The organism is Komagataeibacter sp. FNDCF1, from assembly GCF_021295335.1.
GTDB lineage: Bacteria > Pseudomonadota > Alphaproteobacteria > Acetobacterales > Acetobacteraceae > Komagataeibacter.
The window spans coordinates 1,489,464-1,545,363 of sequence record NZ_JAIWOT010000001.1; the positions used below are offsets into that span (position 1 = coordinate 1,489,464).

Genomic DNA, 55,900 nt, shown 5'->3' on the forward strand with positions numbered 1-55,900 from the left:
CGAGAAGGGGGCGGACGGCGTAGTGTCATCAAAGCTGCCGTTTATGTCGATCACGCCACCCTGCATCTGGTCCGTCACCTTCATGTCACGCAGCAGGTCGCCAAGGCTCGCCACATGCACGTCCAGTACGCGGCTGCCGGCCTGCGGGGTCAGGCGGGCGGTCGCGGCAACGGGCCCTTCAACCGTCAGTACCCCACGTGTCAGGCGGGTGCCGTTGGTTTCCAGATGGCTGTGCACGTTGGTCAATGTATCGGTGGGGCCATAATACAGGGTCTGGGCATCGACATTCAGGTCCCACCGCCGCCCGGGTGGACTGTTGACGCGACCGGTCGCCATTTCCGGCATGTGGTAGCCGCTGCTGCCCTGTTGGCCCGCCACCTTGGCCGCAGCGGAGGTGCCGGGCGCGGTCTGGAACGAAACCAGTGGCGAAAGGTCAAGCACCCGCGCCGCGACATTGACGCCAATGGCGTCGCTCTCGCGCTGCGGCAGCAGGACAGACGCATTGCCCATCGAACGCCCGACCCGGAACCCGCGCAGGATCAGCCGGCGCGCCATGCCCGACGCGGTCTCGGCATGACCATCGATCAGCAGGTCCGGCCCCACGGCGCGGATGTTCTCGATCGCCGCGATCTGCCCGTGGTCGAGTTCCAGCTCGACGGAGGCATTGGCTTCCTGCCCTGCCTTCTTGGACCAGATGGGAATGGCAAGTGCCGCGCGGTCAAGGTCAAGATCGATATCGACCTGCGCCCTGCCGCCCACATAGCGGTCGTAGTCCACATCCAGCTGGGCGCTGCCGGAAAAATGCTCCCCCATCTCGAATCCCGCACGCCGCACGCCCTCGGGCGTCACATGGCCGCGCAGGCTGGCGCTTTCCACCGCATGGACCATCGGCCCGTTGCGGAAGTCCATGGTATAGATCACGCTGGAGGGAATGCCCGCCAGTATCCCGCTGCCCTGCAGCAGCAGGCCATTCGTCGTGGCGTCAATGCCCAGATTGCCATTATCAAGCGGCCGTCCCACCACCACGTTGCCCAGATGCACGCCCCCCAGATCGGTATGGCTGCGCAGGTCGATCTGGTCCAGCCGCACATGCGCATCCAGCGGCAGGGCGATATGCAGCGACACATTGGCCCGCCCTGACGGATGGGTGAAGGACATGGGATGGCGCGCGAGCACATTGAGCCGCGGTTCGGCCAGCAGCGCCAGCACGTCGCGCGCATTGCCCAGCAGGGTGGTGTTGATGTCGCCCACCTGCACCTTTTCATTCAGCCCGGTAATGAGCATGGAGCCGGGACCGACCTCGATCCGTCCCGTGCCGGTGGCGTCCACGTGGCGGTCCGCCAGATCAACCAGCTGATAGGCATGGCCAAAACGGATCATGATCTGGTCCGGGCCATCGAATGTCAGGTGGGCGTCCATGTCATGCAGGGGCGCAATGGGACGCAGCCAGTGCAGTTCCATGTGATCCGCGTCGATCGTGCCGCCAAGCGATACCAGATCCAGCCCGTTCCAGCCCGTATGGCTGTCCAGCCCCATGTTGATCTCGAACTGGCGCACGCGGCCCTGCGGGATGTTCTGCGTAACCCAGCGCCGCGCGCCCTTCATGGCGCGCGGTGGCCAGAAATCCCCCAGCGACGCGAAATCGAGCGCCTGCGCGCGCGCCGCCACATCCACCTGCGCAGCTTTGGGATTGAGCACCGAACTGGCTTTGAGTTCCGCCTTCGCCTCCAGCGTCGGGCCGGTATCGTCATCCGCAGCATGGCCTGGCACGCGCAGGTGCAGGACAAGGTTGCTGAGCGCCATATGAAGCGGACCATCCAGCGGCGCCGCCGCAGGACCTGGCCCCAGCGCGCCCACCAGGTCGGCCATGCCCTGCCCCACCAGATACTGCCCGGCCTTGCGCGTGACCACCTGGCCGTTGCCTGCCTCCAGATGCAGGCTGAAGTCGCGGGGCATGAGAAAGGGCATGTTCCGCCCGCCATCACGGAAGGAGACATGCAGCCGCCCCCCCACCGGCAGGTCCAGCGGGGCGACTTCCTTCTGCCCCGGCGCGAAGGCGGCGGGGCTGATCGGATCCAGCCCGACCGTCCAGTCCACCTGCCGGGGGCCGACATGCTCGCCCGTGCCGTGCAGCACCAGGCGCTCACCGTTGCCCTCCAGCCCCAGCCGGACATCGCCCGTAATGCCACGCTGCCCTGACTCCGCCGTAACCTTCAGCCGGGCATCGGCCTCACCAAGCCGCCAGGTGCGCCCGGTCATGCGGTCGGTAAAGGTGACGTGCGTGTCTGACAGGATGGCCTGCCGCAGCCCGTCAAGGTCCACCGGCGGCGGTTCCTGCGGCTTGAGCGAGGGATAGGGCGTATCCGGCCCCAGATCGAGGCCGAATTTCCCCTCCCTGCTGCGTGCGAAGCGCAGGCGCCCGTGCGAGGCCGAGAGTTCAAGTATGCGCACCCGGCCATGGACCAGCGCCGGGCTGTCGATGGTGATGCGCCCGCGCCGCAGGGTGTCCGCCTCCGCGCCATTGCTGCGGCGGATGGACACATCCTCCACCCATATCACCAGGGGCGCGCGCAGCCCTTCATGCAGGGCATTCCAGCCCATGCGCACATGTCCCGCCGACAGGCCGCCAATGATATCCTCATGCCTGCGGCCATGGGCCACCGGAATGGGCATGATGAGCCTGAGCGCGGGCGTGACATCCAGCGGCCCGGCCGAAAGCCGCAGCGTCAGCACCAGCAGCAGCACGGCAGGCAGCGTGATGCACAGCAGCACCAGCCAGATCACCATCCTGCCGCCCGCCAGTACCGCGCGGCGCACGCGGCTGGGTGCCGGATGGGGTGGGGCGGAGGGTTGACCTGCCTGCGTCATGACGTCAACGCTACGCCATCGCGCAGGCCTGCGTGACATTCCAGCGTGTTACCGGACCCATTTCCATGGACCAGCCCATGCCGCCTTCCCCCATGCTGCACCCGTCGTGGCATGGATGTACCTGGCCCCATCCGGCGGATGGCCGGGCAGCCGCCATCCTGCGCGAAAACCTGACGGCGGCCTGCGCCCGCGCCGGGCTGGCCGATATCATGGCGCTGCCGGGGGTGGGGCCACTGGTCGATGCGGTGGGGGGAAATGCGCCATACCTGTCCGACCTGGCGCAGCGTGATATTGCCGCCTTCGTCACCCTGCTTGCCGATGGGGCGGAGGCGTGCACGCGCCGGATCCTCGACAGGCTTGCGCTCATGCCGCCGGCAGCACCCCGCGCGGATGTCATGGCCGGGCTGCGCGAGGCCAAGCGGCAGGCGGCGCTGGCCATTGCGCTGGCCGATATCGGGGGCGCATGGGGGCTGGAACAGGTAACGCTTGCCCTGAGCGAGCTGGCGGAGAACGCGCTGGGTGCCGCGGTCAGGCATCTGCTGCTGCATGCGCACGAAACCGGACGGCTGCGCCTGCGCAACCCCGAAAACCCGTGCCGGGGCAGCGGCTTCGTGGTCCTGGCAATGGGGAAGCTGGGCGCGCGGGAACTGAACTACTCCTCGGACATAGATCTGATCGTGCTGTACGACCCGGACCGCCACCCCGGTAACGAGGGGCTGCGTCATACCTTTGTGCGCATGACTAGCGATCTTGTCACGCTTATGGAAGCGCGTGATGCAAATGGTTACGTTTTCCGCATGGACCTGCGGCTGCGTCCGGACCCATCCGCCACGCCAGCCGCCGTGTCCTTTCCCGCCGCCATCCAGTACTATGAAAGCATGGGCCGCACATGGGAGCGTGCCGCCATGACCAAGGCACGCCCCGTGGCGGGGGACATTACGGCGGGGCGCCGTTTCCTCAAAAGCATTCATCCGTTCGTCTGGCGCCGCCATCTGGATTTCGCGGTAATTGACGACCTGCATGACATGAAGGCCCGTATCGACCGCCACCGTAACGCAGGACATGCCGATCTGGACAGCCTGCCGCCCGAACGCATACGCGATCCGGCCTCCGCCACGGCGTGGCTGCTGGCGCAGAATGTAAAGCTGGGCCAGGGCGGCATACGTGAGGTGGAGTTCGTGGCCCAGGCGCTGCAGCTTGTATGGGGCGGCAGGCGGCCCGAACTGCGTGACCCCACCACGCTGGGCGCCCTGCGCAGGCTGCGCCGGGCGGGCCTGCTGGAACGTGCCCAGTCCGCAATACTGGCCCGCAATTACCGCATGCTGCGACAGGCCGAGCACCGCCTGCAGATGCGCCTGGACCACCAGACCCACAGCCTGCCCGACACGGTGGACGGATTCGCCCGCTTCGCCACCTTCATGCTGGCGGCTATGCCGGGAGAACTCGCCTGCGGCATGCTGGCCGTCATGCAGCGCTCGCGGCGCATATTCGACCGGCAGTTCACCGAAGGCGGAACCGACGACCAGACCATCGCCCCCGCGGATGCAGACGCCGCCGAACGGCTGCGCGCGTACGGTTTTGCCGCGGCCGATATCGGGGATGCGCTGGTCATACTCGACCGGTGGGAGGGCAACCGCCTGCGCGCCCTGCGCTCGGAGCGGGCGCGCAAGCTCCTGCGCCGGCTCCTGCCCGCCATCATGACCCGGATCGGCAGCCGCCGGCAGCCGCTTGCGGTGCTGCGCCGCCTTGATTCCCTGTTGGAACGGCAGTGGGCGGGGGTGCAGTTCCTGTCGCTGCTCGAGCGCAATCCCGCCCTGATCCACCGTATCGTGACCGTTCTGGATTGCGCGCCCTTCCTGGCCGACCATCTGGCGCAGACACCATCCGCGCTGGACGGCCTGCTGGACATGGAGGACGGCCCCGGCGCGCTGGGCACGGCAACCGCGCTGGTGCGGCGACATGTCGCGGGTGCCCAAACGGCGGAACAGGTGCTGCCGGTGCTGCGCGGGCTGGTCTGCGGAGAGGAATTCCGCCTGTCCGTCGCCCGCCTGGAACACCGCATGGGCGAAGAACAGGCCGCCCGCGCCCGCACCGCCATGGCCGATACGGTCATGCGGGGGCTGCTGGCCGTGGTGCTGCGTGAACACCGGCGGCGGCACGGCACCGTGCCCGGGGGGGCAATGGCGGTCGTGGCACTGGGCAAGGCGGGATCGCATGAAATGATGCCGTGCTCGGATCTCGACCTCATGCTGGTATTCGACCATCCGGCCGATGCGGGGGAAAGCGTGGTACCCGCCACCGTCCCGCCCGATGGCATGGCCCCGCGCCCGCTTGCGGCCGGAACCTATTACGTACGTCTTGCCCATGCCTTTGTCGCCGCCCTGACCGCACCGGGGCGGGAGGGACCGCTGTATGAGGTGGACATGCGGCTGCGGCCCTCGGGTTCCAAGGGGCCGGTCGCGGTCTCGCTTTCCGCCTTCCGTCGCTACCATGCGGAATCGGCATGGACGTGGGAGCGCATGGCGCTGACCCGTGCCCGCGTGGTGGCGGGCCCGTCCCGGTTCATGGCCGAACTGCGTGAGGCAATTGCCGAAGCACTGGCCCCCGCTCCCCACGCCACCATGCAGGCGCGCGCCCAGATCATGCATGATGTCCGCCACATGCGCGAGCGCCTGGCGCGTGAACGGCCCGCCACCACACCATGGGACATCAGGCGCCGCCGTGGGGGATTGATGGATGTGGAATTCGTGGCGCAGGGGCTGCAGCTGCTGGCCCCCACGGCGGCCAGCCGCAGCCAGTCCACGCGGCTGGCGCTGCTGCGCATGGCGCGCAAGGGCGTGATAGATGCGGCCGACGCCAGCCTGCTGCGCCGTGCCGACCTGTTCTGGCGCACGCTGCAGGGGCTGATCCGCATCATATGCGGCCGTGACGTGCCCGAGACCATCCCCGCCGCCAGTCTCGAAATCCTGACGGGGGAGTTCCGTGTCCCCGATGCCGCATCCCTGCTGCGGCGCATGGACCGCATGGCCGCCGATGTCATGGCCGTATTCGACCGCCTGATCCCGCCCATCGTGGACAGGGATGCGCGCTAGGGGCTCCAGACCGGTTTCCCCCGATGCAAAAGCGTTGCATGATCGCAGGCCATACTCCCCGCCCGCACGCATCCTGCGACAACGATGGCGCCGGACGCATGCGGCCAGATCAGCAAGGCAGGTCATGAGCAAGGTTTCTCCCCCCTTCCCCGAACCCGGCAGCGTGGTTCCCGATTTCGACATGGCTGCGAATGGCGGCCGCACGGTCAGCCTGGGCGGGCTGCATGGCCATCCGTTCGTGCTGTATTTCTACCCGAAGGCCAATACATCGGGCTGCACGAAGGAAGCATGCGAATTCGAAGCCGCCCTATCCGACCTGCAGGGCGAAGGAGTCAGCGTCATTGGCGTGTCGCGTGATGGCATGCCCGCGCTGGACAAATTCGCAGCCGACCATGGCCTGACCTTTCCGCTGGCTTCCGACAGCGATGGCCGCGTGACCGAGGCCTATGGCGTATGGGTGGAAAAGTCGATGTACGGCCGCAGATACATGGGTATCGAGCGTGCGACCTTCCTGGTCGATGCCACCGGGCATCTGGTGCAGGCATGGCGCAAGGTCAAGGTCACCAACCACGTCGCCGCCGTGCGCAAGGCCATTGCGACCATGCGCCTGCAGGCGGGGACAGACGGCGGGGCGTGATCAGTAATAAGGGCGGCCCGGACCACCATACGGGCCATAGGCCATGACCGGCGGGGGCGGCGGCGGCGGCCCGTAATAGGCCATGGGGGGCGCCGGACGGTAATAGACCGGCGGCGGTGGCGGGGGGGGCGGCCCGTAGGCATCCATCATGGCCCCGCCCACGACGCCACCCACGATCCCGCCGACCAGCCCGCCGACAAACGCATCCCCCGGCCCACCACGCCCATGGGCATGGGCCTGTGGCGCCGCTCCGGCCAGCCCCGCGAGAACCATGAGCCCCGCCGCGATGCATCGTGTGTTCTTCATCACCGTGTTTGCGCTCCTGTATCGATCCGGCGGGAGAAGCCGCCCCGCCAGGACCGTTTAAACAGGACCGAAATGGCGATTTACGGGCAGGTCACGCCCTTTTCGTGCCACAAAGCGGACCGGTCCGTTACGGATGGGCGGCGTGCAGTTCCTTCAGCCCCGACGGAATCGCGAACACGCTTCCGGGCTGGGTCTCATGCGTGAGGGAGGTGGCCTGCACCATCACCTTGCCATCACGGATGACTTCCAGCATCACGCCATCATCCGTGTAACAGATCTCGCTGGGCCGCTGGTCGGTATCCTGTGTCTGCCACAGCGTGCATGGCGTGCCCGCCACCTTTGACACACCGGTACGCAGCCAGTTGCCCTGCGCGCGCTGGCCCATCTGCACATTGGCCGCGCCGGGGGCCGGAATCACGGTCCTGACCTTCTGGTCCGCGTTCACCACCGTCAGCGTACCGGCATGGTAATCGGTGATCATGTATGTCGCAGCATTCCCGGGGTCGACGCGCTGCATCATTGCACTGGCGGACCAGCGCATGCGCTGCGTCATGGACGCATTCGTGTCATGCGGGGGGTAGATGGTGTAGGTCACGTCCACATCGGCCTGCGGCGTGACGTAGGGGGTCTGGGCATCATCGCCGGTGGCGCGGGCATGGCCCAGGCCAGCCAGCAGCAGGGCGCCCGTCAGTACGGTCCGGCAGAAACCGGGGGCCAGTCGTGTCACGTCATGCAATCCTTGAAAAAAAACGGGCATCGGTCACGGCGGCCATCAGCCGCCCTTCGTACCCTTGGCGGCGGGGGTGCCAGGCGGGGGCGGCGGATCGACCTTGCGGTAGCCCTCCGGTGGCTGGAACATGCTGTCCGGTATGGGGGCGTACACCACCTTTGTCGCTTCCAGCCGGCCCTTCAGCCCGTCACCATCCACGCCTATTTCCTGCAGTACCACGCCATCCTCCGTCACGCAGGCGGTGGCGTTGCCCTGGTCGGTCGTGACATCCCACTGCGTGCAGGCGATGCCCGCGACGGTGGACGTACCCCTGCGCACGAATGTCATGGACAGGTCGAGCAGGAAGGGATTGCGGATGCCGTAGCGGGCATCGAGCTGGCTGTAGACCTTCTGCGGGTTGATGATGATGGTGACCTGGCGGCTCATGCGGTTGAGGATCGTCTCGCCCATGCCCTGCGGGCTGTCGATTCGCATCAGCCCGCCATTATAGGCGAACCATGTGCGCACGGCCTTGGGTTCATCCACCCCGTCGGGCTGGACATTGTAGTCCACCTGTACATCGCGCGTGGGCGTAAGGGGGGGATGGACGCCAGATGCATCCTGCGCGTGCGCCGGCCGCGTGTCACAACCGGATGCGATGCCCGCCACAAGCGTCACCATGCCCAGTATTCCTGCGCCCGTCCTGGTCCGCTGCCGTTGCAGGCGGGGCGTTGCATGCTTCATTACGTCTTTCCCTTCATCTGCCAAGACGGAAGCCCGCATGGGCCGCCCTGTCAACCGCATGGATGGATCATGCCCCGCGCAGGGCACGGATGGCCGCGTCCAGCGCCGGTTCCTGCCCGTTGCCCACCCATGTCGCAGGCTGCCCCGCCGCCCGTTCCAGCGCATGCAGGTAGGCGGGAGCCGGGATTTCGATACCGCCAAAACCGGCAAGGTGATCGGTGCCGAACTGGGTATCGAGCAGGGTGAACCCCCCCAGCCGCAGCCGCGCCACCAGATGGACCAGTGCCACCTTTGACGCATCGCGCATGCGGCTGAACATGCTCTCCCCGAAAAAGGCCTGCCCGATCGCCACGCCATACAGCCCGCCCACCAGCTGTCCTTCGTGGCGGACTTCCACGCTGTGGGCGTGGCCCATGGCATGAAGCTGGCAGAACAGGGTACGGATGCGCGGGTTGATCCATGTGCTCTCACGCCCCGGCGCGGGTTCCGCGCAGCCATCCATGATGGCGGCGAAATCCTGGTCCGCAACCACTGCAAAGCGCGATGACAGCACCGTGCGCATGAGCCTGCGCGGAACATGGAAGCCATCCAGCGGCAGGATGCCGCGCATTTCGGGGCAGAACCACTCCAGCTCGTCTGACTGGGCATCGGGCGCCATGGGGAACAGCCCGGCGCGATAGGCGCGCAGCATAAGCTCCGGCGTGATGGAAACCGTGTCTTGACCCGTCATGTTCCTAGGATAACCCTCCTGCATGCTCCTGTGGCCGTAACGGGCCACGGCATGCCCATGTTCACCAGGAGAAAACACCCCATATGTCCGATACCCGCCCCCGCCTGCTGCTGACCCAGCGCCAGACCCCCGCGGTAATGCAGCGCATTGAACAGAACTTTAACATACCCGACGTGCCTGGCCACAGGCTGTCGACGCGCGAACTGCTGGATGCCGCGCGCGCCTTCCAGCCCGCCGCGATCATGATATCGACCGGCCTGCCCCTGCAGGGTGACGACGTGAAGCAGTTGCCCGACTGCGTGAAAGTCGTAGCGACCGTCAGCGTGGGCACCGACCATCTGGACATCCCGGCCCTGCATGCGCGCGGCATCATTGTCACCAACACCCCCGACGTGCTGACCGAATGCAATGCCGACATGGCCATCCTGCTGATGCTGGCGGCCGCCCGGCGGGCGGGGGAGTACACCACGCTCATGCGCGATGGCTGGGGGCGGTCACTCGCCATGGATGAACTGCTGGGCACGCGCATAAGCGGCAAGCGGCTGGGCATCGTGGGCATGGGACGCATCGGCCGCGCGGTGGCCCGGCGCGCCCGCGGCTTCGACATGGAGGTGATGTATTCCAACCGCCGCCGCCTGCCTGCCGAGCAGGAAGCTGGCGCCACCTATTTCAGCACCGTTGCCGACATGCTGCCGCATTGCGACATACTGAGCCTGCACATGCCCGCAAGCCCGCAGACCGATGGCATGATCAATGCCGACCTGCTGGGGCGCCTGCCGCGCGGCGCCATCTTCATCAATGCCGCCCGTGGTGCGCTGGTGGATGAGGATGCCCTGATCGATGCCCTGCGCAGCGGCCAGCTTGCCGCAGCCGGGCTGGACGTCTACCGTAACGAGCCGAACCCGGACCCGCGCTTCCTTGAACTGCCCAACGTGTTCCTGACCCCGCATGTGGGCAGCGCCACGATCGAGACCCGGACCGACATGGGCATGCTCGCGGTAGACAACGTGGAAGCCGTGCTCAACGGCAACAACCCGCCCACCCCCGTCCTGGCCTGAACGGACAGGTGACGGCCCGCAGGGAGACAGGAACATGGGATTACCCGGCATATTCGTGGTTTTTGCGCTGATCGCCCTCCTGCTGGAGGTGCTGGCCCCGCGTTTCCATGGCGTACTGGACACGCTGCTGGCCTTCTACTGCGTCTTCGCGCTGGTGGCGGGGGGCATTGAAATCCGCCTCGTGCTGAAGGCACCACGGGCCAGCAAGGCCGGCGGACACACCTGAAGCGGGCCGGGGCACCGGAATGCAGGCAGGGTTGCCTGCTGCCGCGCCCCTGCCTGCGCTCTCAGCTTTCGCGGGCCATGGCTGCGGTGTGGGCTTTCATGTCGGCTGCGGTACGGCGCACTTCCGGCCCGTATTCGCGCTCGAGCCGCCGGATGGTGAAATGCGCCAGCGCCACCGCCCGGTAGTGCGACAGGAATGCCGCATTGAGCGACGCGCCACACAGCGCGCCTGCCACCGGCATCATCTGCAGGGCGAATTTGCGTGACAGGCCCAGCCCGTAATGGGTCGCCACCTCGCTCACCAGCATCACGACCGGGCGCCCGCGCAGCATGGCGCGGGCAGAGAAATAGCCCAGCTCGCTATCCTCGCCCATCCCCTGCCCTTTCGGCGCACCAAAGGGGAAGGCCCGCAGGGCGAACACTTCCAGGCATGCCGCGCGCGCATCCTCCTGCGACAGGTCTTCCCCCTGTTCGCGGGCGATGCGTGCGATCTCGCGCATGATGGCCAGCGTAGTGAAGCCCACATCCGCCACCAGTCCCGGCAGGCCGGTAAACCCGCCCACCGCGCCGGACACGGTCACCGCGGCCCTGAGCGCGGGATCACGCCATGTAGGGGCACCCGCCGTGGCCGATACATCCAGCGGGCGGTCCATGCCCAGTACCGCAATGTCGAACGCGCGCTTTATGGCAGTTTCGGTCGCGGACTGCAGGCGGGCCTGCAGCGTGGGGGCCAGCCCCAGCGTGCGCATGCCCAGCATCGCGGCCTGCCCCACGGCGCCACCCATCAGGTCAGCCAGGCGCACCAGTACGCCCCGCCCGGACTCGACCCGTTCCAGCGCCTGCTGGAGTTCAGTAATGCACGCGCTGTCCAGCGTCAGCGGTGCCAGTTCGTTTGCGGAACCTGCACTCATTACAATGCCTTTCGCCTGATCTTCCGAAACAATATGGACCCGTCCTCCGTCCCACGCCGTTGAGCGGTGGCTGGGGGCAGGTCGCTACGCCCATGCGGCAGTTCCCACCGTTTCAGCACCATGGCCGCCTTCTTGCAATGTGCATCACCGTATCGACAGGCATGAAACGCGACCTGTCCCTAGCTGTTCCAGCCCCCCATGCAGCACAGATGTGCCCAGTGCGCATCCGAGACCGGCACGACGGACAGGCGTGACTGCCGCACCAGCGCCAGGTCCGCCAGCGCCGGATCCGCCTTGATGGCGGCCAGCGTGACCGGGTGCGGCATGGGCCCCACGGTGCGGACGTCAACACAGACCCACCGGCCATCTTCCGCCGTGGGGTCGGGATAGGCCGCGCGCGCGACCTCCACCACGCCCACGATCTCGCGCCCGACATTGGAATGATAGAAGAAGGCCCGGTCCCCCACCTGCATGGCGGCCAGATTCTTCCTGGCCTGGTGGTTACGGACGCCGGTCCATGGTTCCACGCCGTTTTTTACCTGCTCGGACCATGAGAAGGCATCGGGCTCGGACTTGATCAGCCAGTACGCCATGACCGTTTTTTTACTCCACCCGCAGCCCATCACGAAAAACTGAACGGAACGGACGGATCACCACGCTCTCGAACAGGTCCACCTTGGCGTACGGGTCCTCCACGGCAAACCCCTCAGCCGCCGCGCGGTCGGCCACGTCCACCACCAGCAGGCTGCCGCAGGGGCGGTTTTCCGCGTCCAGCAGCGGGCCGCCATGCACCACGTGCTGCTTCCACCGCTCCAGATAGGCAAGGTGGCGCTCACGCGTTGCCTTGCGGGTTTCCAGGCTGGCGGGCCTGTCGGTACAAATGATCGCAAACAGCATGTTTTCTCCTCTCGTGGCGGGACCGTACCATGATGGAACAGGACTGGCCGTGTCTTTTCTAACGCGATAGTGTAGAGCAGGAAATCGCCAGCCCCCAGCCACGCGTGGGTGATGGCGGAAATTTTTCTTGACCCCTTTCATCGCAGGGACGGTGCCCCCGGCACGGATGGATCAACCTTGAACGCAACCCAGAGCCTTACCGCGCGAACCGGTAACCTTTTTCATCGTTATGCCAACCCGGGGCGTTTCCTGCGCATGGGGGCAAGGCTGCAGCCCTGGCTGACATGGCCCGCGCTGGTGCTCTCGCTTGCCGGAATCGTGTGGGGGCTGTTCTTCTCTCCCGCCGACTGGCAGCAGGGTGACAGCGTGCGCATCATGTACGTGCACGTACCCACCGCATGGCTGGCATCATCGGGTTATATGGGTCTGGCCGTGTGCTCGCTGCTGTCGCTGGTGTGGCGTCACCCGCTGGCCGATCTGGCGGCGGTGGAAATCGGGCCGGTGGGTGCGGCCATCACCGCCGTATGCCTGGCCACCGGATCACTGTGGGGCAAGCCCATGTGGGGTACGTGGTGGGTATGGGATGCGCGCCTGACATCCGTGCTGGTGCTGTTCTTCCTGTACCTGGGCCATATCGCGCTGATCCGCGCGTTTGACGAGCCACAGCGCGGCTACCGCGCTGCCGCCATACTGGGGCTTGCGGGCGCGATCGACCTGCCCATCATCAAGTTCAGCGTTCAGTGGTGGAACACCCTGCACCAGCCTGACAGCATTACGGTCACGGGGGCGCCGACCATGTCCACCTCCATGCTGTGGCCGCTGGGGCTGACCACGCTGGGCTTCACGCTCGGGTTCGGCGCCATCGTGCTGGCCCGCCTGCGTGCCTCGGTCATGGAAAGCCGCATCCGCACCATCCTGGCGGCCGGCCGGGGCCGCCAGTCCACCGCCCAGTCCGCTCCTTCTGCCGATAGTGCCACCGCATGACCCATCTGCCCTATATCGCCGCGGCCTATGGCCTGACGCTTGGCGTGGCCGCCATCCTGTCCATCAATGCCACGGTCCGCCTGCGCCGGGCGCGCAGGCGCCTTGCCGCAATCGAGCAGCCACGGATCCGCCAGCCGTCATGACACGCAAGAGCCGACGCCTGTGGCTGGTGCTGGCGTGCATGATCGGACTTGGATCCGCCGCAGCCCTCACCCTCAATGCCTTTTCCTCCAACATCGTGTTCTTCATGGCGCCCTCGCAGGTGCATGCAAAACCGCCCCCGGCTGACCGCACCATCCGCCTGGGCGGCATGGTGGTGGCGGGCAGCGTGCACCGCGAAAAGGTGAAGGACACCCCCGTCAACCTGTTTGACGTGACCGACGGGCAGGCCGCCGTGACCGTGCGCTACGAAGGCATCCTGCCCGACCTGTTCCGCGAGGGGCAGAGCGTGGTGGCCGTCGGCACCGTCAACCCGGACGGCACCTTCCGCGCAAGCGAGGTGCTGGCCAAGCATGACGAGACCTACATGCCCAAGGAAGTGGCGGAGGAACTGCGCCGCAGCGGCAAGTGGGACCCCCGCTTCGGCAAGGCGCCGGACGCGGCAAGCTGGAACACCATGACGGCAGCGGACGGCACGAAAAAACCGGCCACCCAGACACCTGACGGAAACTGACATCCGACAATGAACCCGGAACTTGGAAATTTTGCCCTGGCGCTGGCATGCTGCATGGCCGCCGGACAGGCGATCCTGCCCCTGATCGGCGCAAACCGGCGTGACGGCCGCCTGATGGCGCTGGCGCCCGCGCTGGCGGTGGGACAGATGATCGCGCTCATCATGTCCTTTGCCTGCCTGATCCATGCCGCCATCACCAATGACTTCTCGGTGCAGAACGTGGCGGCCAACAGCGCGGTCAGCAAGCCGCTTCTGTACAAGATTACAGGCGTATGGGGTAACCATGAAGGCTCGGTGCTGCTGTGGGCAATGATCCTGTCCATATGCGGCGGTGCGGTGGCACTTTTCGGCCGCAACCTGCCCTCCGCACTGCAGGCACGCGTGATCGCGGTGCTGGGTGGCGTTGCCGCGGGCTTCGAACTGTTCTGCCTGACCACGTCCAACCCGTTCGCCCGCGTGTGGCCCGCGCCGCTGGATGGGCAGGGGATGAATCCGCTGCTGCAGGACCCCGGCCTCGCCTTCCATCCCCCCATTCTCTACACCGGCTATGTCGGCTTTGCCGTGCCGTTCGCCTTTGCCATCGCGGCCCTGCTGGAAGGGCGGGTGGATGCGGCATGGGGCCGCTGGGTGCGCCCGTGGGCGGTGGCGGCGTGGTGCTTCCTGACCTGCGGCATCGCCATGGGGTCATGGTGGTCGTATTACGTGCTGGGCTGGGGTGGCTACTGGTTCTGGGACCCGGTGGAAAACGCATCGCTGATCCCGTGGCTGACGGGCACGGCGCTGGTGCATTCGGCCATCGTGGTGGAAAAGCGCGAGGCGCTGAAGATCTGGACCGTGCTGCTGGCCATCGGCACGTTCTCGTTCTCGCTTTCGGGCACGTTCCTCGTGCGTTCGGGCATTCTCAATTCCGTGCATGCCTTCGCCAACGACCCGGCGCGTGGCGTGTTCATCCTTGGCCTGCTGGCACTGGTCATCGGCGGGTCGCTGCTGCTGTTCGCCATCCGCGCCCCGCAGCTGACCACGGGGGGCCTGTTCGCGCCCGTATCGCGTGAGGGGCTGCTGGTCCTCAACAACATCCTGCTGTGCTCCATCTGTGCCGTGGTGCTGACGGGCACGATGTACCCGCCCTTCATGTCGCTGCTGTTCGGCAAGACGATTTCGGTCGGCAAGCCGTTCTTTGACGCGACCACCATCCCGCTGGCCATACCGCTCATGGTGTTCATGGGCTTTGGCCCGATGATGCCGTGGAAGCGGGCGCAGATGTGGCCGGTGCTGCGCCGCCTGTGGTGGGCGGCTTGCGTGGCGCTGCTGGCGCTGGCCGTGGCCATGTTCCGGATACGTGACATCCTGGCGGTGCTGGCCACGGCCACGGCGGTATGGGTGATCTGCTCCAGTATCGTGGACGTGACCGACCGGCTGCGCCTGTTCCGCCAGCCACTGCGCCAGAGCTGGCAGCGTGCCCGCAGCCTGCCACGCGCGGTGTTTGGCGCAGCCCTTGCGCATGCGGGCGTTGGTATCGTGGTGCTGGGCATTGCCGGCATGTCACAGGCGGCGCACCGGATCGTGGAAGTCCATGTCGGCCAGAGCGAGATGCTGGCCGGTGACAGCTGGACCCTGACCGACGTGCACCCGGCGGAAGGCCCGAACTACAGCGCGCTGGTCGCCACCATCGAGGTCCGCCACAATGGCCGCCTGATCACCATGCTGCATCCCTCCAAGCGCACATTCGCCAGCCAGCACCAGACCACGACCGAAGTCGCGATCCATACCAACCTGATGGCCGACATCTACGGCGTGCTGGGTGACAAACATGGCGACGACGCCAACCCGACCTATGTGCTGCGCCTGCATTACAACCCGCTGGCGCCATGGATGTGGCTGGGCGGGCTGATCATGGCCTTTGGCGGCGCGCTGTCGCTATCCGACCGGCGGGTACGTGTGGGTGCGCCACGACGGGCCAAGACCGTTGAAGTGGTGGTGGTGCAATGAGCGGCCAGCCTTCTTCCCCCACACGCCGCCGTCTGTTGATGGCGGCCCCGCTGGTTGTGGCGGGCGGGGTTGGCGTGGGCTTCTGGCGCATGCTGTCGGGCATGACGAAGGGTTCGTTCGACCCGCATGACATCCATGCCCCGGCGCTGAACCGCCCCGTGCCCGATTTTGCCCTGCCGGACCAGGCGCCCGGCAGCGGCTTTGCCGCCCGGGACCTGCGTACGCTTAAGGCGCCGGTACTGGTGAACTATTTTGCATCATGGTGCATTCCCTGCGTAGCCGAAATGCCGGTGCTGAACGCACTGAAGGCAAGACTGCCGATCTGGGGCATTGCATACAAGGACAAGCCGGAACACGCATATGGCTTCGTGCAGCGCGCGGGTAACCCGTACGCCCGTATCGCCGCCGACCGCGACGGGCTGGCCGCGATTGACTGGGGTGTGTCCGGTGTGCCGGAAACCTTCCTGATCGGTCCGGGTGGCGTGATCCGCTGGCATACGGCCTCCCCCATTACCGAAACCATGATCACCAGTACGATCATGCCGCTGGCGGACAGCCTGAGATCATGAAGACACATCCCCTGCACCGTGGCGGCGTGCTGGCCCTGCTGGCCTGCCTGCTGTTTGCCCCCATCGTGGCGCTGGCGGTGGATGACCCGTCCGAAATGCTGCCCGACCCGGCACAGGAACAGCGCGCCGAGGCCATTGGCGCGCAACTGCGCTGCCTGGTCTGCCAGAACGAATCGATCGAGGACAGCAGCGCCGACCTGGCGCGTGACCTGCGTCATGTAGTGCGCGAACATGTGGCCAAAGGTGAAAGCAACCGCCAGATCATGGACTGGATGGTCAGCCGCTACGGCAATTTCATCCGCCTCAGGCCTCCGCTGAGCATCGGCACGCTGCTGCTGTGGGTCATGCCGCTGCTTGCACTGTGCATCGGCATAGGCATTGCATGGTGGACCTTCCGCAGGCCGCGTGCGCCCGTCCCGGCCCCGCTTACCGATGAAGAGCGCCGCCGCCTGTCCGACCTGACCAATACACGCCGAGAGTGACATGATCTGGATTGGTATCTGCCTGCTTGGCGTGATTGCGCTGCTGCCCGCACTGCTGTCGTTCCGCCGCACGACCCTGCTGCGTGATGAACGTGAAACTGCCCTTGTGCTCCATCAGGCCCAGCTGGCCGAACTGGAGCGCGACCTGATCGAAGGCATGATCGCGCCATCGGAGCATGACAGCGCACGGCTGGAAATCCAGCGCCGCCTGCTGGGCGCCGATACGCTGCCAAGCGAGGCCGCGGGCCGTACCACCTCCACCATGGCGATAACGGCGGCGCTGCTTGGCCTGCCGGTCGCGGCCGTGGCGCTGTACCTGACCGTGGGGCACCCTTCGCTCCCCGCACAGCCGCTGGCCCCGCGTCTTGCGGCCCTGAAGCAGGAAGATCACCGCAATGATGCGATCATTGACCGCCTGCGCGACCAGCTCAAGCTGATTCCGGCGGGCGACCCGAGTCTGTTCCAGGGCTATGTGCTGCTGGGGCAGGCAGAGGCGGGGCGTGACCATTATGCCGCCGCAGCCCAGGCCTGGCGCAATGCGATTGCCCAACGTTTTGAGCCCGAAGTGGCGGCGCGTGCGGCGGAAGCGCAGATGATGGCCGATGGAGGCCATATTTCTCCCGAAACCGCCGACCTGTACCGCCGTGCGCTGGATGCCGCCCCGGCCGATGCGCCGTGGCGTATGACCGTACAGCAGCGTATTGCCCAGTCCGAACACCAGTAACGTCCCATCAACAACGCGCTACCCGGGCCTGTCCGGGCTTTTGGGGCTTGCCAGTATCCCGCCCATGGGCAGAGACTGCTGGCATGAGCAAGGACAAGACCCCCACCCCCGCCCCTGCGGCTGATACGGCGCAGGATGAAGCGGCCAAGGAAGCCGCATTGCTGAAACAGCCCGCCGAGCCTGATGAACGCGGCGGCCCCAAGGGGCCGGAACCCACGCGTTACGGGGACTGGACGGTCAAGGGACGGTGCGTGGATTTCTGATCCTGATAGTGTACCTGAACACCGCGCCCTGATGAAAAACAATACAAGCTTTCGGGTGTCGCCTTTTCCTCAAAAAAAAGGCGACATTTTTTCGAAGTTTTTGAAAAAGCTTCACCAAAAACTTTCTCCTGATTACAGGATGTTTTCTGGGTGGTCCTGTCAGACGGCCTTCCGGGGCCTGCCGGGTTCCTCTTCAGCCAGTCTCGTTAGGCAGCGGCCCGCGGCCAAAGCTGGTCTGGCGCGCCCGGTGCCCCGGTGGCGGTATGTTGCATGAAATCAGGTAGATCCCGGCCACAAAGACCAGCTGCGAGAGCGAATTGAACCATAGCGCCAGTTCATAGGCCCGCTCCGCCGTTACGGCCTGATAGACCGCATAGGCCGCGAACGGGATGGAAATGGGCCGCATTCCCGCCAGCATGAGCCGCAGCGGGTTCTGGCAACCCGGTCTGACCAGCCGACGCATGCGATGGATGCCGATATAGAATATGACTTCGAAAAACCAACCCAGCACGTTGGTGATCACGTTGTCCAGCGTCATCCCCTCCAGCACCAGCAGGGCGGAAATGGACGCAGCCGACAGCACGATGGAACCGACCTGAAAGCTCATGCCCATTTCCATCGCCGTCAGCCGGTCGGGCAGGGCATCGGCAAAGGGCTGGAAAATCCGGTCCAGCAGCCAGGAATCGAACTGGTTGACGCGTTCACCAAATGACATGACTGTTCACGCTCTCCTCGCCACCCGTCGTGGCCTTCAGTGTTATCCACCATACACGGCGGCGACAACCGCATCGGGGTAACTGCCTGCCATCCCGGCCAGAGCGGTGTTGCTGAGCATGACAATACTCACCCCCCTTGCCCGGTCCACCGTCCACTGGTGCCCGTACACACCCCCCCACGTAAAACTGCCGGGGCCAAGCGGCGTACGCGCGGCGGCCGGGTCGGTTATGACCGCGCCGCCATAGCCAAAGCGCCGCCCGCGTGCAAGCGGCCCCATGTCCACATCCCCGATCACATTACGGCCAAACAGGGCGGCGGATGCCGGGGCCAGCAGCCCTTCGCCCCCCGAACGCACGGCTTCGAGAAAGGTCAGGAACTCTCCCGCCGTGCCCACCATGCCCGCCCCACCAGAGGGGTAGGAGGCAGGATTGAATATCCGATCAGGTGCGAAGCGGATTTCCCCCACACCGCCACCGGGTAACTGGCGGGGCATGACATAGGTCTCGCCCATGCGCAGGGGTATGGGGCGGGCATCGGCATAACAGGTGGCCAGATCATCATGCGCGGGCGGGGCGAAGCCGGTCTGTCGCCAGCCCAGCGGTTCGCCCACATGCTGGCGCACGGCCTCGGGCAGCTTCTGGCCGGTCACTTTTTCAATCACACCCCCCATTACATCCAGCCCCAGCGAGTAGCTCCATCCCTGCCCCGGCGCAAAAACCAGCCGGGTCGTGGCCAGCCGGTCCAGATTGTCGGCCAGCGATACGCCGGGTTCCGCAATGCCATCGGAGACACCGGCGCGGATATAGGGATTGTCATCACGCGGAAAGGAAAAGCCGTAGGTCAGCCCGCTGGTATGGGTCAGCAACTGGTGGGGCGTGATCATGCACGCGCCGCCATCGGGCAGGGCGGGACGGAAATCGGGCAGATAGCGGGTCACCGGGGCATGCAGGTCCAGCAGTCCCTGCTCCGCCAGTGCCAGCGCCACGGCAGTCACCACCGGTTTGGTCAGGGAAGCAAGGCGAAACACGGTATCAGGCCGCATGGGCCGCCCCTGTTCCCTGTCCGCCATTCCCACGGCCTCGGCCACCACCGGCTGGCCATCAACCGCGACCAGTACCACCGCACCGACCAGACGGCCTGTTTTTACGGCCATTTCCATCACATGCCGGACACGTCCAGCCATCCGGCCTGTCTCCAGTTGGGCGTCGGGCATGTATCATCCTTTCTGGCGGGGGTGGAAGACGGGCAACTGGTCGCCACGCGCAAAGCAGCGTAATCTCGGGCCATGATAGCACGCCTGTTCTGCAAGACATTACCCCTCTCCCTTCTGTTATGCGCGAGTTGCCTGGGGGGCGGCCTGTCGCCCGCCGCCCATGCGGCAGGCCCCGTGACCACGCAGGTCCAGCCCGAAATTCCCGTGCAGGCCACCCTGCCCAACGGGCTGCGGGTCGTGATCGTGCCGGACCGGCTGGCCCCGGTTGTCAGCACCGAGATCAACTACCTTGTCGGTTCGGCCGCGGCCCCTGCCGGCTTTCCCGGCACGGCACATGCGCTTGAACACATGATGTTCCGGGGCAGCCAGGGACTCGACCGCGACCAGATGGCCGCCATCGGCGCGCGGCTGGGCGGCAGCTACAATGCCGACACGACGGAAAACGTGACCCAGTTCTTCTACACCGCACCCGCTGAAAACCTGGACGTGCTGCTGCGCATCGAGGCCCTGCGCATGAACGGCCTGACACTGGCGGCGGATGACTGGGCGCATGAACGCGGCGCGATCGGGCAGGAAGTCTCACGCGACATGTCCAGCCCCGGCTATGTCTATCTGGCGCGGCTGCAGTCCATCCTGTTTGCCGGAACCCCCTATGAGCATGACGCGCTGGGCACCCGTCCTTCCTTCGACAGGACGGATACGGCCATGCTGCGCCGCTTCTACCGGGAATGGTATGCACCCAACAACGCCATTCTGGTCATTACCGGCGATGTGGACCCCGCCCGCGCGCTGGCCCTTGTCCGGTCGACCTTCGCCGCCATTCCGGCACGCACGCTTCCCGCCCGGCCTGAAATCCACCCCGGCCCGGTCCATGCGCAGACCCTGCGTTTTCCGACAGACTACCCCGTGGGGCTGGTGGCCATCGCCAGCCGCATGCCAGGGCAGAACAGCCATGATTTTGCCACGGCGCGTATCCTGTCCGATGTGCTGTCCAGCCAGCGTGGCGCGCTATACGAACTGGTACCGCAGGGGCGCGCCCTGCTGGCCAGTTTTGACTTCATAACCAAGGCGGATGCGGGTATCGGCATCGCCATTGCCGCCTTCCCCAAGGGAAGCGCGCCCGCTCCCCTTCAGGCCCGCATGCAGGATATCCTGCACGGCCTGCGTGAAAACGGCGTGCCCGCCGATCTGGTGGAAGCCGCCAAACGCAGGGAACTGGCCCAGCTTGGCTTTGCCGCCAACAGTATTTCCGGCCTGGCGGAAAGCTGGTCGGAAGCACAGGCCATAATGGGCCTGCAGTCACCGGATGACGAGGCAGCCGCCTTTGCCGCTGTAACACCGGAGGACGTCAATCGACTGGCCCGGCAGGTACTGGACCCGCAGCAGTCCATTACCGCCATACTGACCCCGCGCGATGCCGGCCGACCGGTCACGGACAAGGGATTTGGCGGCTCCGAATCCTTTGCCAGCGTACCGGACCACCCGGTTGTCCTGCCCGGATGGGCCAATGCCAGCCTGCTCAACGTACGTGCGCCCGTGCCTGCCGCACAACCTGCCACCTATACCCTGCCCAACGGCCTGCGGCTGGTCGTGCGCCCTGCTGCCATCAGTCATACCATCAACCTGTATGGCATCATCCGCCAGAACGAGGACATGCAGGAGCCACCGGGCAAGGAAGGCATTGCCGACATTACCGATGAACTGTTCCACTATGGCAGCACCACCCATGACCGGATCGGGCTGCAGAAGGCATTGGATGACATTGCCGCCACCGAAAGTGCGGGGGCCGAATTCAGCCTGAACGTGCTGACTCCGGATTTTGAACGCGGGCTGGACCTGCTGGCGGAAAACGAACTTCATCCTTCCCTGCCCGAAGCGGCGTTCAGGGTGGTACGGGCCAATACCGCAGCCTCCCTGTCCGGGCTGCTGCGCTCGCCCGATTACCTGTTCGGGCGTGCGATGCAGGCTGCCGTCTCGCCCCCGGGCGACCCGTCACTGCGGCAGGCGAACCCGGCAAAGGTGATGAAGCTGACACTGGCGGACTGCCGCGCCTTCTGGGCCGCGGCCTACCGTCCGGACCTGACCACCATCGTCATTACCGGCGATATCACGCCCGATGCCGCCTACAGGGCGGTCAGCCACAGCTTTGGCCCGTGGCGGGCCATTGGTCCGGCGCCCGTGGTCGACCTGCCACCCCGCCCGGACAGTCACGCGGGCGTTACGCATGTCACCGATCCCTCCAGCACGCAGGCCACCGTATCGCTGCCGGAAAGCCTTGGGATCATGGTCGATGACCCGGAGCATTTCGCGCTCAACCTGGGGAATGAAATCCTTGGTTCAGGCTTTTCCTCACGCCTGTACCGCGACCTGCGGGTGCGCACCGGTTATGTATATACCGTGCGCAGCCACCTGTCGTGGAAGCGCCATCGCAGCGCCTACAGCATTTCCTTCGGTGCGGACCCGGGCAATGTTGCCGCCGCCCGTGCCGCCGCCGTGCGTGACATTACCGCCATGCAGACCGAACCGGTCAGCGAAAGCGAACTGACCATGGCCCGCGCGGGCCTGCTGCGCAGTCTGGCCCTGCAATCGGCCAGTCTTGATACAATTGCCGAAAGCTACCTGCGCTTCAGCAATCTTGGCCTGCCGCTCAACCAGAACGATATTGCGGCACGGGCCTATTACACGATGGATGCGATCACCATCCGCGACGCCTTCCGCAAATGGATCCGCCCGGCAGACCTTGCCACCATCATCAAGGGACCGGCGACTGCCCCATAGCAGGGCATTTTCAAGTAATGAATGTTTTTGGGCGCCGCCTTTTTTTGAAAAGGCGGCGTTCCCTGAAGCTTTTTGAAAAAAGCTTTACCGAATACCTTTTCATGATTTGTACGACAGCAGGTTTCCGCTTCCGCGGCCTGACAGGGTTCCTGCAATCCAATCAATAAAAAAGGGCGGTGCATTCCTGCACCGCCCTTTTTCGCACAATGTCCGGCCCACATGGCAGGCCGGACACTGTTGCGGGATCAGTTCTCTGCGTTACGGCGACGGATCGCTGCACCCAGGATATCACCCAGCGACGCACCGCTATCGGACGAACCGTAGTCGGAGATGGCCTGCTTGTCTTCCTCGACCTCACGGCCGCGGATGGTCAGGGCCAGCTTGCGGGCCGCACGGTCAACCGAGACAACCTTCGCATCGACGCGCTCACCAACGGCAAAACGCTCCGGACGCTGGTCGGCCTTGTCGCGTGCCAGTTCCGCACGGCGGATGAAGCCGGTCAGCACGTCATCAACCTTCACCTCGATGCCGTTCGACTGGACAGCGGTCACGATGCAGGTCACGACGGCGCCCTTCTGCACCTTGCTCAGGGTATCGGCGGCCGGATCTTCATGCAGCTGCTTGATACCGAGCGAGATACGCTCCTTCTCCACGTCCACGTCCAGAACCTTGGCCTTCACGACCTGGCCCTTTTCGTAGTGGCTCATGGCGACTTCGCCGGGCTCGTCCCACGACAGGTCGGACATGTGAACCATGCCGTCGATGTCTGCGGACAGGCCGATGAACAGGCCGAATTCGGTGATGTTGCGGATCTCGCCTTCCACCACGGAACCAACCTTGTGTTCCTCGGCGAACTGCTCCCACGGGTTGCGCTGCACCTGCTTCAGGCCCAGCGAGATGCGGCGCTTCGCGCTGTCCACATCCAGGACCATCACATCGACTTCCTGCGAAGTGGCGACGATCTTGCCCGGATGGACGTTCTTCTTCGTCCAGGACATTTCGGACACGTGCACCAGACCCTCGACGCCCGGCTCCAGCTCCACGAATGCACCGTAGTCGGTGATGTTCGTGACGCGACCGGTGTAGCGGGCACCCGGCGGGTACTTGATCGCCACGTTCTCCCACGGGTCGGCCTCAAGCTGCTTCATGCCCAGCGAGATACGCTGCGTGTCGGGGTTGAAGCGGATGACCTGCACGCGGACCGGCTGGCCGATCTGCAGGGCTTCGGACGGGTGGTTGATGCGCTTCCATGCGATATCGGTCACATGCAGCAGGCCATCGACGCCGCCGAGGTCGACGAACGCACCGTAATCGGTGATGTTCTTGACCACGCCGTCAAGGATCATGCCTTCCTTCAGGCCCTGGATCAGCTCGCTGCGCTGTTCCGCACGGGTCTCTTCCAGAACCGCACGACGCGAAACGACGATGTTGCCGCGCGCGCGGTCCATCTTCAGGATCTGGAAGGGCTGGGGCACGCCCATCAGCGGGGTCACGTCGCGCACGGGGCGGATATCGACCTGGGAGCCGGGCAGGAACGCCATCGCGCCGCCGAGGTCGACGGTGAAGCCACCCTTGACGCGACCATAGATGGTGCCATTGACGCGCTGGTTGCCTTCGAACGCCTTTTCAAGGTTCGACCAGGCTTCCTCGCGGCGGGCCTTCTCACGCGACAGGACGATGGACCCGTCACGATCTTCGTACCGCTCGACGAACAGTTCGATAACATCACCCGGCTTGACATCGGGGGTAACACCCGGCGGGCCGAATTCCTTGAGGGCGACGCGCCCTTCGCTTTTCAGGCCGACATCGACGATCGCGAATTCATCCGTCAGGCGGACGACGCGACCCGTGACAACGGAACCGTCAAAAGCGGAATCCCGGCCGAGGGTTTCCTCAAGCAGGGCGGCAAAGTCCTCGCCACCCTTATGGTCGGCGACGGGCTGTGTTGTGGCTGAAGCCATGAGCTACTCGTAAATCCTGTAACCACACCCGTCCCGTGGATGGATGTGGACAATCCTGCGCCCCCGCCTGCCCGCCTGCGCGGAACCATGGGAACGACTTGCCCGGCGAGAAATGCCCCGACACGGTCGTGGCACGCCTGACGGCCAAAATGAACGCAACACCCCATGCGCCGGGCGCATCAGGGTATACCGTTGTGCACAGACACCCTATGGGTGGCGCATGTCAATAAAAACCATGACCGTGGCACATGGTTCCCGCATAAAAGCGCATCAGCGCGTCATGCGCGCCACGACCCGGAGCGCCTCGGCCAGCACTTCATCGGCGCTCAGCTGGTCGGTCTCGATATGCACGGCATCCTGCGCCGCCCGCAGGGGGGCGACCGCGCGGCCGGAGTCCGCGGCGTCGCGCGCCGCGATCTCGCGCTCCACGCGGGCGATCTGTTCAGCGCGGTCCGGCACGTCGGGATCGGGAGCCATCTGTTCCCACCGCCGTTCGGCACGGGTGCGCGGCGATGCGGTGATGAACAGCTTGACCGTTGCATCGGGAAAGATGACCGTGCCGATGTCGCGCCCGTCCAGCACCGCGCCATGCGCGCCCGCAAAGCGGCGCTGCACATCCACCAGCGTGCGCCGCACGGCGGCCTGGCTGGCCACAAGGCTGGCCGCGCGGTCCACCTCCGGCACGCGCAGGTCGGTACGCCGCAGGTCTTCCAGCCCCACGGTGGCGGCAAATTCCTCTGCCGGGGCCGTGGCGGGGTCCAGCCCCGCGTCGATCATGCGCCGGCCCGTCGCGCGGTAGAGCAGCCCCGTATCCAGATAGGGCAGGCCCAACGCCTGTGCCAGCCGGCGTGCCAGCGTGCCCTTGCCCGCGGCGGCAGGCCCGTCAACCGCGATGACCAGCCGCCGCGTCATGCCCCCAGCCCTGCGCCGATGCTGTTCATGAGTGTCACGAAACCGGGGAAGCTGGTGTCGATGAAAGCCGTGTCATCCACCGAAACGGGCCGGGCCGCCGCCAGCCCCATGACGATGGCGCTCATGGCCAGCCGGTGGTCCATGTGGGTGCGGACCAGCCCGCCACCGGGAATGGCGCCACCCGTGCCGTGCACGATCATGTCATCGCCCACCACGTCGACACGAATGCCATTGGCTTCCAGCAGCGCGACGGTCGCGGCCAGACGGTCACTTTCCTTCACACGCAGTTCCTCCAGCCCGCGAAAGCGCGACTGCCCGGTGGCATGGGCCGCGACCACCGCAAGGACGGGGTATTCGTCAATCATGGACGGCGCACGGGTAGCGGGCACGTCCACGCCATGCAGGCTGCCAGCCGTGGCGGTCAGGTCGCCCACCGGCTCGCCCCCTTCCACGCGCTCGTTGCTGATGACGAGGTCCGCCCCCATTTCCCGCAGGGACGTGAACAGCCCGGTCCGCAGCGGGTTCAGGCCCACACCGCGCACACTGACCCTGGATCCGGGCACAAGCAGCGCCGCCGCCAGCACGAAGGCCGCCGAAGACGGATCACCCGGCACCACGATGTCGCGCGCCACCAGATCCGGCCGCCCCTGCAGCGTGATGACGCGGCCGCCGGCCCCCATGGGTTCCACCCGCACGGTGGCACCGAAATGACGGAGCATGTTTTCCGTATGGTCGCGGGTGGCCACGGGTTCTTCCACCCGGGTCTCGCCCACCGCGTTCAGGCCCGCCAGCAGCACGGCGGACTTGACCTGCGCGGACGCCACCGGCAGCCGGTAGGACAGCGGCGGCGGACTGGCGCTGCCCGCAATGGCCAGCGGCAGCCGCCCGCCCTGGCGTGACAGGAAAGTGGCCCCCGTGGCGGCCAGCGGGTCCATGACGCGCTTCATCGGGCGGCCACGCAGGCTGGCATCCCCCGTCATGACGGAGGTGAAGCCGTGGCTTGCCAGAATGCCCGACAGCAGGCGGGCCGCCGTGCCCGAATTGCCCATGTCCAGCACGTCGGCCGGTTCACGCAGCCCATCCAGCCCGCAGCCCTGCACCGTCCAATCACCCGGGCCGTTGCGGGTCATGTCCGCACCCAGTGCGCGCATGGCATCGGCGGTGCGCAGCACGTCCTCGCCTTCCAGCAGGCCGGTGATGTGCGTCGTGCCGCGTGCCAGGGCGGAAAACATCAGCGAACGGTGGCTGATCGACTTGTCACCCGGCACATTGACCGAACCGGACAGGGGCGCACGCGGGGCGGTAACCGTCAGCGCGCGGACGGAGGAAGGAGCATGATCGGTTTTCATAACGCATCCAATTCCGTATTCCGGGTGGCAAAGTCAATCACAGATCGGCATGATCCCCTGCCGGCACATGCCGCCATGTTTGACAGGTGGCGCACAAACTGGCATGGGGCTGCGCCTTTTGCCACTTCCGGATATCGTGGCTCCATTCATCATTCAGAACAGGATCGACAGGTTCAAGATGGCTCAGTCCAACCTCGGCACCAAACGTGTCTGTGTCTCCTGCAGCGCCCGTTTCTACGATCTGAACAAGAATCCGGCGATCTGCCCAAAATGCGGTGCTGAACAGCCCGTGGAACTGCCGCGCGTGCGCCGCCCGGCGGAACCGGCACCCGAATCCAAGCCCAAGACCAGTGACGACACGCTGGACAACGACGTCGATGTCGATCTGGACGCGGATGCGGATGAGGACGCCGATGCCGTCCTGTCCGAGGATGCCGGGCTGGACGATGACGATGATGATGACATCAGCAGCGCCGACATCGACGTGAAGACCGACAAGGACGATCACGACAACTGATGCGCTTCGGGCCCGGGGCGCAGGCTCCGGGCCATCGTGCATCAGCCTGCGCGGCTGCGGCGTTCGATCTCGACGCCGACCGATTCGGCATCGTCGAAGATGTCGAGCTTTTCCACGCTTACGCGTGTGATGCGTACGCGCCTGTCGGCCAGCACGCCCGCGGCGATCCGCTCGGCCAGCGTCTCCACCAGCGCGACATGCCCCTGCGCCACCAGTTCGCGTACCAGCAGCACCACACGTTCATATGATACGGTGCGGTCCAGATCGTCCGGCCCCACATCCAGCGTCGTACCGTCCACCACGCCAAAAGCCACGTTGACCCGGATGCGCTGGGTCACCCCCTGCTCATGCGCGAAGACCCCTATATTGGCGTCAAGCACCATGTTGCGCACGAACAGGCAGCGCAGCGGTTCGGGTTCGTTCCATGGCGGCAGCAGGGACATGACGGTTCCAGTCGATCGGGAAAGGGTTCAGGCGCGTATGGGCGCGGGCGACCACTGCATGTGCTGGCCCCCGTCCAGTGCCAGCATCTGCCCCGTCACGGATGGCAGGCAGAGCAGCGAGAGAGCCGCGCGGGCAATCTCATCCGGCGTTGCAACACGCCCCAGCGGTACGGAGGCGCATTGCCGGGCAAACTGTTCCGCCGTCTGAACAGGGGTGGGCAGCACCGGGCCGGGGCCAATGGCATTGACCCGGATATTGCGCGGCGCCAGCGCCAGCGCCATGGTCTGGGTCAGGGTCCATAACGCCGCCTTGGAGACGGTATAGCTGACAAAGTGCGGGGTGAGCGACCACACCCGCTCGTCCAGCATGTTCAGCACCATGCCCGCGGCATGGGCGGGCAGCAGGCGGGCGAATTCCTGCATCAGCACGAACGGCGCGCGGGTATTGGGTTCCATATGGGCATCCCAGCCCTCACGCGTGACGGTATCCCATTCATCGCGGCGGAACAGGCTGGCATTGTTCACCAGCACGCCAACCGTCCCCAGGGCATGCGTTGCCTGCGCCAGCAGGGGGGGTACCGAAGCCTCGCACGACAGATCGGCCTGCATCAGGTGCACATTGCGGCCCAGTGCGCGGATTTCGTCCACCGTTCCGTGCGCGTCCTGCAGCGAGCGGTTGCAGTGCAGGGCCACGTCAAATCCCGCGCGCGCCAGTTCCAGCGCAATGGCGCGGCCAAGGCGCGCGGCCCCGCCGGTCACCAGCGCCACGCGCGGCACATCCTGCGGCACGGGCCATGACATGGGCGGGTTCATGCGGGCCTGCGCGCCATGATGGCGGCGGCCAGCGTGCCATCATCCAGCACATCCAGCGCGCCACCCACGGGCACGCCCTGCCCGACACGGCTGACCTGCACGTCAAAACGCGCCAGGCGTTCATGCAGCCAGTGCATGGTGGTCGCCCCCTCAACCGTGGTGCCCAGCGCAAGGATGACCTCCCGCACGCCACCGGCGGCAATGCGGTCCAGCAACGGCTGGACATTCAGGTCATCCGGCCCGACACCGGACAGGGCGGACAGGGTGCCACCCAGCACCAGGTACACGCCCCTGTGTACGCCGGCACGCTCCAGCGCCCACAGGTCACCCACGTTTTCCACCACGCAGACCAGCCCGTCATCACGCGCGGGGTCCGTGCAGATGCCACACGGGTCGGTGGTATCAAGATTGCCGCAGCGCGAGCATGTCCGCACCGCGCGCGCCGCCTGCTCCATGGCCTGTGCCAGCGGCAGCATGCGTGCATGGGGCTGGCGCAGCAGGGCCAGCGCCGCGCGCCGGGCCGAACGCGGCCCCAGCCCCGGCAGGCGGCCGAGCAGGGTCACCAGCCGGTCAATCTCCCCCCTGCCGCTCATTCATGCCCCTCCGGACAGGTGATCAGAACGGGAATTTCATGCCCCCGGGCAGGTTCAGCCCGCCTGTGACCTTCTTCATTTCCTCGCTGGCGCTGGCGTCGAGCTTCTTGCGGGCGTCGGCGCTGGCGGCAAGGATCAGGTCCTGCAGCATTTCCATTTCAGCCGGATCGGCCAGCTTGGGGTCAATGGTGATTGATTTCATGTCACCCTTGCCATTCATGGTAAGGGTGACCATGCCAGCGCCCGCGCTGCCTTCGATGGTCATGGTTTCCAGCTTGGCCTGCATTTCTTCCATGCGGGCCTGCATCTGGGTCGCCTGCTTCATAAGTCCGGCAAGATTTTTCATGTTCCGTGTATCTCCTCAAACAAAATCATCGGTATCCAGATCATCCTCTTCTACCAGATCGGCATCGAGAGGCGCGAATTCGAGATCGGGCACCAGATTCCGGTCTGCCATGTCTTCCGGCGGCAGGCCGTAATCATCTAGCGCATGATCGGTGACTTCACCCAGTCGGGCGGTGGGAAAGACCTGCATCGCCGCCTGCACCAGCGGGTGGGCCTCGGCCGCCACGCGGTGGAGCTGGATGATTTCCGCCCCCTGCTCGGCCAGCGTGGGCTCGCCCCTGGCCTCGGACTGGCGGACCTGCCATGTCCCGTCGCCCGTGCCCTCCCGCAGCAGCGCTTCCAGCCGTCGGGCCAGGCCGGGCAGGCTGTTGCGCTCCACCCGGATCTCGATCACTGGCGGGCTGAAGGAGACAAGGTGGGTCGCATGCCGCAGGTGGCCATGCAGCATAGCGTCGCGGCCCGAGATAAAGGCCACGGTCTCGCGCCATGTACGCGGCGGTGCCGCAGGAGGCCGGGCGGGTTCGGTCGCCTCCACCCTCCCCTGCCGCGGGGCGGGATCGGAGGGGCCTTCCACCCGCATGCCGCCATTGGCCACCATGCGGATTTCCGCTCCGCCCGCAGGCGGCGCGCTGGCCGCCCCCCCATGCGCCTGCATGCCGGCTGCGGCGGAGGGCGCGTCATGTCCCTGCGGGGCTGCCGGGGCAGGGGTGGTGGCCTGTATCGGCGCTGCAGGCCCGTCCTGCCCCAGTACCTTGCGCACCACATCGCCCGGTGGGGGCAGGTCGGCCACGTAGCACAGGCGGATCAGCACCATGTCCGCCGCCTGCCTGCGGTCGGGCGCCTGCTCGACTTCGGCAACGCCCTTGAGCAGCATCTGCCATGTCCGCCCCAGTACCGGCACCGGCACCCGCGCGGCCAGTGCGGCACCCCGCTGGCGTTCGGCCTCCGGCATTTCGGGGTTGTCACGCAGGGCGGGAATGGCCTTGATGCGCGAGACGGTATGCACGAGTTCCAGCATGTCGCCCAGCATGACGCCAAGATCGCCACCACGCATGTACACATCATCCGTGATGTCCAGCGCACGGTCGGCGCGACCTTCCAGCACGGCCTCCAGCAGGTCGAACACCAGTTCGCGATCCGCCAGCCCCAGCATGCCCGACACCAGATCCACCCCGATGGGGGCGGCATCGGCGCCGCCCTCTCCATCCAGCGTGCCCTGCGCAATGGCCTGGTCCAGCAGCGAAAGTCCATCTCGCACCGACCCGTCGGCCGCGCGCGCGATCAGGGCCAGCGCATCGGCACTGAAACGCACATGCTCCGCCTGCGCCACACGGTCGAAATGCGCGGCCAGTTCCACCTGCGGCACGCGGCGCAGCGCGAAGGTCTGGCACCGTGACAGCACGGTCACCAGCACCTTGCGCAGTTCGGTGGTGGCGAAAATGAAGGTGACCTGTGGCGGCGGCTCCTCCAGCGTCTTGAGCAGCGCATTGAACGCGTTGCGTGAGAGCATGTGGACTTCATCGATGATGAAGACCTTCATGCGCCCCTGCATGGGACGGAAGCGGGTCGCCTCGATGATTTCGCGCACGTCATCCACGCCCGTGCGGGATGCGGCGTCGATTTCCAGCACATCGGGGTGCCTGTCCGCCAGGATCGCGACACAGTTGGGACACACGCCGCACGGGTCCGCCGTGGGGCCGCCGGTGCCATCCGGCCCGGTGCAGTTGAGCGCGCGCGCGATGATGCGGGCCGTGGTGGTCTTGCCCACGCCGCGCACGCCCGTCAGCATGAACGCATGCGCCACCCGCCCCTGCGCAAAGGCGTTGCGCAGGATACGGACGGTGGTTTCCTGCCCGATCAGGTCATCAAATGTGGTGGGGCGGTATTTGCGGGCCAGCACCCGGTAGGGTGCGGCGGGGGCTGCATCCGGCATGGCGGGCGCAGCGGATGACTGCGGTGCGTCACCAAACAGGCCGGGGCCATCTGCTGGCGGTGCAGGCAGCCCGGCCTCCTCGGAACGATCCTGATCCGACGGGACGGTCATTGATGCATCCGGGCTGGAGATAGTGGCCATCATGAACGGGCTACGATGGCAACACGGAAACTTGCAGGTGGAAGACCGGCCATAACCCGGACGAAACTTACTACGGCTGCTTCCTTCCGGACCTGACCAGGTTAGCAAGGTATCCGTCTACAACCGATCTCCCGAGCGGGTTCTAACACATACACCCGCCCCATGCACAAGGGGCGTTGCAAAAAATAGTGTCCCTGCCCTTACTCCCCTACGGCGGCACCGGACTGGTGACGCATGTCGGCCCCGCCATAATAACGCGCCTGCCCCACCCGGCCGATGCGCGGCCCACCGGCAAGAATGCTCTCGGCCACGCCCCACGGGGCATGTTCCTCGATTGTGTAGCCCTCATGCGTCAGGGTGCGCACCACGGCTGGGGACAGCGCGCCCTTTTCCACCTGCACCACGTCGGGCTGCCACTGTTCATGGATGCGCGGCAGGTCAACCGCCTGCTGCACGTCCAGCCCGTAATCGACCATGCCCAGCATTACCGACAGCACGATGGTTGGAATGCGCGACCCGCCCGGGCTGCCCACCACCATGACCGGCTGGCCCGCGCGCGAGACAATGGTCGGTGTCATGGAGGAAAGCGGCGTCTTGCCCGGCGCGATCGCATTGGCCGTGCTGCCGACGATGCCGAACATGTTCGGCGCGCCCGGCTGGCTGGAGAAGTCATCCATCTCGTCATTCATGACGATGCCCGTGCGCCCCGCCACGACACCCGCGCCGAACCAGCCGTTGAGCGTATAGGTCACGGCCACGGTCATCCCGTCACGGTCGGCAATGGAATAATGGGTGGTTTCCTCCTTTTCGCCTTCCGGCATGCCGGGGTGGAGACTGCCGGAGGAGACGGCGTGACCGGTGGGCAGGTGCTGGCGGACCTGCCGCGCATAGTCCGGGTCGACCAGATGGGCCACGGGATTGGTGACAAATGCCGGATCACCCAGGTCCTGCCGGTCGGCATAGGCGTGGCGCATGGCTTCGACCTCGCGCTGCACCGCCGGGGCCGTATGCAGCCCGAGGGCATGCATGTCATAGCCGGACAGGATGTTCAGCATCTCGCACAACGCAACGCCGCCACCGCTGGGTGGTGGCGCGGTATCGATATGATAGCCCCTGTATTCGCATGAGAGCGGCGCCATCACCCGGGTATGATAGCTGGCAAAGTCCCGGCGCGACAGGATGCCGCCGCCTTTTCTGCTGCTCCTTACGATTTCCCTTGCAATCGGACCTTCATAGAAGGCGCGCGCGCCATCGCGTGCGATACGTTCCAGCGTGCGGGCCAGGTCGGACTGGACCAGCTTCTCGCCCACCGCAAGCGGCGTGCCATCGGCATGCAGGAAGATCCTGCGGGCATACGGGTCCCTGGCAAAGACGGCGGTGGACGTATGCAGCAGGTCAACATCGCTTGGCTTGAGAACAAAGCCATCGCGTGCCAGGGCTATGGCCGGGGCCATCACATCCGCGCGCGGCAGCTTTCCCCAGCGGTCATGCACCTGCTCCATCCCCGCCACCGTGCCGGGAATGGCCACGGCCTTCCAGCCGGTTATGGAGGCACTGGCAATGACATGCCCCGACCCGTCCTGGTACATGTCCGGGGTTGCGGCGCCGGGCGCATGTTCCCGGAAATCAAGGAACGTGACATGGCCATCGGGCGTGCGGAGGGTCATGAATCCCCCACCCCCGATATTGCCGGCGGCAGGATAGACCACGGCCATAGCATAGCCCACCGCCACGGCGGCATCCACCGCATTGCCGCCACGCGCCAGGATGTCCGCCCCTACGTGGGAAGCTATATCCTGCGCGCTCACCACCATGCCATTGCGGCCCGGCACGGGGGCAAGCCCCACGGCCTGCCCGCCGGGTGTGGTTTCAAAGGCCAGCGGGTCAACGACCGTCGCCCCGATCGCCATGGGGGCGGCGGGTGCAAGGCAGGCAAGAAAAACCGCGCAATACCGCAGGTTGCCGGAAAAAGGCATGAAGGCTCCGTTCCTGATTGTCCCTGTTAGCCGTTCCCCACGGTGGGGACACGGCTCATGCCGCCGGATAGGGCGGGCAGGTAAAGCCTGCGGGGGAGAGTGTGAAAACCTCGCATCCGTCCTCGGTCACGCCAAGCATGTGCTCGAACTGCGCGGACAGGGACCGGTCACGGGTCACGGCAGTCCAGCCATCCTCAAGGATCTTCACATCAGGACGGCCCGCATTGAGCATAGGCTCGATGGTGAAGAACATGCCCGGACGCAGGACCAGCCCCTCACCGGGGCGGCCGTAATGCAGCACGTTGGGTGGCGCGTGGAAGGTACGGCCGATTCCATGGCCACAGAAATCCTCCACCACCGAAAACCGGCGCGCTTCGGCATAGGTCTGGATGATATGCCCGATATCCCCCAGCGTCGCTCCCGGGCGCACGGCATCGATGGACAGCATGAGGGACTCGTAAGTCGCCTCGATCAGCTTCTGGGCCTTTATGGGAATCCTGCCGACCGTGTACATGCGGCTGGTATCCCCGTACCAGCCATCAAGGATGACGGTCACGTCGATGTTGAGGATATCGCCATCCTTCAGCGCGCGCTCACCCGGTATGCCATGGCAGACGACATGGTTGATCGAGATGCAGCTGGATGCCGGATATCCCCTGTAGCCCAGCGTGGCCGGGACCGACCCGTTCTCGACCATGAAATCGTGGATCAGCCGGTCCAGCGTGGCCGTGGTGACCCCTTCGCGCACATGCGGCGTGATCATGTCCAGCGTGCGGGCGGCCAGTTGCCCGGCCGCGCGCATACCGGCAAAATCCTCTGGGGAATGGAGCTGGATTCCGCCGCCCCGCATGTCGCCTTCCATGGCGTGATCCTTTCCTGTACTCGACACATGACCACCCGCCCGCAGTCATGAAGGGACAACAGGAGCACGCCCGCCCTTCAGGCCGGGCGCACCGGATGGATGCTGCTTTCTATACCGCGCCTGTCGCGCGCTGTCAGCTTCGGGCTTTGTGGGTGGTGTGGGCCACATGCCCCATGCTGACCAGATGCACATGGGCACGAACCGGTGCCGGATGCACATGCACGACCATACCATGCCCGCGCCGGATACGGGTGTAGGAGGCGGGAATGCCCGGCGCCTCGGCCACTTCCATCGGCCTTGTGGCGTGCAGCCGGGCGGAAGCAAGGCTTGTCGTACCCTGCGCGCCACGCCTGCCCCACGCCGCATGCGCTGCCTGGGCACGCGCCAGTACCAGCGGGTGCAGGTCGGCGGGTGCCACGCCCTCGGCCTGGAAGCTGGCATCGAGCAGTTCCGCCATGGTGGTGTTGCGGCGGCCGTTGGACTTCGCCCCCATCACCACCCCGATCAGACGCACGTTCTCACGCACGGCGGAAGTGACGAGATTGTGCCCCGCCTCATCCGTGTAGCCGGTCTTGAGACCGTCGGCACCGGGATAGGCCCCCAGCATGGGGTCATGGTTGGGTACCGCATGGCCATGAAAATAGAAGCCGGGCACCGCGAAGTAATGGTAGTATTCCCCATAATCGACGATCAGGTGCCGCGCGAGGGTGGCAAGATCGCGCGCCGAGGTCATCTGCTCCGGATTCGGCAGGCCGGAGGCATTGCGGAACACGGTATCGTACATGCCCAGCCGGCCTGCCTCACGCGTCATCATCGCGGCGAAGCGGGTTTCGTCCCCGCCGCCCAGGAATTCACCCAGCGCGCAGGCCGCGTCATTGGCAGACTTGGTAACAAGCGCCAGGACCGCCTGCTCGACCGTAAGCGACGAACCGGGCCGCAGGCCCAGCTTGGAGGGTTCCATGGATGCGGCATGAACGGAAACCGGCATTGCCGCGTCCAGCATGACCTGTCCGGTCCGCACGGCCTTGAAAGTCAGGTACAGCGTCATAAGCTTGGTAAGGCTGGCGGGGTAGCGCCGCAGGTCCGGGTCCTGCTGGGACAGTACGGCGCCGGTGCGCGCATCCACCACGATGGAGCTGATCTGCCCCGCATACTGGGCGCGGGCGGCGTGCATGCCACCAAGGCCGATACACAGCCCCACGGTTGCCGTGACCTTGAGATGCAGGAAGGAGCGGATGGGAAAGCGGCTCATATGATGGGGAAACCTGCGCGTGCAATGTCAGTCATATGGCCTCCGGACATGCGGCATCACCGCACATCCCTCCATTCCATTTACGGGTTGCTGGTCTGCAACCATTCTAAAAGAAAGGTTTTCTATTCGTCCAGAGCGTATTTCCATTCCCATCATGGCGGAAGGATGGAGGCCATGAAGCCGGACGCAAAAAAATCCTTGTCTCCATGCAGCCTTACCCCTTTCAACCGGTGGCAAAGTTCCAATATGGTACCTGTCATGTCTGCTGATGCTCGTTCCTCCCTGTCCCGTTCCGTGTCATGGCCTGCAAGGTCAGGCACGCGCCCGCACGGTCATGGCGGCAATACGCCGCCGCGCCGCAACGGGGGGCAGGACACTCCCCCCGGCAATGACGACGGCATGATCGACGTGGTCATCCACACCCGCCCGCAGACCCGCAAGCCGGCGATGTACAAGGTGCTGATGCTCAACGACGACTACACGCCCATGGAATTCGTGGTGCATGTGCTGGAACGTTTTTTCCAGAAAAACCGCGAGGAAGCGACAGACATCATGCTGCACGTTCACAAACGTGGGGTCGGTGTGTGCGGGGTCTTTACGTATGAAGTCGCGGAAACCAAGGTAACACAGGTGATGGATCTGGCCCGCCAGAACCAGCACCCGCTGCAATGCACCATCGAGAAGGACTGACCCGACGGACAAGCACATCTTGCACCCCCCGCCGCGGCCCGATCACACACCCAGCCATTTTGTGCTGGCATTTCGCCCGCAACGGGACAAGGATTGTCCTGACTTACCGGTTATGATCTCCGGGGCCATGCTGGCCCCATCTGGAAAAGGAGCGTCTCGGCATGTTGTCACGTAATCTTGAACAGACGCTTCACCGTGCGCTGACACTGGCCGGCGACCGCCGGCACGAATACGCAACGCTTGAACATCTCCTGCTCGCCCTGATCGATGACCCGGATGCCGTAACGGTATTCCGCGCCTGCGGGGTCGACCTGAACAAGCTGCGCACCGACCTGACCGAATTCCTGGACAAGGATCTCGCCGGTCTGGCTGCGGACCGTACCGTTGATCCCAAGCCCACGGCCGCCTTCCAGCGCGTGATCCAGCGTGCCGCGATCCACGTCCAGTCAACCGGACGGGACGAGGTGACGGGTGCGAACGTGCTCGTGGCCCTGTTTGCCGAGCGCGAGAGCCATGCGGTGTATTTCCTGCAGCTGCAGGACATGACGCGGCTGGACGCGGTGAACTTCATCTCCCACGGCATTGCCAAGGCCCCGGACCGCTCCACGCGCCGCCCGGTGGCGGGCAGCCCGCCGGAAGGGAACGAAACCGAGGAACGCGGAAAGACCGGGCAGAAAAGCCAGGATGCGCTGTCCACCTACTGCACCAACCTCAATGAAAAGGCGCAGGCGGGCAAGGTCGACCCGCTGATCGGCCGCGACTCCGAAATCGAGCGCACGATCCAGATCCTGTGCCGCCGCACCAAGAACAACCCGCTTTATGTGGGTGATCCCGGCGTGGGCAAGACCGCCATTGCCGAAGGGCTTGCCAAGCGCATTGTCGAAGGTGACGTGCCGGAAGAGCTGCTCAATTCCACGATCTATTCGCTGGACATGGGCGCGCTGCTGGCGGGCACCCGTTACCGCGGTGATTTCGAGGAACGGCTGAAGGCGGTGGTGACCGAACTGGACAACAACCCCGGCTCCATCCTGTTCATTGATGAAATCCATACGGTCATCGGCGCGGGTGCCACTTCGGGCGGGGCGATGGATGCGTCCAACCTGCTCAAGCCGGCCCTGGCTGCAGGCACGCTGCGCTGCATGGGTTCGACCACGTACAAGGAATACCGCCAGCATTTCGAGAAGGACCGCGCCCTGGTGCGCCGGTTCCAGAAAATCGATGTGGCGGAGCCTTCGGTCGATGATGCGGTCAAGATCCTGCGCGGGCTGAAGGTCAATTACGAAAAGCACCACAAGGTGCGCTACACCGATGACGCGATCCGGGGTGCGGTGGAACTGGCTGCCAAGTACATCCATGACCGCAAGCTGCCGGACAAGGCCATCGACGTGATTGACGAGGTCGGGGCATCACGCATGCTGGTGCCTGAAAACCGCCGCCGCAAGACGGTCACGCTGAAGGATGTGGAGGATATCGTCGCCAAGATCGCGCGTATTCCGCCCAAGAGCGTGTCGTCCGATGACAAGGAAACGCTGCGTTCGCTCGAGCGTGACCTCAAGGGCATGGTTTACGGGCAGGACAAGGCGATCGAGGCCCTGACTGCCGCGATCAAGCTGTCACGTGCCGGGCTGCGTGATCCGGAAAAGCCGATTGGCAACTACCTGTTCTCCGGCCCCACGGGCGTGGGCAAGACGGAAGTGGCCAAGCAGCTTGCCAGCACGCTGGGAATCGAACTGATCCGCTTCGACATGTCCGAATACATGGAGCGGCATTCGATCTCGCGCCTGATCGGCGCGCCGCCGGGCTATGTCGGCTTTGACCAGGGTGGCCTGCTGACCGATGCCATCGACCAGCACCCGCATGCGGTCCTGCTGCTGGATGAAATCGAGAAGGCACACCAGGACCTGTACAACGTGCTGCTGCAGGTGATGGATCACGGGCGCCTGACCGACCATAACGGCAAGACGGTGGACTTCCGCAACGTGGTCCTGATCATGACGACCAATGCGGGTGCCGCGGATCTGAGCAAGGAGGCGATCGGCTTTGGCCGCACCTCGCGTGAAGGCGAGGACGAGGATGCGATCAAGCGCCTGTTCACGCCGGAGTTCCGCAACCGGCTGGATGCGATCATTCCCTTTGCCAACCTCTCGCCGCATGTGGTGGACCGGGTGGTGGAGAAGTTCATCTTCCAGCTGGAAGCGCAGCTGGCGGACCGTAACGTGATGATCGAAATCTCGTCCGCCGCGCGCGAATGGCTGGCCGAGCGTGGTTACGACCGCCTGTATGGCGCACGCCCGCTGGGCCGTGTCATTCAGGAAAACATCAAGAAGCCGCTGGCGGAGGAACTTCTGTTCGGCAAGCTGGCCAATGGCGGGGTGGCCAAGATCTCGCTCAAGGATGGCAAGCTGGATTTCGAATACATCTCCCATGCAAAAAATGCTGCCGCCGAAGGCGATGAAGGCGACAGCACGCGTGAGGAGGAAGCGGCGGACTGACGCCATCCATTCCGCATTTCCTACAGAACTGATAAGGACAGGGATCAGAAATGATCCCTGTTTTTATGTGTACCATCCCGAAAGAACCCATGCTCACCGCACTGATCTACGTTCCCGCTGCTTTTGCTGAAATTGGTGGCTGCTTCTGTTTCTGGGCATGGATGCGCCTTGGCCGATCGGCGCTGGTGCTGGTGCCGGGCTGTCTTTCACTGGTGCTGTTCGCATGGCTGCTGACCTTCAGCCCGGCCGATAATGCGGGCCGGGCCTATGCCATTTATGGTGGTGTCTATATTGCTGCCAGCCTGATCTGGTCATGGCTGGTGGAGGGCCTGCCACCCGACCGGTGGGATCTGGGCGGGGCGGCCATCTGCCTGGTGGGGGCGGCGATCATCCTGCTAGCCCCGCGTGGCTGAACGCCTGTAAATCAGAGAGACGTTTCTGGCGAAGCTTTTTTCAAAAAGCTTAAAAAAGACGCCGCCTTTTTGAAAAAGGCGGCCCCAAAAACTTTTATTCTTCTTTTTACTGATACCGGGTCCCGTTAACCACCACATAGCCTTCAACCGGCCAGCTTTTGCCGGTGCCATGGTGGGTCCAGTCGATTCCCTGGCTCTGCGGGTTATCATAGTAATAGCGTCCCAGCACATCGGTCTGGTCGCCCTTGGCCACCCATGGCCATGTGGGCGCGGTCATACGGTCCAGATCGGATACGATGCGAATGGACACACCCTGCCCCACATCAACATAGAAATAACCATGCAGCCCGCTGCGGGTCCGCTTTGCGGCGGAAACCGTGATCACACGCCCGCATACATGCTCGACCCGGTCGGGATGGGGGGTCTGTGCGCTTTCCTCGGCCTTCAGATCCGTCAGGAATTTGCTGTTATCACAGGACTCGGGCACGGGGCTGGCTATGGGCTGTGCCTTTTCCTTCCCTTCCCCGCCGATCTGCGCACTTTCCTCACGCGCTTCGTGCCGGTGGCGGTGGTGACGGGCATGGGCGGCGGGCGCAAGCGCGCCCTGCACCGCCAGAAGGGCCGCAAGCCCCATTACCCCGCGTAGCGGCCAGCGTGTCGCTGCCATCATTGTGCTCCCTTCATGCAAGATCACAATCTTTTGCGGGGTGTGGGCCGGTGCGTCAATGCAGGGCGCTGTTACCGGATTTCGGGGCTTCGGCCTCAAGCTGCCTGCGGGCCTTTTCCATTTCCTGCTCCATGGCAGGGTCGGATGCGGGCATCTTCAGGTGCAGCTTTTCCAGTGCGTCGATAATGGCCTCGATCACTACCAGGCGTTCAAACCATTTCTGGTCGGCCGGCACGACAACCCATGGCGCATCGGGGTGGGCGGTACGGCGGATCGCCTCCTCATAGGCACGCTGATAGTCATCCCAGTACTGCCGCTCATGGATATCGGAGGGCGAGAACTTCCAGTTCTTGGTGCGGTGCTCGATCCGGCGCAGGAAGCGCCTGCGCTGTTCTTCCTTGGACAGGTGCAGGAAAAATTTGAGTACCAGCGTACCCTGCCGCGCCAGATAGCGCTCGAAATGGTTGATATCGTGGTAGCGGTCTTCCCAGAAGGTGGACTTGTGCCGCAGGGTGGGTGGCAGGCATTCGTGCTCCAGCAGTTCGGGATGCACGCGGGTGACCAGCACTTCCTCGTAATGGCTGCGGTTGAAGATGCCGATGCGTCCCGCCGCGGGGGCGGCAAGATGCTCGCGCCACAGATAGCCATGCGACAGTTCGACCGGCCCGGGCTGCTTGAACGACGTAACACTGACACCCTGCGGGTTGATGCCGGACATGACATGCTTGATCACGCCATCCTTGCCACCCGCGTCGAGTGCCTGCAGCACGACCAGCAGCGACCATGTTCCATTGGCATACAGGAGCGACTGCAACTGGGAGAGACGGCCAATACGCTCCCTGAGCAACTGCTTGCCGGTTTTCTTGTCCAGCCCACAGGCTTCCGCCGCCCGGGTGGGGCAGGCGGCAAGGGAGAAATCATGGCCATTATGAACGGTGAAACGGCGGGCAAGCTTATTGGAGGTATTTTTTTTGGGCATACTCAGTCCTTCATGCCACGTGCGACCGACAGGCCACCGGCGGCCTGACAGGTAGGCATGAGTTCGATCTCGTTGATGTTGACGTGGCGCGGCAGGGAAAGCACCCACGCTACCGTCTCGGCAATATCGGCCGGCAGCAGGGGCTTGGTGCCTTCGTACACGGCCGCCGCCTTCGCATCATCACGCAGGCGCACGTTACTGAACTCACTCCCCCCGCACAGGCCGGGTTCAAGGTTGGTGACACGCACGTTGTTCCCCAGCAGGTCACAGCGCAGGTTGCGGGTGAACTGGCGGACAAAGGCCTTGGTCGCCCCGTACACGTTGCCACCCGTGTAAGGGTAGATAGCCGCCGTGCTGCCCAGCGCAATGACATGGCCCCGGTCGCGCGCCACCATGCCCGGCAGCAGCACGCGGGTCAGTTCCACCATGCCGGTGATATTGGTGGAGATCATGGTCTGCCAGTTGGCGATATCGGCCTCCTGCGCCTTTTCCATGCCCAGCGCCAGGCCTGCGTTGTTGATCAGCACATCCACATCGCGCCAGTCGGCTGGCAGGCTGGCTGGCATCCCTGCAATGGCTGCGGCATCATTCATGTCCAGGCGAAAGGGCAGCAGGTCGGGACCAAGGCGTGCCGCCAGTTCATCAAGCCGTTCCTGCCTGCGCCCGGTCGCGATGACCCGGTAGCCATCCTGGACGAGGCGTTCGGCAATTGCCTTGCCAAATCCGGCGGTTGCTCCGGTTACCAGTGCAATCTGCTGCATCGTGCTTCTCCTGCTGGGGTACGGGGCAGCCTTGCATATCGGCATGCTCCCGTCATGGGTGGGATGGATATCAAGCGATCCCGTACCTGAAATGGTTGCAAATCAGGTCAAATCCGGTTCTATGGTGGTGCATGGCTTCATTCACGACAACTCCAGGCTGCAGCCTGACCGGTCACCTTCTGGTGGCCACCCCTGCCCTGACCGACCCTGCCTTCGCGCGCAGTGTCGTCTACCTGTGTGCCCACACGCCCGAGGACGGGGCGATGGGCCTTGTCGTCAACCGCCGTCTGTCCCAGCCGGTGCTGGATGACGTGCTTGAACAGCTTGGCATTGCCCCCGTGCCACCCCGCCGGCGCATCAACCTGTGCGCGGGCGGCCCGATGGATAACGGGCGCGGCTTCGTGCTTCATACATCGGACTGGAGTGGTGACGGCAGCCTGCCGGTGGACCGCACCACCACGCTGACCGCAAGCCTGGATGTGCTGCGCGACATTGCTGATGGCAATGGCCCCAGCAATGCCCTGCTGGCCATGGGTCACGCAAGCTGGGACGCGGGACAGCTGGAAGAAGAGATGCTGCATCATGACGCATGGGTCGCCGCGCCCGCAACCAAAGCCATCGTGTTCGGCCCCGACTACAATGCCAAATGGCGGCAGGCCCTGGCCAGCGTGCAGATCGACCCCGCATGGTACAGCATGGCGGCCGGCCACGCCTGATCCGGCCGGGCCTGCCTACCAGCGCAGCGAGGGCACGCAGGCCGCCGGGGCCAGCCCGGCGGCCGTGGCTTCGGCCACCGCCAGGTCATGATCCGGATTGCGCCCTTCTGCCCAGCTGCCACCCAGCATTTCCTGATGGATGCCACCCAGCACCCAGCAGCCGTCAATACCGGCGGTTTTCGCACCACGCATGTCGGTCGCCAGTGCGTCACCCAGCGCCAGAACGCGTGCGCGCGGCACGTCCAGCAGTGACAGCGCCAGTTCATAGACTTCCGGATAGGGCTTGCCGATCCAGCGCACCGCGCCATCATGCGCTTCATACCAGCTTGCCATCGCACCCGCGCAGATCAGGCGCTGGGTGCCCCGGATGACCTGCTGGTCGGGATTGGCACAGACCATGGGCAGTCCATGCGCCACACACTGCTCCAGCAGCGGCAGGTACGGGGTGACGTCTTCCTCCCCCAATGCCGCATCGGGGCCGGTATTGAGCACGAAATCAGCCTGCGCCGGGTCGGTCACGACATCAACATCCAGCCCGGCATGGATATCAACGTCCCGGTCGGGGCCAAGATGGATCATGCGGCGGCCAAGCCGCGCAAACCACGGGTCGGTGCGCGCGGCCAGCAGGCGATGCGTGCATTCGCCACTGGTCATGATGCCATCATAAAGATCGGCGCTCACGCCCATCCGGCGCAGTCCCGGTTCCACCGTTGCCGTCCGACGTGGCGCATTGGACAGCAGCACCACGCGACGGCCCGCCGCGCGCATGTGCCGCAGGCAGTCCAGCACACCGGGATAGGGTGCGACACCGTTATGCACCACACCCCACAGATCAACGATATAGCCGTCATAATCGCCATTCAGGCTGGCCAGCCCGTCATGCCACTTCATCACAGCGCCGTCCCCCTGGCATCGGCCAGTGTCTCGAAACCATGGGCGCGCAGGGCGCGGCGGGTCTCGGCCTTCAGGCGATCGAGGATTGCCGGTCCTTCATACACATACGCGGTATAGACCTGCACCAGATCGGCACCCATGCGCACGCGGTCCACGATGTCGGCCCCGGTTTCGATCCCGCCACATGCCACCAGCGCCACGCGTCCGGCAGCAACCTTCGCCACGCGTGCCAGCATGTCCTGTGCCAGCGCACGCAGCGGGCGACCGGACAGGCCCCCCGTCTCATCCGCATGGGGGCCGAGCAGCCCGGCCGGGCGCGAGATGGTGGTGTTGGACACGATCAGCCCCTGCACGCCGCCCGCAATGGCGGCCTCGACCACGGCGGGCACGTCATCATGCGCGATATCGGGCGAGAGCTTGACCAGCAGCGGCGGCCGTTCGGGGTGGGCGGCGCTGATCGCATCCAGAATGCCCTTCAGCCGCGAGGCCTCCAGCAGGTCACGCAGCCCCGGCGTGTTGGGGGATGAAAGGTTGATGACAATGTAATCGGCATAATGCTTCACGCGCCCGACCAGCATCGGGTAATCGCGCTCGGGGTCGGCGCCGGTCTTGTTGATGCCAAGATTGGCCCCCACCGGTACGCGCGCACCCGCCGGTGCGCGGCGCGGCGAGGATACGCGATGCAGCCGCGCCATGCGCACGGCAAAACGGTCGATACCCTGATTGTTGAAGCCCATGCGATTGATGATGGCGCGGTCCTGCGTCAGGCGGAACAGGCGCGGCTGCGGGTTGCCCGGCTGCGGGCGGGGTGTGACGGTCCCGGCCTCCACAAACCCGAAACCCGAGCGCGCCAGCGGGCGGACAACCTGGGCATTCTTGTCAAAGCCCGCCGCCATGCCGATGGGGTTTGGAAAACGCAGCCCCATGGCCCGTACCGACAGGGCCGGATCATCATTGCCGGGACGAACGACCCCGCCCAGACCAAGGTGCAGGGCATCAAGGGCGATACGATGGGCGACCTCGGGGTCCAGGCGGCGCATCAGCGGCAGAATCAGGCGCGACATAATATTCATGCTGAAAATGTTGCCGCAATTCCGCGCCGGGGGAAAGGGGGAACCACCCCTGTCAGGGCTGCATCCCCCCACATTACGGCAGGCGGGACAAAAGAGCGTAACGGTGCCGCCAATGGCCTGACCATGGGCGGGGCATTGGCGGGATTTGGAAATGCTGCCCCATATCCGGCGGGACAAACGGAAGCTGGAGCAGGGAAATCATTTCATGACAGGACCGTCTGCACGCCTGATGGCCGCAACCGTAATGACCCCTGCAGGCACGGTTTGCGCAGCCCGGGCAGCCCTGTCGGTCCCCTTTCCCGGTCTGCTGCCCGCGCAATCTGCCCATTGTCCGCATGATGGCACAAATGTCCCGGCCATCGCGCCAGATGCCCTCATTCCTGCAGAGCCGACCAATGCTCCGGCGCGAACAAAACCCATCATATCCCAAGCATGGCACGACAACGGCACCGCCCGGGAGTATCATGCCTTTATGGTTACGGCCCGGATTGGTACGACACTAGCGCTCCTGCCTATCGAAGCGGTACGCCCGCCTGAGGGCGGCATGCCAGAACCATCACCCGCGACACTGCACATTTACAGGCTGGTTGCCTTCCGATGGCCTTGCGGGATGGATCCCGCTTTATGTCCGGTTGTTGGGCGATATTCCGCTGAAAGGCCGGTTCAGCGGTGCTGACCAGACCATGGCACCGGCAACCGGTCATGTTCCCCCGGCCCGTCATTCCGCCCCTGTGGGCACAGGCTGGCCAGGACATGCGTGCTGCCGGCAAAACCCTGCAAGGACAGGATTTCCAGCCCGCCGCCAATCCGGCTCCGATACCGGATTACGTATTGTCTGCGTCTAATATGAATTTCCACATGCCAACACATTCTTCATCCCGGAAACTGCCTTGCAATATACTGTTTGTTGTTTTGTTGGTTGAAAACAATATGGCTTTTGAAGACGGGGAGTTTTCTTTATCCAGTATATAATATTCCCCATCCATCTTTTTTCCAGACCAGATATCATAACCGATACCTGATACCCCTATATATGATATGGATATATTATCTCCATTTATGATGACTTCAGCATCATATTCATCCCGATCATCCAGCTCATGGTAATCAGTTACCTTATATTTTGCCATTGATCGCTTACTTTACTTATTCAATGTGTCATGGGCCATTCCGTCCGACCGGTCGCCCGACTGGTCCGGTGCGGGTTTCGAGGCATCCACCGCAGGGGCCTGATCGGTAGGGAAGCGGATCAGGTAATAGGGCGGCACCCGCAGGTCATGCCCACCGTTCATCCCGCCCAGCCGGTTCCACTGCCCCAGCGTGCAGTAGACCATGCCACCGTCAACAAATATGCCATCAGGCGAGAGGATGCGCGGGTCGTGCACCATGGTATCGAACGAACCATCGGTATTACGGCGGAAAATGGCATCGTGCTCGAAATTGGTGGTATAGATGCGCCCCTGCGCATCATTGGCCAGCCCGTCGGCCACGCCCTTTTCCCCCAGGTCACGGATACCGGCGGCAAGCCCTGCATCATCCCTGGAAAAATCGGACAGCAGGCTGGTGGGAATGCTGTACAGCCGCCTGCCGGTCAACTGGCTGTAATACAGCGTGCTCTGATCGGGCGAGAGGGTGATGCCATCCACCCCGCCCCATACGAAGGCAGGCGGGTGCCGTGGCGGGTCGAACACCAGCGGTCGTCCTTCCACCACCGCCATGAAGCCGCGCTCGGCCTTGATGGAAGGGTGGTCGGCCAGCACCCGGCGCTGGCGGCCGGTAGCAATATCCACCACCACAAGGGCAGGTGACATGCCGAACGAGGAATCGGTGACATAGACCGTGCCCTGCGCCCCATGGGTCAGGTCGACGCGCAGGTCGTTCATGTGGCTGTCGGGCAGCAGGGTGGGCGCGTGCAGCACGATGCTGGCAAAGATGCGGTTGGTGGCCGGATCGATCCCGATGACCTTGGCCGCCCCCGGTGCCAGCGGCTGGCCCGCCAGCTTGCCATCATCAATGGCCCACAGGCGGCCCTGCGTATCGGTGGTCATGCCGTGGATGGACATGAGCCTGTCCGCCGCCGGGCGGTCGGAGGGCATGCTGTGCGCCGCATCGGGATAGGGATAAAGCCTGCCGTCCTTGAGTTCCGCCAGCGTTGCCCCCCTGTGGTTGACCGCATGGCGGGGAAAGCCCACGAACACCCGCCCATGGGTGACCGCAACGCCCGATGGCCCCGGCCCCTCGAACCGGGCCACGACCTCGAACGGGCCGGAGGAGGCGATGCCATGGTCCCGGTTGGTTACCGCCGGTGCGGGCGGGGCCGCCTGTGCCACGCCACCCAGCGCCACCAGCAGTGACACGATGGCACCCGGCCTGCCCCACCTGTGCATGGACATTGTCATCATTCCCCCCGTGCGCGCTGCCTGCCGCCCATTCATGCAAGCCCGTGCGTGCAGGGCAACCGGGCGTGGCGCGCGCGGCTCTTCACAATCAGTTCATGGGCAGGGACGCTGGCGGATGCTCGGGCGAGAGGGTGCGGCGGACCCTGCCCACATCGGCTGCGGTGACGGCGGGCGCATTGTTGCCCCATGCCGCCCGGATGAAGGTGACCGTATCAGCCACCGCCGCATCATCCATGCGCGCGGCAAAGCCGGGCATGACAAAAGCGGAGGGCGCCTGCCGCGTCGCGCGCAGCGTATTGCCCTCCAGCACGATGCGGATGAGGGAGTCGGGGGCCGTGTCCATCACCACCGGGTTGCCCGCCAGCGGCGGGAAGGTCGTGGGGTAACCGCGTCCGTCGGTGCGGTGGCAGGCGGCACAGCTGTCCACATACAGCCGCGCGCCACGGGCCGATACATCCCCCCCATGCAGCGCCTGGCTGGCTGCCGGGTCATAGGTCCAGCCCCCCGCCACGGCCGGCGCGGTGGGCGACAGGGTCTTGAGATAGCGGGCTATGGCCAGGCGGTCCCCATCAGTCATGTGCTGGGTGCCATGGCCAATGGCATCGGTCATGCCGCCAAAGGCCGCCCCCAGCGGCATGCGACCCGTGGCAAGGAAGCGCGTGATATCCTGTTCGCTCCAACGGCCCAGCCCCGTGCGGTCCTCGCCGCGCAGGCTGACGGGCCGCCAGCCATCCACCGCATCCCCGCCAGACAGGTAAAGCGGCCCATCCTGCGCCGTCAGCGCCTTTTCCTGCATGGTGATGGCGCGGGGCGTGTGGCAGGCGCCACAATGGCCCGGCCCCTCGACCAGATAGCTGCCACGGGCCACCAGCGGGTCGGGGAACTGGCGTTCAGCCATCGCGTGGCGGATATCCTGCGGGTCGGGCGCAAACAGCCAGCGCCACACGGCCAGCGGCCAGCGCATGGACAGCGGCCATGTCATGCCATCCTGCACCACCGGCGTACCCACGGGTTTCACGCCGTGCATGAAGTAGGCGTACAGCGCATGCATGTCCTCATCCGTCATGCGCGCATAGGATGGATAGGGCATGGCCGGATACAGGCTGGCCCCGTCGCGACGGATGCCCTTTTGCAGGGCGCGCGCGAACTCGGCTTCCGAATACGAGCCTATGCCCGCCTTCGGGTCGGGGGTGATGTTGGGGGCGTACAGCGTGCCAGTAGGCAGGTGGAACGCAAGCCCGCCCGCAAAGGGCGCGCCACCGGGCACGGTGTGGCAGGCCCCGCAATCGGATGCAATGGCCACGTATTCGCCGCGCGCCACCACATCATCGTCCGCCCGCGCGCCACGACCGGGCACGGCAGCCGCCACAAGCCCGGCCAGCACCAGCAGCCAGCGCCCCGTCCTCGCGTTCATCCCCCTCATCCCGCCAGCGGCCCGGGATGGGCAAGATAGGTGGTGCGGATATGGTGCGCCGCCCAGTACGCAAGGGCCGCGACCATGCCGGTCGGGTTATAGCCCGTCCCCTGCGGGAAAGCGTTCGCCCCGATGACAAACACGTTATGCACATCCCATGACTGCAGGTAGCGGTTGAGCGCGCTGGTGCCGGGGTCCGTTCCCATCACCGCGCCGCCGCCCAGATGGGTGGTCTGGTAATGCCGTGTATCGAACGGCTTGCCGAACTCCCGCCTGGTCAGGTGCACCTGGCGCGCGCCCATGGCCTTCGCCACATCACCGATTTTGTCGACCACGTAGCGGTTCATGCAGATGTCGTTGTCTTTCCAGTCAAATGTCATGCGTAGCAGCGGCTGGCCGTGGTCATCCTTCCATGTCGGGTCAAGGTCCAGGTACACATCCCGATAGGCCATGTTGGCACCGTGCGCGTCGATCCGCAGGGAATGGCGGTAGGTGTCGATCATTCCCGCCTTCCACGCACTGCCCCACCGTGGCGTGCCCGGCGGCCCGCCGGATTGGGCTGCCGCGATGGCCTTCACACCCGCCTGATTGACCCATACCGGCGAGCCGCCTACGAAACCCAGCGGCCCGTGGTCAAAGTTCTCGCTGTTGAAGTCGTCAAACGCCACGCCGCCGCCGCCCGTGCCAACATACTGGTTGGTCTCGACCTTCGGGTCGAGCCAGACGGTGCTGGTGGTCACGTTCTGGTAGACGAAATTGCGCCCCACCACCCCTTCGTTCCTGGCCGGGTCGTACGGCCTGCCTATGCCCGAGAGCAGCATCAGCCGCACGTTATGGAACTGGAAGGCACTGAGGATGACCAGTTCGGCAGGCTGGGTAACGGTGTTGCCCTCGGCATCGGCATAGGTGACACCCGTGGCGCGTCGGCCATCGGAATCCAGTTCCACCTTCAGCACGTTGCAACTGGCGCGCAGTTCAAACAGCGGATGGCGGCGCAGGACGGGCAGGATGTTCACATTGGGCGAGGCCTTGGAATACATGTAGCAGGCATACCCGCTGCAGTAGCCGCAGAAATTGCACGGCCCCATCTGCGCGCCATACGGATTGACATACTGGCGCGATGCATTGGCGGCGGGCAGGGAATAGGGGTGGAAACCCGCTTCCTCCGCCGACTTGCGGAACAGATGGGCGGTATAGACATCCTTGAGTGCAGGCAGTGGAAAATGGTCCGAGCGTGAGGGGGAGAACACATTGCCCTTCCCCACCACCTCGCCATTGACCCTGTACGGCTCGCCCGATGTGCCGAACACCTTCTCTGCCCTGTCGAAAAAGGGTTCGAGTTCCTCATACGTCACGCCATAATCCTGCAGGTTCATCCCCTCGGGTATGAACTTCGTGCCGTATTTCTCGATCACGCGCGTGCGCAGGCGCAGGTCATCGGGTGGCATGCGGAAATGCACGCCCGACCAGTGCAGTCCCGCGCCGCCTACCCCCTCACCGGGCAGGAAGGCGGCCATGCGGCGATAGGGGAGTGCGACCTGCCGGCTGTTGTTGCGGATGGTGACTGTGTGTTTGGACAGGTCCTGGAACAGTTTGTAGCGGAAATTGCCCTCAAGTTCGTCAATCGAGGCAGGATAGGCACCATCGGATGCCGTGCCCCGGTCCGGCCCACGCTCCAGCACCACGACCGAACGCCCGGCCTCCGTCATTTCCTTGGCCATGATGCTGCCGGCCCAGCCGCCGCCCACGATCACCACATCAACCGGGTCAAGCCTGCGTGCGTCCGTGCTCATGCCCTCTCTCCCGAAATGGAGACACTGCCCAGCGGGTAATGGGCGCCGTACTGGTCCACCCAGTCCATGAAATCGGCCCGCGCACCGGGAAAGCCCAGCATGGTCCAGCCACCCAGCCCGGTATTGCCGCCATGGATGGGGTCACTGAAGGCCCCTTCCATCACATTGGCCAGCAACTGATCAAAAAATACGGCCGAGGGAATATCGCCAAAGACCAGGCTGCCCTTTTCGGCGGCCTGCAGCAGGCCGTCCTGAACGGCGGGCGCCAGGGATGCAAAGGGCCGGCCATGCCGGGTTGCGGCATGCGCGTTCATGCCCGCGATGCCGTGTCTGTACAGGTCACGCGGGGCATAGGGCAGCTGGTAGCCCAGATTGTCCGGCCCCTGCACGAAGGGACCGGACATGTACCACTGCTCGCCATGGGCGTAGGGGGTATCCATCTGGCGGTCAATGAAGCGCGGCACATCCAGCGCCACGGCACCGGGGCCATTGGCATCGGCGGGAATAAGCCGGTCACAGGCGGCGACAAGGAACGCCCATTCGGCTGCATCGAAAAACCGGGGGCTGTATGGTGTCCTTCCCGCCGGACCGGCCCGGCCGGATGAGGTCAGGACCGTGCTGCAGGCCGCCGCTGAAGCCAGTCCCTGCATAAATCGCCGCCGCGACGACGTGAACCGTAAACCGCCAGTACCCAAAAAATCTCTTCCCGCTGCATGATATCCACATGGTCCCGACAGGCTCACTATAGCCGTGAGCCCTGCGAAGATGCCTAGACCCTTTTCCCGTCATTTCCATTAATGCAAGAAAATATGATCAACACAAACCCGCAGGGCCGTATCCCGTTACCGCAGCACCCGGTCGGGTGCATAATGTTTCCTGCCTGCTGTCAAGGGCACGCCTGGCGAAAACCATAATCCACGCACCCGTACAGGTTCCCTTGACGCCGGATGGAAAAACACGAAGCGGGGGTCATCCACACAAGACGGCGCCACGACCACACCGCCGTCTTGACCCGTGGGACGGGGGGCAATATCCCGCCTTTCATGCGTATTTTCCTTTTCCTGCTGCACAGGCTTGGCGTTACATGCCTTGCCTCCATGACTGATGCCGCCATGGGCTATCCGCAGGCGCTCGTACGCCGCATCGGGCATCCGGTCATATGGATCGGGGGGCTGGTCGGCGCGCTTGACCGGCATCTCAACACGACAGACCGCACGCTCGGGCAGCGCAGGCTGGCGGGGTACGCTGCGGCCGGGGTGACTGCTACCCTCCCCACCGTCATTGCCATCGTGATGGTCCGCGTGATCCGGTGGCTCCTGCCGCGCTGGCTGGCGCTGCCGGTTACCGCCGTGCTGGCCAGCACGCTTGTGGCGCAGCGGTCGCTGCACGACCATGTGCTGGCCGTGGCACATGCGGCGGACGAAGGCCTGCCCGCCGCGCGCCGCGCCGTGTCCCACATCGTGGGGCGCGACCCCGAACAGCTGGATGAGGCGGGCGTGCTGCGTGCCGCGACCGAAACACTGGCCGAAAATTTTTCCGATGGCATCGTGGCCCCCCTGCTGTGGATGGCGGCGGGTGGCCTGCCGGGCGCGGTCTTCTACAAATCCGTCAATACGGCGGACAGCATGATCGGCCACCGTACGCCGCGACATGAAGCCTTTGGCTGTGCCGCGGCCCGGCTGGATGATCTGGTCAACCTGCCTGCTTCCCGCCTGTCGGCCATATGGATCATTCTTGCCGCCCTGACGCTGCCGGGCATGCGTGCCGGTGCCGCGCTGCGTATCGTATGGCGCGACGCCCGGGCCCATCGTTCACCCAACGCGGGCTGGCCGGAGGCTGCCATGGCGGGCGCCCTGGGCATACGCCTGTCCGGCCCGCGCAGCTATGACGGCGTATGCGTGGCCGAGCCCTGGGTGGGGGACGGCACGCCCGTGCTGCGCCCCGATGACCTGTATCGCGCCCTTGCCCTCTATCGCCGGGCCTGCGTGATCCAGACGCTGGCGGGGCTGTCAGCCCTCGGCCTGCTCGCACGCCGCCCGCGCGGGCGCTGATACAGGATTCACGGGCCGGGCCAGTTCCAGCAGGGCATCAATGTCAAGATGCGCTTCCAGATGGTCGGCCAGCGCATCAAGGGCCGCGTCAATCCGCGTATCATGGTCATGCCCGTGCGATATGCCCCCCAGCCGTGCCAGCAGCGCCGCCCGCGCATGCCCGTCGGCCAGCAGGCCATGCACATAGGTGCCCCATATCCGCCCCGACGGGCTGACCGCGCCATCGGGCCGGCCGTCCAGATCGGTCAGGGGACGGGCTGCATGGTCCGGACCACCGGTGCGGCCCATATGCATCTCGTACCCCCGCAGGCGGGCCTGTTCGGGCAGGAGATGGCCGGTCACTTCCTCCAGTCGCTTGTCACCCTCCAGCACGGTGGTCACATCCAGCAGGCCCAGACCCGCCACCGTTGCGGGCGGCCCCTCGATCCCGGCGGGGTCGGCAATGGCATGCCCCAGCATCTGGTAGCCGCCGCATATGCCCAGCACATGCCCGCCCCGGCGCACATGGGCATGGATGTCGATATCCCACCCCTCCGCCCGCAGGGCCGCCAGATCGGCAATCGTGGCCTTGGCACCGGGCAGGATGATCAGGTCACATGATGGCAGTACCCGCCCACGGGGCACCATCGTCAGGGATACGCCATCTTCTGCCGCCAGCGGGTCGAGATCATCGAAATTGGCAATCATGGGCAGGCAGGGCACGGCGATGCGCACACCCCCATACGCCACGGCCCCCCCTGGCGCCAGGTCCGCCGCATCTTCCGCCGGCAGGTCACGCACGCGCTCCAGAAACGGTACAAGCCCGACGGGGCGCCAGCCCGTGGAAGTGGCAACCGCCGCCATCCCCGCCGCGAACAGTGATGGGTCGCCCCGCATACGGTTGACGATAAAGCCTTTTATACGCCGTGCATCCTCCGTCGCCACCACGGCCTGCGTGCCCACCAGGCTGGCGATGACCCCGCCACGGTCAATGTCGCCCACCAGCACGACATTGATGTCGGCCGCCTGCGCGAAACCCATGTTGGCGATGTCATCGGCGCGGAGATTGACTTCGGAAGCGGAGCCAGCCCCCTCCACCAGCACGATGTCCGCCTGTGCCGCGAGGGTGTGGAAGCTCTCCAGCACCTCGGGCATCAGGCCACGCTTGAAGGACTGGAAATCCCGCGCCCTTACCTGCCCGCGCACCCTGCCACGCACCACAAGCTGCGAGCCGGTCATGCCCTGCGGCTTGAGCAGAACGGGATTCATGTCCACGCAGGGCGACACCCCGCAGGCACGCGCCTGCAGCGCCTGCGCGCGCCCGATCTCACCCCCGTCTGCCGTGACTGCGGCGTTGTTGGACATGTTCTGCGGCTTGAACGGCCGCACCCGCAGCCCGCGCCGGACCAGCGCGCGGGCCAGACCCGCCACCAGCACCGACTTGCCCACGGACGAGCCGGTACCCTGAAGCATGAGGGCGCGGGCCACCATCAGAACTCGATCCCGGCCTGCGCCTTGACCCCTTTCTTGAAGTGATGGGCCACCTGCGTCATTTCGGTAACCAGATCGGCTGCCTCAATCATGGCGGGGCGGGCGTTGCGGCCGGTCACCACCACATGCTGCATGGCGGGGCGGGCGGCGATATCGGCCAGCACCTCCTCGATGGGCAGGTAGTCGTAGCGCAGCGCGATATTGAGTTCATCAAGGATCACCATGCTCACATCCGCGCGCTTCAGCGCCGCGCGGGCTTCCGCCCAGGCCGTGCGGCAGTTGGCGATGTCGCGCGCGCGGTCCTGCGTGTTCCATGTAAAACCCTCGCCCAGAGCATGCCATTCCACCTGGTCGCCAAAGCGTTCCAGCGCCTTGCGCTCCCCCGTGTTCCACGCACCCTTGATGAACTGGATAACCACGATGCGCCCGCCATGGGCCAGCGTGCGCAGCGCCATGCCGAAGGCGGCGGTGGACTTGCCCTTGCCGGCACCGGTATGCACGGCCAGCAGTCCCTTCTCTATGGATTTGCTGCTGACCTCCCTGTCCTGCACTTCCTTGCGCCTGGCCATTTTTTCACGGTGGCGGATTTCTTCGGGGGTAAGGGTCATTTCATCTCCATCGGCAGTCCTGCCACCACAAAGACAACACGCGCGGCCTCACGCGCAATAGCCTGGTGCAGCAGACCCGCCTCATCACGAAAGCGCCGGGCCAGCGCATTGTTGGGCACGATCCCCTGCCCCACTTCGTTCGAGACCAGTACCGTAGGCCCCGCCCGGCGGCCAAGGGCGGCCAGCAGTTCCTGCGTTGCCTGCCCGACATCACGCTCCGCCAGCATGAGATTGGTCAGCCACAGGGTCAGGCAGTCCACCAGCACGGGGCGGGCGGCCAGCGCATCCAGCGTGCGCGGCAGGTCGAGCGGTTCCTCCACCGTCTGCCAGTCCTTTCCCCTGCGGGTGCGGTGGGTGGCGATGCGGGCGGTCATTTCCCCATCATGGGGCTGGCATGTGGCCAGATAGGCCCATGGCGCGGGCCAGTGGGGGAACAGCCCTTCCGCAAAACGGCTTTTGCCCGAGCGCGCGCCACCCAGTACAAGAATGCAGCCCTGCATGCCGCCAGAACCGGGCTGTGGGGGGTGCGCCTTCATTTTCTTCTCCGCCATCTTGCATCATGGCCCATAAGACCACACAACGCTGTGCATGCCACCCCGTCTTTCCCCCCCGCAGGACATGGCTGCGCTCCGCGCGCTGTGCAGCACCCTTCCCGAAGCCGACATGGCGGCCGACCATGCCATGGCCAGCCATGATGCCGGGCTGACCAAGCCGCCGGGCAGCCTTGGCCGGCTGGAGGAACTGGCGCGCTGGGCGGGCCGGTGGCAACGCACCCCGTGGCCCCGCGCCGAACGGGTGGAGATCATTGTCTTTGCCGGCAACCACGGCGTGACCGCGCAGGGGGTGACACCATGGCCCACCGATGTCACGCGCCAGATGGTCGAAAACTTTCGCAACGGCGGGGCCGCCATCAACCAGATCGCACGCGTGGCGGGTGCCCGGCTGCGGGCCGTTGCGGTTGAGGACCTGCGCCCGACGGCGGATTTCACTCATGCCCCCGCCATGGACCTGCCCTCTTTCCTGCATGCCATCGCAACCGGCATGGCGGCGGCAAGACCCGGCACGGACCTGCTGTGCCTGGGGGAGATGGGCATTGGCAACACCACCACGGCGGCCGCCGTATGCGCGGGGCTGTTTGGCGGTGGAGGTGCCGCATGGGCCGGGCGCGGCACGGGGCTGGATGACGCGGGCGTGCGGCACAAGGCACAGGTCATCGATCATGCTCTGGCCCGCCATGCCGCCACCATGGGCGACCCGCTGGAGGTGATGCGCCATCTGGGCGGACATGAACTTGCCGCCATGCTGGGGGCCGCGATCGCCGCGCGCCATTACAACATTCCCGTGCTGCTGGATGGCTTCATCTGCACGGCGGCGGTGGCCCCGCTGGGGCTGTTGCACGCTGGCGGGCTGGACCATACCCGGCTGGCCCACTGTTCCGCCGAAAGCGGGCACGCGCGCCTTGCCTCCGCACTGGGGCTGTCGCCGCTGCTGGACCTGGGGCTGCGGCTGGGCGAAGGCTCGGGCGCGGGGCTGGCCATACCGCTGGTGCGCGCCGCCACCGCATGCCTGTGCGGCATGGCCACCTTTGCGCAGGCGCAGGTCAGCGGACGGGAATGAGCATGCTGGGCCGCCTGCGCGCTGACCTGGCATGCGGCATCGGCCTGCTCAGCCGCCTGCCCACCGGGTGGCTGGGCGGGGCTGGCCTGTCCTGGTCCATGCCGCGCAGCATATGGTGCTGGCCGATGGTGGGCGGGGCGCTGGGCGGCATGGCCGCGCTGGTCTATGCCGCCCTGCTGCGTTGTGGCGTTGCCAGC

At 65.3% G+C, this 55,900-nt stretch carries 55 protein-coding genes and 1 other RNA gene (2 of these 56 only partly in view); 21 read left to right on the forward strand and 35 right to left on the reverse strand.

All coding sequences use genetic code 11. The annotated features are described in order from the left end of the window. Window positions 1-2,868: the 5' portion of a DUF3971 domain-containing protein gene (locus LDL32_RS07070; RefSeq protein WP_233068755.1), read on the reverse strand. Its footprint begins 456 nt before the window's first position; the window shows 2,868 of its 3,324 coding nt (coding positions 1-2,868); the start codon lies at window positions 2,866-2,868; its stop codon lies off the left edge, out of view. Between the two features lie 65 nt (window positions 2,869-2,933). Here LDL32_RS07070 and LDL32_RS07075 point away from each other — a divergent pair, with 65 nt between their 5' ends. Beyond that, complete coding sequence (locus LDL32_RS07075; RefSeq protein ID WP_233065539.1) at window positions 2,934-5,960, forward strand: bifunctional [glutamine synthetase] adenylyltransferase/[glutamine synthetase]-adenylyl-L-tyrosine phosphorylase; 3,027 nt, start codon at window positions 2,934-2,936, stop codon at window positions 5,958-5,960. Between the two features lie 124 nt (window positions 5,961-6,084). Further along, window positions 6,085-6,597 (forward strand): peroxiredoxin, encoded by a 513-nt coding sequence (locus LDL32_RS07080; protein WP_233065541.1) that lies wholly within the window; start codon window positions 6,085-6,087, stop codon window positions 6,595-6,597. On the opposite strand, the gene LDL32_RS07085 is transcribed toward LDL32_RS07080, so the two are convergent. The 4 genes from LDL32_RS07085 to aat all read right to left on the reverse strand — a co-directional run bounded on the left by LDL32_RS07085 (window position 6,598) and on the right by aat (window position 9,086). After that, the gene (locus tag LDL32_RS07085; RefSeq protein ID WP_233065543.1) at window positions 6,598-6,903 is read right to left on the reverse strand and encodes a hypothetical protein; all 306 of its coding nucleotides are present in this window, start codon (window positions 6,901-6,903) and stop codon (window positions 6,598-6,600) included. A 127-nt stretch (window positions 6,904-7,030) separates the two neighbouring features. Continuing rightward, window positions 7,031-7,630: a hypothetical protein gene (locus LDL32_RS07090; RefSeq protein WP_233065545.1), complete on the reverse strand. Its 600-nt coding sequence runs from the start codon at window positions 7,628-7,630 to the stop codon at window positions 7,031-7,033. A gap of 45 nt (window positions 7,631-7,675) precedes the next feature. Continuing rightward, window positions 7,676-8,356, reverse strand: coding sequence for a DUF4412 domain-containing protein (locus LDL32_RS07095; protein WP_233065547.1), 681 nt, complete (start codon window positions 8,354-8,356; stop codon window positions 7,676-7,678). A 67-nt stretch (window positions 8,357-8,423) separates the two neighbouring features. Further along, window positions 8,424-9,086 carry a leucyl/phenylalanyl-tRNA--protein transferase gene (gene aat / locus LDL32_RS07100; RefSeq protein WP_233065549.1) on the reverse strand — a complete coding sequence of 221 codons (663 nt, stop codon included), beginning with the start codon at window positions 9,084-9,086 and terminating at the stop codon, window positions 8,424-8,426. Window positions 9,087-9,169: 83 nt separating this feature from the next. Between aat and LDL32_RS07105 the strand changes: the two genes are divergently transcribed. Together LDL32_RS07105 and LDL32_RS07110 are read left to right on the forward strand one after the other, a co-directional pair. Further along, complete coding sequence (locus LDL32_RS07105; protein WP_233065552.1) at window positions 9,170-10,144, forward strand: D-glycerate dehydrogenase; 975 nt, start codon at window positions 9,170-9,172, stop codon at window positions 10,142-10,144. A gap of 34 nt (window positions 10,145-10,178) precedes the next feature. After that, on the forward strand, window positions 10,179-10,370 hold the full coding sequence (locus tag LDL32_RS07110; RefSeq protein WP_233065554.1) for a hypothetical protein: 192 nt from the start codon (window positions 10,179-10,181) through the stop codon (window positions 10,368-10,370). 61 nt (window positions 10,371-10,431) lie between these two features. Here LDL32_RS07110 and LDL32_RS07115 read toward each other — a convergent pair whose 3' ends face one another. From LDL32_RS07115 to LDL32_RS07125, 3 genes are all read right to left on the reverse strand, one after another. Then, window positions 10,432-11,280: an EcsC family protein gene (locus LDL32_RS07115; protein WP_233065555.1), complete on the reverse strand. Its 849-nt coding sequence runs from the start codon at window positions 11,278-11,280 to the stop codon at window positions 10,432-10,434. Window positions 11,281-11,459: 179 nt separating this feature from the next. Next, complete coding sequence (locus LDL32_RS07120) at window positions 11,460-11,873, reverse strand: EVE domain-containing protein (RefSeq protein WP_233065557.1); 414 nt, start codon at window positions 11,871-11,873, stop codon at window positions 11,460-11,462. 10 nt (window positions 11,874-11,883) lie between these two features. Continuing rightward, window positions 11,884-12,177: a YciI family protein gene (locus LDL32_RS07125; protein ID WP_233065559.1), complete on the reverse strand. Its 294-nt coding sequence runs from the start codon at window positions 12,175-12,177 to the stop codon at window positions 11,884-11,886. Between the two features lie 177 nt (window positions 12,178-12,354). Here LDL32_RS07125 and LDL32_RS07130 point away from each other — a divergent pair, with 177 nt between their 5' ends. From LDL32_RS07130 to LDL32_RS07165, 8 genes are all read left to right on the forward strand, one after another. Beyond that, complete coding sequence (locus LDL32_RS07130) at window positions 12,355-13,161, forward strand: heme ABC transporter permease (RefSeq protein WP_233065561.1); 807 nt, start codon at window positions 12,355-12,357, stop codon at window positions 13,159-13,161. Further along, window positions 13,158-13,304, forward strand: a complete 147-nt coding sequence (ccmD, locus tag LDL32_RS07135; RefSeq protein ID WP_233065563.1) for a heme exporter protein CcmD — start codon at window positions 13,158-13,160, stop codon at window positions 13,302-13,304. Before LDL32_RS07130 ends, ccmD begins: the two co-directional genes overlap by 4 nt. Then, the gene (gene ccmE / locus LDL32_RS07140) at window positions 13,301-13,834 is read left to right on the forward strand and encodes a cytochrome c maturation protein CcmE (RefSeq protein WP_233065565.1); all 534 of its coding nucleotides are present in this window, start codon (window positions 13,301-13,303) and stop codon (window positions 13,832-13,834) included. Before ccmD ends, ccmE begins: the two co-directional genes overlap by 4 nt. A gap of 9 nt (window positions 13,835-13,843) precedes the next feature. Beyond that, on the forward strand, window positions 13,844-15,823 hold the full coding sequence (locus LDL32_RS07145) for a heme lyase CcmF/NrfE family subunit (RefSeq protein WP_233065567.1): 1,980 nt from the start codon (window positions 13,844-13,846) through the stop codon (window positions 15,821-15,823). Continuing rightward, window positions 15,820-16,392, forward strand: coding sequence for a DsbE family thiol:disulfide interchange protein (locus LDL32_RS07150; protein WP_233065569.1), 573 nt, complete (start codon window positions 15,820-15,822; stop codon window positions 16,390-16,392). Before LDL32_RS07145 ends, LDL32_RS07150 begins: the two co-directional genes overlap by 4 nt. After that, window positions 16,389-16,874: a cytochrome c-type biogenesis protein gene (locus LDL32_RS07155; RefSeq protein WP_233065571.1), complete on the forward strand. Its 486-nt coding sequence runs from the start codon at window positions 16,389-16,391 to the stop codon at window positions 16,872-16,874. Before LDL32_RS07150 ends, LDL32_RS07155 begins: the two co-directional genes overlap by 4 nt. Window position 16,875: 1 nt before the next feature. Then, window positions 16,876-17,598 carry a c-type cytochrome biogenesis protein CcmI gene (gene ccmI, locus LDL32_RS07160; RefSeq protein ID WP_233065573.1) on the forward strand — a complete coding sequence of 241 codons (723 nt, stop codon included), beginning with the start codon at window positions 16,876-16,878 and terminating at the stop codon, window positions 17,596-17,598. 83 nt (window positions 17,599-17,681) lie between these two features. Then, entirely contained in the window at window positions 17,682-17,861 is a 180-nt protein-coding gene (locus tag LDL32_RS07165) for a DUF1674 domain-containing protein (protein ID WP_233065575.1), read from the forward strand. 193 nt (window positions 17,862-18,054) lie between these two features. Here LDL32_RS07165 and LDL32_RS07170 read toward each other — a convergent pair whose 3' ends face one another. Together LDL32_RS07170 and LDL32_RS07175 are read right to left on the reverse strand one after the other, a co-directional pair. Next, window positions 18,055-18,576 (reverse strand): hypothetical protein, encoded by a 522-nt coding sequence (locus LDL32_RS07170; RefSeq protein WP_233065577.1) that lies wholly within the window; start codon window positions 18,574-18,576, stop codon window positions 18,055-18,057. Between the two features lie 42 nt (window positions 18,577-18,618). Next, window positions 18,619-19,761, reverse strand: coding sequence for a serine hydrolase domain-containing protein (locus tag LDL32_RS07175; RefSeq protein ID WP_370636656.1), 1,143 nt, complete (start codon window positions 19,759-19,761; stop codon window positions 18,619-18,621). Window positions 19,762-19,863: 102 nt separating this feature from the next. Between LDL32_RS07175 and LDL32_RS07180 the strand changes: the two genes are divergently transcribed. Continuing rightward, window positions 19,864-22,569 (forward strand): pitrilysin family protein, encoded by a 2,706-nt coding sequence (locus LDL32_RS07180; RefSeq protein WP_233065581.1) that lies wholly within the window; start codon window positions 19,864-19,866, stop codon window positions 22,567-22,569. A gap of 245 nt (window positions 22,570-22,814) precedes the next feature. Here LDL32_RS07180 and rpsA read toward each other — a convergent pair whose 3' ends face one another. The 3 genes from rpsA to aroA form a co-directional block, all read right to left on the reverse strand. Beyond that, window positions 22,815-24,530 carry a 30S ribosomal protein S1 gene (rpsA, locus tag LDL32_RS07185; protein ID WP_233065583.1) on the reverse strand — a complete coding sequence of 572 codons (1,716 nt, stop codon included), beginning with the start codon at window positions 24,528-24,530 and terminating at the stop codon, window positions 22,815-22,817. Window positions 24,531-24,800: 270 nt separating this feature from the next. Beyond that, complete coding sequence (locus LDL32_RS07190) at window positions 24,801-25,442, reverse strand: d(CMP) kinase (RefSeq protein ID WP_233065585.1); 642 nt, start codon at window positions 25,440-25,442, stop codon at window positions 24,801-24,803. Continuing rightward, the gene (gene aroA, locus LDL32_RS07195) at window positions 25,439-26,791 is read right to left on the reverse strand and encodes a 3-phosphoshikimate 1-carboxyvinyltransferase (protein ID WP_233065587.1); all 1,353 of its coding nucleotides are present in this window, start codon (window positions 26,789-26,791) and stop codon (window positions 25,439-25,441) included. The genes LDL32_RS07190 and aroA overlap by 4 nt, the downstream gene beginning before the upstream one ends. 178 nt (window positions 26,792-26,969) lie before the next feature. Between aroA and LDL32_RS07200 the strand changes: the two genes are divergently transcribed. After that, window positions 26,970-27,308: a TIGR02300 family protein gene (locus LDL32_RS07200; RefSeq protein WP_233068757.1), complete on the forward strand. Its 339-nt coding sequence runs from the start codon at window positions 26,970-26,972 to the stop codon at window positions 27,306-27,308. 41 nt (window positions 27,309-27,349) lie between these two features. Here the strand turns inward: LDL32_RS07200 and folB are convergent, their stop codons facing one another. The 9 genes from folB to LDL32_RS07245 all read right to left on the reverse strand — a co-directional run bounded on the left by folB (window position 27,350) and on the right by LDL32_RS07245 (window position 35,666). Beyond that, a complete protein-coding gene (folB, locus tag LDL32_RS07205; RefSeq protein ID WP_233065589.1) occupies window positions 27,350-27,751 on the reverse strand; it encodes a dihydroneopterin aldolase in 402 nt (133 codons plus the stop codon). Between the two features lie 27 nt (window positions 27,752-27,778). Next, window positions 27,779-28,564, reverse strand: a complete 786-nt coding sequence (locus LDL32_RS07210) for an SDR family oxidoreductase (protein ID WP_233065591.1) — start codon at window positions 28,562-28,564, stop codon at window positions 27,779-27,781. Further along, complete coding sequence (gene recR / locus LDL32_RS07215; protein ID WP_233065593.1) at window positions 28,561-29,157, reverse strand: recombination mediator RecR; 597 nt, start codon at window positions 29,155-29,157, stop codon at window positions 28,561-28,563. The genes LDL32_RS07210 and recR overlap by 4 nt, the downstream gene beginning before the upstream one ends. Window positions 29,158-29,179: 22 nt before the next feature. Beyond that, on the reverse strand, window positions 29,180-29,503 hold the full coding sequence (locus LDL32_RS07220; RefSeq protein WP_233065595.1) for a YbaB/EbfC family nucleoid-associated protein: 324 nt from the start codon (window positions 29,501-29,503) through the stop codon (window positions 29,180-29,182). Window positions 29,504-29,518: 15 nt separating this feature from the next. After that, a complete protein-coding gene (locus LDL32_RS07225; protein WP_233065597.1) occupies window positions 29,519-31,546 on the reverse strand; it encodes a DNA polymerase III subunit gamma/tau in 2,028 nt (675 codons plus the stop codon). A gap of 67 nt (window positions 31,547-31,613) precedes the next feature. Continuing rightward, window positions 31,614-31,708: signal recognition particle sRNA small type (gene ffs / locus LDL32_RS07230), an RNA gene on the reverse strand. Window positions 31,709-31,776: 68 nt separating this feature from the next. Continuing rightward, a complete protein-coding gene (gene ggt / locus LDL32_RS07235; RefSeq protein WP_233065599.1) occupies window positions 31,777-33,552 on the reverse strand; it encodes a gamma-glutamyltransferase in 1,776 nt (591 codons plus the stop codon). A gap of 55 nt (window positions 33,553-33,607) precedes the next feature. Beyond that, entirely contained in the window at window positions 33,608-34,414 is an 807-nt protein-coding gene (map, locus tag LDL32_RS07240; protein ID WP_233065601.1) for a type I methionyl aminopeptidase, read from the reverse strand. A 133-nt stretch (window positions 34,415-34,547) separates the two neighbouring features. Then, on the reverse strand, window positions 34,548-35,666 hold the full coding sequence (locus tag LDL32_RS07245) for a D-alanyl-D-alanine carboxypeptidase family protein (protein WP_233065603.1): 1,119 nt from the start codon (window positions 35,664-35,666) through the stop codon (window positions 34,548-34,550). A 258-nt stretch (window positions 35,667-35,924) separates the two neighbouring features. On the opposite strand from LDL32_RS07245, the gene clpS reads away from it, so the two are divergent. The 3 genes from clpS to LDL32_RS07260 all read left to right on the forward strand — a co-directional run bounded on the left by clpS (window position 35,925) and on the right by LDL32_RS07260 (window position 39,261). After that, window positions 35,925-36,356 (forward strand): ATP-dependent Clp protease adapter ClpS, encoded by a 432-nt coding sequence (clpS, locus tag LDL32_RS07250; protein WP_233065605.1) that lies wholly within the window; start codon window positions 35,925-35,927, stop codon window positions 36,354-36,356. A 161-nt stretch (window positions 36,357-36,517) separates the two neighbouring features. After that, complete coding sequence (gene clpA / locus LDL32_RS07255) at window positions 36,518-38,848, forward strand: ATP-dependent Clp protease ATP-binding subunit ClpA (protein ID WP_233065607.1); 2,331 nt, start codon at window positions 36,518-36,520, stop codon at window positions 38,846-38,848. 89 nt (window positions 38,849-38,937) lie between these two features. After that, window positions 38,938-39,261, forward strand: a complete 324-nt coding sequence (locus LDL32_RS07260; RefSeq protein WP_233065609.1) for a YnfA family protein — start codon at window positions 38,938-38,940, stop codon at window positions 39,259-39,261. Window positions 39,262-39,367: 106 nt separating this feature from the next. On the opposite strand, the gene LDL32_RS07265 is transcribed toward LDL32_RS07260, so the two are convergent. The 3 genes from LDL32_RS07265 to LDL32_RS07275 are packed head-to-tail and all read right to left on the reverse strand — an operon-like array spanning window position 39,368 to window position 41,668. Next, entirely contained in the window at window positions 39,368-39,928 is a 561-nt protein-coding gene (locus tag LDL32_RS07265; RefSeq protein ID WP_233065611.1) for a hypothetical protein, read from the reverse strand. A 55-nt stretch (window positions 39,929-39,983) separates the two neighbouring features. Further along, window positions 39,984-40,907, reverse strand: a complete 924-nt coding sequence (locus LDL32_RS07270) for a polyphosphate kinase 2 family protein (protein ID WP_233065613.1) — start codon at window positions 40,905-40,907, stop codon at window positions 39,984-39,986. Window positions 40,908-40,909: 2 nt separating this feature from the next. Then, complete coding sequence (locus LDL32_RS07275) at window positions 40,910-41,668, reverse strand: SDR family NAD(P)-dependent oxidoreductase (protein WP_233065615.1); 759 nt, start codon at window positions 41,666-41,668, stop codon at window positions 40,910-40,912. 131 nt (window positions 41,669-41,799) lie between these two features. On the opposite strand from LDL32_RS07275, the gene LDL32_RS07280 reads away from it, so the two are divergent. Beyond that, complete coding sequence (locus LDL32_RS07280) at window positions 41,800-42,384, forward strand: YqgE/AlgH family protein (RefSeq protein WP_233065616.1); 585 nt, start codon at window positions 41,800-41,802, stop codon at window positions 42,382-42,384. Between the two features lie 15 nt (window positions 42,385-42,399). Here LDL32_RS07280 and LDL32_RS07285 read toward each other — a convergent pair whose 3' ends face one another. The 7 genes from LDL32_RS07285 to LDL32_RS07315 form a co-directional block, all read right to left on the reverse strand. Further along, window positions 42,400-43,275 carry a TIGR01459 family HAD-type hydrolase gene (locus LDL32_RS07285; RefSeq protein WP_233065618.1) on the reverse strand — a complete coding sequence of 292 codons (876 nt, stop codon included), beginning with the start codon at window positions 43,273-43,275 and terminating at the stop codon, window positions 42,400-42,402. Beyond that, a complete protein-coding gene (locus LDL32_RS07290) occupies window positions 43,275-44,351 on the reverse strand; it encodes a quinone-dependent dihydroorotate dehydrogenase (RefSeq protein WP_233065620.1) in 1,077 nt (358 codons plus the stop codon). The genes LDL32_RS07285 and LDL32_RS07290 overlap by 1 nt, the downstream gene beginning before the upstream one ends. An 824-nt stretch (window positions 44,352-45,175) precedes the next feature. Next, window positions 45,176-45,481: a hypothetical protein gene (locus LDL32_RS07295; RefSeq protein WP_233065622.1), complete on the reverse strand. Its 306-nt coding sequence runs from the start codon at window positions 45,479-45,481 to the stop codon at window positions 45,176-45,178. 12 nt (window positions 45,482-45,493) lie between these two features. Continuing rightward, on the reverse strand, window positions 45,494-46,750 hold the full coding sequence (locus LDL32_RS07300) for a major royal jelly family protein (RefSeq protein WP_233068759.1): 1,257 nt from the start codon (window positions 46,748-46,750) through the stop codon (window positions 45,494-45,496). Window positions 46,751-46,838: 88 nt separating this feature from the next. Then, window positions 46,839-48,164, reverse strand: coding sequence for a c-type cytochrome (locus LDL32_RS07305; protein WP_370636657.1), 1,326 nt, complete (start codon window positions 48,162-48,164; stop codon window positions 46,839-46,841). 5 nt (window positions 48,165-48,169) lie between these two features. Then, window positions 48,170-49,957, reverse strand: a complete 1,788-nt coding sequence (locus LDL32_RS07310; protein WP_233065625.1) for a GMC family oxidoreductase — start codon at window positions 49,955-49,957, stop codon at window positions 48,170-48,172. Beyond that, window positions 49,954-50,607, reverse strand: coding sequence for a gluconate 2-dehydrogenase subunit 3 family protein (locus LDL32_RS07315; RefSeq protein ID WP_233065627.1), 654 nt, complete (start codon window positions 50,605-50,607; stop codon window positions 49,954-49,956). Before LDL32_RS07315 ends, LDL32_RS07310 begins: the two co-directional genes overlap by 4 nt. 393 nt (window positions 50,608-51,000) lie before the next feature. Here LDL32_RS07315 and cbiB point away from each other — a divergent pair, with 393 nt between their 5' ends. Beyond that, a complete protein-coding gene (gene cbiB, locus LDL32_RS07320; protein ID WP_233065629.1) occupies window positions 51,001-52,008 on the forward strand; it encodes an adenosylcobinamide-phosphate synthase CbiB in 1,008 nt (335 codons plus the stop codon). Here the strand turns inward: cbiB and LDL32_RS07325 are convergent. From LDL32_RS07325 to cobU, 3 genes are read right to left on the reverse strand one after another with little or no spacing between them, the layout of a single operon-like run. Continuing rightward, complete coding sequence (locus tag LDL32_RS07325; protein ID WP_233065631.1) at window positions 51,967-53,478, reverse strand: cobyric acid synthase; 1,512 nt, start codon at window positions 53,476-53,478, stop codon at window positions 51,967-51,969. The genes cbiB and LDL32_RS07325 overlap by 42 nt on opposite strands. Then, window positions 53,478-54,086 (reverse strand): cob(I)yrinic acid a,c-diamide adenosyltransferase, encoded by a 609-nt coding sequence (cobO, locus tag LDL32_RS07330; protein ID WP_233065633.1) that lies wholly within the window; start codon window positions 54,084-54,086, stop codon window positions 53,478-53,480. Before cobO ends, LDL32_RS07325 begins: the two co-directional genes overlap by 1 nt. Further along, window positions 54,083-54,622 (reverse strand): bifunctional adenosylcobinamide kinase/adenosylcobinamide-phosphate guanylyltransferase, encoded by a 540-nt coding sequence (gene cobU, locus LDL32_RS07335; protein ID WP_233065635.1) that lies wholly within the window; start codon window positions 54,620-54,622, stop codon window positions 54,083-54,085. The genes cobO and cobU overlap by 4 nt, the downstream gene beginning before the upstream one ends. A gap of 52 nt (window positions 54,623-54,674) precedes the next feature. Here cobU and cobT point away from each other — a divergent pair, with 52 nt between their 5' ends. Both cobT and LDL32_RS07345 read left to right on the forward strand, forming a co-directional pair. Continuing rightward, entirely contained in the window at window positions 54,675-55,703 is a 1,029-nt protein-coding gene (gene cobT, locus LDL32_RS07340; RefSeq protein ID WP_233065637.1) for a nicotinate-nucleotide--dimethylbenzimidazole phosphoribosyltransferase, read from the forward strand. Further along, window positions 55,700-55,900, forward strand: the start of a protein-coding gene (locus LDL32_RS07345) for an adenosylcobinamide-GDP ribazoletransferase (RefSeq protein ID WP_233065639.1). Its footprint extends 552 nt past the window's final position; 201 of the gene's 753 nt are visible here — the first part of the coding sequence; it begins with the start codon at window positions 55,700-55,702; its stop codon lies beyond the right edge, outside the window. The genes cobT and LDL32_RS07345 overlap by 4 nt, the downstream gene beginning before the upstream one ends.

Coding starts and splice junctions, on each gene's coding strand:
- LDL32_RS07075 (WP_233065539.1), top strand. CDS start 2,934: ATGGACCAGCCCATGCCGCCTTCCCCCATGCTGCACCCGTCGTGGCAT.
- LDL32_RS07080 (WP_233065541.1), top strand. CDS start 6,085: ATGAGCAAGGTTTCTCCCCCCTTCCCCGAACCCGGCAGCGTGGTTCCC.
- LDL32_RS07085 (WP_233065543.1), bottom strand. CDS start 6,903: ATGAAGAACACACGATGCATCGCGGCGGGGCTCATGGTTCTCGCGGGG.
- LDL32_RS07095 (WP_233065547.1), bottom strand. CDS start 8,356: ATGAAGCATGCAACGCCCCGCCTGCAACGGCAGCGGACCAGGACGGGC.
- aat (WP_233065549.1), bottom strand. CDS start 9,086: ATGACGGGTCAAGACACGGTTTCCATCACGCCGGAGCTTATGCTGCGC.
- LDL32_RS07105 (WP_233065552.1), top strand. CDS start 9,170: ATGTCCGATACCCGCCCCCGCCTGCTGCTGACCCAGCGCCAGACCCCC.
- LDL32_RS07110 (WP_233065554.1), top strand. CDS start 10,179: ATGGGATTACCCGGCATATTCGTGGTTTTTGCGCTGATCGCCCTCCTG.
- LDL32_RS07115 (WP_233065555.1), bottom strand. CDS start 11,280: ATGAGTGCAGGTTCCGCAAACGAACTGGCACCGCTGACGCTGGACAGC.
- LDL32_RS07120 (WP_233065557.1), bottom strand. CDS start 11,873: ATGGCGTACTGGCTGATCAAGTCCGAGCCCGATGCCTTCTCATGGTCC.
- LDL32_RS07125 (WP_233065559.1), bottom strand. CDS start 12,177: ATGCTGTTTGCGATCATTTGTACCGACAGGCCCGCCAGCCTGGAAACC.
- ccmD (WP_233065563.1), top strand. CDS start 13,158: ATGACCCATCTGCCCTATATCGCCGCGGCCTATGGCCTGACGCTTGGC.
- ccmE (WP_233065565.1), top strand. CDS start 13,301: ATGACACGCAAGAGCCGACGCCTGTGGCTGGTGCTGGCGTGCATGATC.
- LDL32_RS07145 (WP_233065567.1), top strand. CDS start 13,844: ATGAACCCGGAACTTGGAAATTTTGCCCTGGCGCTGGCATGCTGCATG.
- LDL32_RS07150 (WP_233065569.1), top strand. CDS start 15,820: ATGAGCGGCCAGCCTTCTTCCCCCACACGCCGCCGTCTGTTGATGGCG.
- LDL32_RS07155 (WP_233065571.1), top strand. CDS start 16,389: ATGAAGACACATCCCCTGCACCGTGGCGGCGTGCTGGCCCTGCTGGCC.
- ccmI (WP_233065573.1), top strand. CDS start 16,876: ATGATCTGGATTGGTATCTGCCTGCTTGGCGTGATTGCGCTGCTGCCC.
- LDL32_RS07165 (WP_233065575.1), top strand. CDS start 17,682: ATGAGCAAGGACAAGACCCCCACCCCCGCCCCTGCGGCTGATACGGCG.
- LDL32_RS07170 (WP_233065577.1), bottom strand. CDS start 18,576: ATGTCATTTGGTGAACGCGTCAACCAGTTCGATTCCTGGCTGCTGGAC.
- LDL32_RS07175 (WP_370636656.1), bottom strand. CDS start 19,761: ATGGCTGGACGTGTCCGGCATGTGATGGAAATGGCCGTAAAAACAGGC.
- LDL32_RS07180 (WP_233065581.1), top strand. CDS start 19,864: ATGATAGCACGCCTGTTCTGCAAGACATTACCCCTCTCCCTTCTGTTA.
- rpsA (WP_233065583.1), bottom strand. CDS start 24,530: ATGGCTTCAGCCACAACACAGCCCGTCGCCGACCATAAGGGTGGCGAG.
- LDL32_RS07190 (WP_233065585.1), bottom strand. CDS start 25,442: ATGACGCGGCGGCTGGTCATCGCGGTTGACGGGCCTGCCGCCGCGGGC.
- aroA (WP_233065587.1), bottom strand. CDS start 26,791: ATGAAAACCGATCATGCTCCTTCCTCCGTCCGCGCGCTGACGGTTACC.
- LDL32_RS07200 (WP_233068757.1), top strand. CDS start 26,970: ATGGCTCAGTCCAACCTCGGCACCAAACGTGTCTGTGTCTCCTGCAGC.
- folB (WP_233065589.1), bottom strand. CDS start 27,751: ATGTCCCTGCTGCCGCCATGGAACGAACCCGAACCGCTGCGCTGCCTG.
- LDL32_RS07210 (WP_233065591.1), bottom strand. CDS start 28,564: ATGAACCCGCCCATGTCATGGCCCGTGCCGCAGGATGTGCCGCGCGTG.
- recR (WP_233065593.1), bottom strand. CDS start 29,157: ATGAGCGGCAGGGGGGAGATTGACCGGCTGGTGACCCTGCTCGGCCGC.
- LDL32_RS07220 (WP_233065595.1), bottom strand. CDS start 29,503: ATGAAAAATCTTGCCGGACTTATGAAGCAGGCGACCCAGATGCAGGCC.
- LDL32_RS07225 (WP_233065597.1), bottom strand. CDS start 31,546: ATGACCGTCCCGTCGGATCAGGATCGTTCCGAGGAGGCCGGGCTGCCT.
- ggt (WP_233065599.1), bottom strand. CDS start 33,552: ATGCCTTTTTCCGGCAACCTGCGGTATTGCGCGGTTTTTCTTGCCTGC.
- map (WP_233065601.1), bottom strand. CDS start 34,414: ATGGAAGGCGACATGCGGGGCGGCGGAATCCAGCTCCATTCCCCAGAG.
- LDL32_RS07245 (WP_233065603.1), bottom strand. CDS start 35,666: ATGAGCCGCTTTCCCATCCGCTCCTTCCTGCATCTCAAGGTCACGGCA.
- clpS (WP_233065605.1), top strand. CDS start 35,925: ATGTCTGCTGATGCTCGTTCCTCCCTGTCCCGTTCCGTGTCATGGCCT.
- clpA (WP_233065607.1), top strand. CDS start 36,518: ATGTTGTCACGTAATCTTGAACAGACGCTTCACCGTGCGCTGACACTG.
- LDL32_RS07260 (WP_233065609.1), top strand. CDS start 38,938: ATGCTCACCGCACTGATCTACGTTCCCGCTGCTTTTGCTGAAATTGGT.
- LDL32_RS07265 (WP_233065611.1), bottom strand. CDS start 39,928: ATGGCAGCGACACGCTGGCCGCTACGCGGGGTAATGGGGCTTGCGGCC.
- LDL32_RS07270 (WP_233065613.1), bottom strand. CDS start 40,907: ATGCCCAAAAAAAATACCTCCAATAAGCTTGCCCGCCGTTTCACCGTT.
- LDL32_RS07275 (WP_233065615.1), bottom strand. CDS start 41,668: ATGCAGCAGATTGCACTGGTAACCGGAGCAACCGCCGGATTTGGCAAG.
- LDL32_RS07280 (WP_233065616.1), top strand. CDS start 41,800: ATGGCTTCATTCACGACAACTCCAGGCTGCAGCCTGACCGGTCACCTT.
- LDL32_RS07285 (WP_233065618.1), bottom strand. CDS start 43,275: ATGAAGTGGCATGACGGGCTGGCCAGCCTGAATGGCGATTATGACGGC.
- LDL32_RS07290 (WP_233065620.1), bottom strand. CDS start 44,351: ATGAATATTATGTCGCGCCTGATTCTGCCGCTGATGCGCCGCCTGGAC.
- LDL32_RS07295 (WP_233065622.1), bottom strand. CDS start 45,481: ATGGCAAAATATAAGGTAACTGATTACCATGAGCTGGATGATCGGGAT.
- LDL32_RS07300 (WP_233068759.1), bottom strand. CDS start 46,750: ATGACAATGTCCATGCACAGGTGGGGCAGGCCGGGTGCCATCGTGTCA.
- LDL32_RS07305 (WP_370636657.1), bottom strand. CDS start 48,164: ATGAACGCGAGGACGGGGCGCTGGCTGCTGGTGCTGGCCGGGCTTGTG.
- LDL32_RS07310 (WP_233065625.1), bottom strand. CDS start 49,957: ATGAGCACGGACGCACGCAGGCTTGACCCGGTTGATGTGGTGATCGTG.
- LDL32_RS07315 (WP_233065627.1), bottom strand. CDS start 50,607: ATGCAGGGACTGGCTTCAGCGGCGGCCTGCAGCACGGTCCTGACCTCA.
- cbiB (WP_233065629.1), top strand. CDS start 51,001: ATGCGTATTTTCCTTTTCCTGCTGCACAGGCTTGGCGTTACATGCCTT.
- LDL32_RS07325 (WP_233065631.1), bottom strand. CDS start 53,478: ATGGTGGCCCGCGCCCTCATGCTTCAGGGTACCGGCTCGTCCGTGGGC.
- cobO (WP_233065633.1), bottom strand. CDS start 54,086: ATGACCCTTACCCCCGAAGAAATCCGCCACCGTGAAAAAATGGCCAGG.
- cobU (WP_233065635.1), bottom strand. CDS start 54,622: ATGAAGGCGCACCCCCCACAGCCCGGTTCTGGCGGCATGCAGGGCTGC.
- cobT (WP_233065637.1), top strand. CDS start 54,675: ATGCCACCCCGTCTTTCCCCCCCGCAGGACATGGCTGCGCTCCGCGCG.